The sequence below is a fragment of the Acinetobacter sp. YH12144 genome (assembly GCF_013418345.1).
Lineage (GTDB): Bacteria > Pseudomonadota > Gammaproteobacteria > Pseudomonadales > Moraxellaceae > Acinetobacter > Acinetobacter amyesii.
Map to the genome: position 1 here is coordinate 1 of NZ_VPCD01000012.1, position 57,671 is coordinate 57,671.

Genomic DNA, 57,671 nt, shown 5'->3' on the forward strand with positions numbered 1-57,671 from the left:
AAGCAAACATGTAATCTTTCTTCTGCATCTAAAGCCTTGCCCATCAAGTGTTTACCACAATCATTTTATCGACGTATGCAGCGCTTCTTTGCAGGTCAGTATTTTGATTATCGTCAAATTTCTCAGTGTCATCACCAGAACGATGGTGATGACTACGGCGATCTGACCCCAAAGGATTCGGCCTCCGCGCAATGCAGGCTCCAGTCGGCAAAAGAGACGGAGCCGATCAGAGAGTAGGCAAAATCGGGACGGGCAACAGGAAAGAGGATGCCGGAGGGCTGCCGGATACTATCGGCGGCAAATAGGATGGATCGCCTGTGCCGTTATCGTGCCGGTCGAGTGCCATCCAGGAAACGATTGGGCGAATCGCCGTCACGCTTCATTTTGCCTGCGAGGTTGAGTAGATTTTTCAGTGCGGAGTTGCGATTGAACGGCGACCAGACGGCTGTAAAGGCAACCGGCTCCGGTTCATCGAGGAAGGGCAGGAAGACGATGCCGGTCGTCGGCAACAATGACGTTGCCTCGCCGACGATAGTGATGCCGAAGCCTTGTCCGACCATAGATAGCAGCGTGTCGCGCCCCACATCAAAGCGCCGGATCGACGGTGCGGGCCAACGCCCGGCAAGGCGCAGCACGATATGGTCATGGACCTGCGGGCCGGTGCCACCATAGCGAACAATGAAAGTCTCGCCGACCAGATCGGACCAAGTGATTGCGGACTGCCCGGCGAGGCGATGCCCATCCGATAGCACGGCCACCAGCGGTTCGGTCCAGATCGGTCGGGTATGGCAGTCGGGCATCTCGGGCTTGCCCGCGACGAACACCACGTCGAGCTGGTCAGCACGAAGCTGCATCACCGCATCGCGGGCTGTGCCTTCGGTGATCTCAACCTCAATGCCCGTATGTTCTTCCCGATAATGACGGATCAGCTCCGTGAGAAAGCTGCGTGGGATTAAGGCATGGATGCCGATGCGAAGCCGGCCGTATTCTCCTTGAGCTGTCATGCCTGCGGTCTTCACTGCGTGATCGAGTTGATCGACACCCGCCGTGACACGCTCCATGAAGTGCCTGCCTGCGTCTGTTAGCCGAACGCCCCGCGCATGGCGCTCAAATAGCAGGACACCAAGGTTATCCTCCAGCGCTTTCACACGCGCGCTGACGCTCGACTGGCTGATACCAAGTGCCTTGGCCGCATGCCGAAAATTCAGATGCTCGGCGACGGCGATGAACTGAACAAGGGAAATGAGCGGTATCCTGCCAGACAGGATACCGACATTCACGAGGTTTCGATGGTTAGTGCGCCGCATCGGAGCGGGCCTGCTACCAGTCGTCGGTTAGACGACTGGCGACTTCTCGGTGGCAGCCCCACGGAGCCGAAGGAGCACCAGCCCCAACGAAACCAGTACCGCCATCGCCGTGGCGTAACAGATCACGGGCCACGCTGTGTCACCGTTTAAAAGTGCCACCGCCAATGTCCCGACAATGCTGACTATCAGGCTTTGAACGCAGAAGTAGAACGCGACCGCTGATCCCGCGATGTCGTCGAACTCTGCCAAAGCGCCGTTCGCGGTAACGGACACCGTGAAGACAATACCGACCGCGACAACCCACATCGGTAGGATGAAGGTGAGGAATGACGGCGAGCCGTAAAGTTCGCCGATCCCCAACAGGACCGCTCCGCAAACAAGCAACGCCATCCCACGCGCCACGCATCCTGCGATGCCCCATCTGGCGACAAAGGACTTCGCGAAACGGGTTGTCACGATCATTACAAGCGCGACAGTGGCGAAGGCAAAGCTGAATCCGATCTCGGAATATTCCGCTTGGCCTATGAGCACACGGGGAGCCGTCGAGAAGAAGACGAAGTAGGTGCCCATACCGGCGCTAAAGCCGACAGTGTAAACCCAAAAAGCCGGACTCGCGAAGATCGGCAAGACAGATCGGCGCGTCTTGACTTGATCCAGAGGGCGGGTTTCGTGCCACCTGAAACCCGCATTTAGGAGTGCGAGCATCGCCAGTATAGCCAAAGTAATGAATATCGCCTGCCATCCCAAGAACTCGCCGATCAATACTCCGGCGATAGGGCCGAGCGCAGGCACGAACGCCAGCATCGAACTGAAAAGGCCGTAGATGACGACACCCTCAGGACGGTTGGCATAAACGTCGCGAACCGTCGCGAACGTCGCCACCAGCATGGCCGACGCGCCCACTGCTTGAAGTAGACGGAAAGCGACAAAGGCCGGTGCAGTTGAAGACCAAGCTGCTCCCAGAGACGCAATGACGAAAGCCGTTGCGCCCGCAAGTAGAATTGGCCGTCGCCCGATTCTGTCTGAGAGCGGACCAAAAATCACCTGGCCCACGCCGAGCATCACCATATAGAGGCTCAACGTGAGTTGGATCATAGCGGGCGTCGTGTTCAGGATGCCGGGCATCGCTGGAACGACAGGGAGATAAATATCCATCGCCAGTGAAGCGAGGATGTCGAAAGGAGCCATCAGCAGCAGTGCTGCCGGCAGCGTATAGGCCCACGCGGGGCGTGTGGTGGTCATGACGAATCAACCCTCGATTAAGGAATACCGGGCGACGTCTGCTCGTCAGCAATCAGATGAGACTAGCCTTACAGAGCGCCGCAACAACAATACTGGTTGTTGCGGCTTACTTGTCTGCTGACTTGGAATTTCCCATCTGATTACTCCACGCTTACGAATATGAATTGCTACATTTTATCCGATTATCTTTTGCTTTGCAATGCGGCATGGGCGCACTCAGCGTTCCAGCCCCCTCTGCCGCCCTAAATGCTTGCTCCAATGCATCGAGCACCATATCTGTATTCATCCGTGTCGATACTTTCCATCCAACAATTGCTCGTGAGAACACATCAATAATAAATGCAGTATAAACCCAGCCTGAATTTGTTTGAATATACGTAAAGTCACTCACCCACAGTTGGTCAGGATGATCAGCAGTAAAATTACGTTTTACCAAGTCATCCGCTCGTTTTTGATCATCTCGGCTACGGGTGGTTTGTTTGTTCTTACCACGCCAAACACCTTTTATACCTAGCTTTTGCATTAATCGAGCAACAGTACAGCGCGCAATAATATAGCCTTCACGTTTCAGTTTTTGCCAGACTTTACGTACACCATACCGACCTGAACTTTCCTTCCAAATTCGTTTAATCTCCTCAGCATGATGCAAGTCATGTAAATCTCGCTTTGCTCGATGTTCTGGATTTTCACAGAGATCTAGAGTCCGGTAATAGGTTGAAGGTGCGATCGGTAAAATTCTACAAATCGCCTCGACTCCGTACAGCTCTTTATTATTATGGATAAAATCCACCATTATTTGTGTGGGCGGTCGAGCTCCGCCTGGGCGAAAAAAGCGGCTGCTTTACGTAGAATTTCATTGGCGCGTTGCAGTTCTTTATTTTCGCGTTCGAGTTGTTTGATACGTTCTTGGTCTGAAAGCTGCTGTACTTTAACTGGATTTTGTTTATCTAAATATTTTTGATACCAAACACGTAGTGTTTCAGGAGTACAACCCTTGCGCAGTATACTGCTCAGGGAGCAATAGCGGTGATCGCAGCCCAATTCGATGGATAATCTTTCTCGGATTCAATCAATAATTGAACCGCTCTTTCTCTGATTTCAGGGGTATATTTTACTTTTTTCATCGGGACATTCTCTCAGAAAGCTTGGTCTCCGACAAACCCGGTACGGTTCAAAAATCTTCCATTGATTTATTTATATCTGTTAAACCAGTCGCATTATGAAATGTAATATAAGTAGAAATTTCAGTATAAATGGTCATGATCTTTTCTAAATTTGAATATCTAAGCGTCTTCATTAATCAACCTTATTGATTATTAGTTTCTTCTTTTAAAGCTCTTTGTACTGTTGCTATCCCTACTTTAAACTTTTCTGCAACACCTCTAAATGTTGAATTTTCTTCAGCCATTGCTTTTCGTATTTCAACATAGTCAACCTTCCGCTTTCTTCCCTTATATAAGCCCTTCGCTTTGGCTTTTGCAATTCCTTCCTTTTGACGCTCACGGATCATGGAGCGTTCAAACTCTGCAAATGCAGCAAGCATCTGAAACATGAGTTTATTTATTGCCGATTGTGCTACATCATGACTGAAGGTCAAATTCTCTTTATGAAAAATAATGGTTATACCACGATCATTCAGACTATTCACAATTTCGTTCAGATCATTTGTATTACGTGCCAGACGATCAATACTATGAACATGCACCGTATCACCTTCACGCAGATAGTCGAGCATTGCATTTAACTGAGGACGTTCACGGCTACCACCGCTTGCCTTTTCAGTAAAGGTCTTATCCAGGCTGATTCCATCTAATTGACGTTCAGTATTTTGTTCAGTTGAACTGACTCGAATATATCCGACCTGATTAGGCATTCTGTACCGTTAGAGTTTAGATAATTAAATACATATTGTACCGAAATTAAATATTAAGTCTATAAATACGGTTTTTGAGTTGCTTTTTAAGACTTTATTTTGTTCCGTTAGGCTATACTCTATAGTTACATAATTCGTGATTTAAAGAGACCTAGAAAAAGAGAAATGGTATTTATTTGAGCTAATCAAAGTTGAGAAACTTTAGAATTCTTGCGTTAGTCAAATTTTAAGCAGCCAAAAGCTATATTTTATGAGGTTTTAGCCAATTCAAAAATTAGATAAACTATACTTTCGCAAGAGGTCTTTTGATTAAATAATAAGCGTGGAACGTGAAAAATCATAAAAAAAGCCCACCTTGGGGAAGATGGGCTATCAACTAGAAACTACAGCATTGATTTCTATAGAGAATTATAACGCTGTTATTCCTAAGTAGTAATGTCCTACCTTAAAACCAAATAGAAATGTCCTATACAGACATTTCCAAGTCAAGCACAGGATTCAGATTTCGTTCTTTGATTACTGTCTTCTGTGCACGTCTGCTTGGCATAGATTGAGAACGATTACGTTTGTTTTGCTGTTCCAATTCTTCATGCTGTTGTTGAATATGATTGAGAACTGCACCTAAACGTTTATTCTCAACAATCTCTCGCTGGTTAAGCTGACTTAATTTATCGAAGATGCTGTAATTGATTTTTCTTCCCTGATATTCAATCGCGACTGTACCATCCGGGTATTCCAGGAACTCAAGATACTTACTAATCAATCTTTGGTTTTCTTCCGTGTTTTCCAGGAGATATACGCATTTATCATAAGTAATCGTCAGGCTATTCGTGACTCTGCGGGGTTCACGCCAGGTAAAAATATCATCTAATTCTTCGGCTGTTTCAGTGACAGTCCGGTGTAGATCCTTGGGATTAAAGGCCATCTTGGCAAACTTCTGATTGAATTGCTCAATGAAGCAGGGTAGCCAGGCATTCGCTTGTTCAATCGAACAGATGCCTTCCAGGCGCATTTCTTTGATCAGACGGTCCTGAAGCGTTCTATTGGCTCGTTCTACACGGCCTTTGGCCTGTGGTGAATTAGCGAAGATAATATCGATATTCAGGGTGCTGAGTACGCGCCCAAATTGCGTAATCTTGGTGTCTTTCTTGCTGCTTTGATTCACCCTGAAGACTGAATGTTTATCGCTGTAGAAGGCTAAAGGCTTACCATGCTGCTCAACATACAAACGTGTTGAAATCATATAGTCAAAGGCTGATTCTGACTCACAGAAGCGTAAGTGCTGCAATTTTCCTGTGGCGTCATCGATAAACACCAATAGACAGCATTTAGGGGCTCTTCCTTCAAACCAGTCATGATGTGAGCCATCAATTTGGATCAGTTCACCATAACAGTCCCGGTTATAACGAGGCTGATATGGGCGTTTCAGGCGTTTGGAGCGAGGAATCCATAAATCGGCTGCAATCATCCAGGAACGCAGGGTTTCCACTGAAATATCGAATCCATGAATGGTAGTCAGCTTTTCATGCGCTAAAGTGGGTCCGAAACCATGGAATTGCTCAGCAACCATATTGAGGCACTTGAGCCTGAGTTCTTCAGGAAGCCTGGAATTGCTGGTTTGACCACGACCGGCATGGGCTAATGCAGCTGGGCCTTGAGCTTTGTATTTTTGCAGTAAACGCCTGATCTGACGTTCTGAAATATGAAGTAGCTGAGCAGCCTGGGATTGAGTTATGCGTTGATCGCAGATTTCCTGCACGACCGACAATCGTTTAAGTTCTTTATCCGACATAGACACCAACATATCAAACCGTCCGCTTCGATAATCGCAAAAGCGCATATTCTAAAAGCGGACATTTTTACTTTGGAGAAACCGGACATTTCTATTTTGGAGTTACAAACGCATTTCGTATAAGGTGTATTATGTTAATTTTAGATTTTTTAAAAAATTAGGGCATCCATGAATCCTTTAGAATTCTACTGTTTAATATTGAAAAATATGGATAAAAACCTGGCTAAGAAACTAGGTAAAATTGAGAAAAAATATACTAATGTTCCATTTAAAAATGATGAAATAGCTAAAGTTAAAATTAAATCCGAATTTGCTTCAGAAATGGGGTTTTTCGTACTTAATTCAGCAACTTCTTTAGCTGTAGATGAAGAAAACTATAATTTTGCATACTGCTTAAAAATCTTAGAACTATATCCAATTAAGAATAACGATTTTTTTTATTGGAATGAGCATATAAAGCTATTTTCAGAATTAGAAAAAAATAATTTTTTATATGAAGATGTCTGCAAACTACATGATTTTCTGGTAAATAACTTTAGCTTTAACGGTGATTTAAAGAATATTATTAGTCATGAGATGCTTAGAAATTCTGGCGTCAATATACTGCTAATTTTAATTCACTTAGATCATTTAATTTCTAAGAAGTGGGGATTCCAATCAATCTCACTAAACCAAGCATTAAAGTTTAAGTTTAAAAATAAACGACCATACTTCCCATCAAAAACTTTTACAGATTTTCTTTTATTTATCTTAAAGATAAATGCAAAGTTTGAAGCAACAAAAGGACATAAAGTCGAGATTCTGAAGACTATTCCTCCAACTAATGGTTTTGAGCAATGGTTAGATCCTTCTCTCGAAGATGAACAAATTAAAGAATTTATACAACTAATTAAAAAAGTTAGAGAAAACAGAAGACTATGCTACTTGAATGAAGTCTATGAGTTCCTAGGTCTACCTTATGGTGAGTTTAAAAATGATGAAATTTATGAACAAGTCTCAGAAGAGAATTATTTATTCCTGAAAAATGAACTTCCAGAAGATAAGTGGTTTGAAAGTATTAATGCCATAGCTGGCCTATGGTTAATATATTTTTGGCAAGACTTTTATTATAAACATTTTCAAAAAACAGCCAGCGTTTCTACGTTAGCTACATCAGAAGATTTTATCGTGATATGGGAAGCCTTCCTGAAGAAATATCCTTCAGAAGGCCAATATCTTTGGCCTTCTGAATTGATATTACAAGATAAATAAATTTTTATTTACGAGGTGGATTATTGTCTCGGCCACCACCTGATGGATTTCCAGTAGTACTAGGCCAACCTGCTGTGCTCATAGTTTTCATCCTTATTTAGATTTCGTAGGTTTATGATTAGGATTCAATTGTCGGCTACGGTTGTCCTGATTCTGCGCATGTTGAATATTATTAGGATTTTTTACTGTAGCACGTTGATCATTCGCTGTTTGTGTCATTGCTTTCTCCTTAAAATGTTTGAACATCTGACAAGGAAAGTATGGCTTCAAAAAAATATGCATCTTGCCTGAAAAACAGTAAAAAAGTTTAAATTTTAACCAAAAAAATTATGTATTTAACATAATGGTGTTATACGAAATTAATGGATGTTCGTATAAATTACTTGCATATTGTATTCGATCGAATACAATATAGTGAGAAGATAAGGAATCCTCATGATTGAAATTAAACGTCTTCCAGAATTTGATGAATGGTTGGATGGCATTAAAGACAATATGACCCGTATCCGCCTGAATCGTCGATTAGATAAGGTTCAACGTGGAAACTGGGGAGACATTAAACCTCTCCAAGATGGCGTTTGGGAAATGAGAGAATTCTTCGGTTCTGGATGGAGGATGTATTACATCCAACATGGTGACGTTGTGATTGTAATGCTTGGTGGTGGAGATAAATCAACTCAACAACAAGACATCGATCGGGCAGTCAAACTATCGAAAACATTGGAGGATTAAAATGGTTAAAGTCGCTGATTTACCAAGTTTTGATATGGCTGAGTCGCTCAAAACTGAAGAAGACATTGTGATGTATCTCAATATGGTTCTTGAAGAAAATGATCCAGCTGAATTAGCCCATGCACTTGGTGTTATTGCTAAAGCTCGTGGCATGACTCAAATCGCTAAAGAAGCAGGGATTGGGCGTGAAGCACTCTACAAAGCCCTACGTCAGGATTCAGCACCACGTTTTGATACGATTAATCGTGTAGTAAATGCTTTAGGCTTAAAACTCACAGTACAACACGCTTAAAACTTTAAAAATATAGTAAAAATGGGAGCTAAAGGCTCCCATTTTTAGATTCGTATAAGGTGTATTATGTTAATTTTAGAAATTCTATATAAATATAGAATTTTTAAAACTTAAATTCTGGCATGTGTCCCATACTTATCAATCATGATCGAACTGGCTTCATTTAGACCACGTACTGTGACATTCGCACCATTCTTTTGAAATTTATTTACAACAGAATCAAGCATGGCGACTGATGTTACATCCCAAATGTGAGAATGGGTCAAATCAATAATCACCTCCTTTACATCCTCTTTAAAGTCAAAACCTTGCATGAATTTTTCAGAAGAACTAAAGAAGATCTGACCTCTCAACTCATATAAACGGGCCATTCCTTCAAAAGATGCTGTCACCTGGATATCATTTTCAAGTTTATTCGCCAGGAACAAGGCTGAAAGTAATACGCCTGTTAACACACCCAAAGCCAGGTTATGCGTAGCAACAACTACAATCACCGTCGCAATCATGACGATATTACTACTCTTAGGATTATCTTTTAACTGAGTGACAGAACTCCATTCAAAGGTACTGATAGAGACCATTATCATTACCGCTACCAATGCAGCCATTGGAATCACTTTGAGCCAGTCGCTGATAAATACAACCAGAATAAGAAGAAAAATGCCCGCAGAGAATGTTGATAAGCGTGTAAGGCCACCTGATTTTACGTTAATCATAGATTGACCAATCATTGCACAACCGGCCATGCCACCCATAAAGCCAGAAGCAATATTCGCAATCCCTTGTCCCTTACATTCCTGATATTTATCACTTGGCGTATCAGTCATTTCATCCACGATAGTTGCTGTCATCATCGATTCAAGTAAACCTACAGCCGCCAGTGCGACTGAATAAGGCAAAATAATCATCAATGTTTCAATATTCAAAGGAATATCTGGAATCAAGAACATTGGAAGTGTGTCAGGTAAAGACCCCATATCGCCCACGGTCCGTACATCAATTCCTAAAGCGATTGCCAATAATGTGATTGCAATGATGCAGACTAGTGGAGAAGGGAGTAATTTTCCTAATTTGGGAACCAGAGGGAATAGATAAATAATTGCTAAACCTAAAGCAACAAAAGCATATACATGCCAGGTCACATTAATCAGTTCAGGCAATTGAGCCATGAAAATTAAGATCGCTAACGCATTTACGAATCCAATAACCACAGATTTAGATACAAACCGCATTAACTTGGCGAGCTTTAAATAGCCTGCCAATATTTGAATCACGCCTGTCAAAATTGTTGCTGCCAGCAGATATTCAAGCCCATGCTCTTTGACCAATGTGACCATAAGCAGCGCCATTGCACCAGTGGCTGCTGAAATCATGGCAGGACGACCACCTACGAAAGAAATCACGACGGCAATACAGAAGGATGCGTATAGACCAACTTTAGGATCTACACCTGCAATAATTGAAAATGCGATGGCTTCAGGGATGAGTGCAAGACCGACGACTAATCCGGCAAGTACATCCCCACGGATGTTAGAGAACCACTGTTCTCGGACATTAGATAACATAAACATAGCCTGTTTTTTAATTTTTCAGATAGGCTAGTGATGTGATATATACAACACACAAACGACTACACCACATCACTAGACAGTGATGAGTTATTTACAGATTTAAGACGATAAATAAACTTAAGGTGGCGTAAGTGTCATAAGATGAAAGAACGTTTTAGAGTAAAAAAATCAGGACAAGGGTAACAGCTAGGTACTTTTTTATAAAGCCTGGATGTTATATCCAAGCTTTGTTTAATCGGTATTTTATGAAGCTTTTGGCTCCCCAAGTAATTGACCTATTTCCAAACGTGTATAGCCACGTTCTTTAAAAATCAAAACAATAGCCTGTTTATAATCTTCAGAAGTAGAAGTCTTATACTTAGTTATCAGTTGATTTTCAGAATTCAGCTCAAGATCATTTTTGATGGTCAATACTTCGCTAGAGATCTTGTTAAAGATATTTAGGTTAAACATACAGGCACTCGTCATCCGTATTATAGCGGCCCGACTATAACGAATACCTGTCTTAGCTACGCTAGACACCCTTGGCCGCAAGGATTACAAATTAAGAAAAATTCCGCAAGTTTTTGTCTATTGAAAGAATAAATAATCTCCCAACTGCTATCTATTTAACATAATGGTGGTTATACGAAATTCTGTTGTAGCCCCATACATTCAAGTTTATTTCTTGCATGAATGTATCCTATAGGATACATTACTCTTATGTACTCAATATATACCACTGAAGTCTTTGATGACTGGTTTACTAAGTTAAAAGACCTGCAGGCAAAAAGACGTATACAAGTCCGAATTGATCGGGTTGAAGATGGAAACTTTGGAGATACTGAACCAGTAGGTGAAGGTGTTTCTGAATTACGTTTCTTCTTTGGACCTGGCTACAGGATCTATTACTGTAAGCAAGGGCAAAGGGTCGTTATTCTTTTAGCAGGCGGAGACAAGTCTACGCAAAGTAAAGATATAAAACTTGCCCTACAATTAGCACAAGATTTAGAGGAGGAGCTGTAAATGGCTATCAAACTTCGCAAATGGGACAGTGCTGAACATCTTAAAACAGAAGAAGATATGCAAGCTTACCTACAAGCCTGTATCGATGAATCTAATGGTGATGCGGCATTCATTGCAAAAGCTTTAGGTAATATTGCTAAAGCTAAAGGAATGGCTCAATTATCAAGAGACACTGGTTTAGGTCGAGAAAGTCTTTATAAAGCACTTTCTGGCGATGTAAATCCAAGCTTTGATACTGTTATTAAAGTCGTAAAAGCACTGAATTTACGCTTAGCAATTTAAAAAAAACTAGTAAAAAAGGGAGCTTTAAGCTCCATTTTTCATTTCAACTTCGTATAACGTGTATTATGTTAATTTTAGGAAAAGTGAAAAATAATCTACAATAGAATCTACGAAAAATTGGCCATCAATTATGCCTGATTTCTCCAGTGGAAATAATTGGATTGTGAGATCCCCCACTCAAAATCATAAATTAGAAAGAATTGAAGCATTTCTTTCCAATTATGCTTATAAACCTCACCGACATGATACTTATGCTATTGGCAGGACTCTTTCCGGAGTTCAAAACTTTCATTACAAAGGTACATTGCAACATAGCTTGCCAGGCATGACTATGGTTCTACACCCGGATGAAAAGCATGATGGTGAATCAGGAACATTAGATGGCTATCGCTATAGAATGATTTACATCGAACCAGCGATGATCCAAACCATTTTAAAGGGTAAACCTTTGCCTTTTATCAGACATGGCTTAAGTAATGATATTCGCCTGTTTAGGGCAATGGATAGCTTTCTAAATAATATAAATAATTATATGGATACCCTAGAAGAGGAAGATGCTCTATTTGATTTGGCAACTACACTGTGTGAAATTTCAGATACTTCATCTAACCAAAACAAAAAATTTGACTACAAGGCAGCAGAGAGAGCGCGTGAGTGTATTTTGGCGTATCCACATGAAAACTTAAGTTTGTCAGATTTAGAGAAACATGCTGATCGTGACCGCTGGAGCCTTTCTCGTGATTTCCGATTATTATTTGGAACTAGCCCACACCGTTATATGATCATGCGTCGCTTAGAAACAGTTAAGTTCTACCTTGCTCAAGGGGAGTCTATTGTTAATGCTGCTTTAAATGCAGGCTTTTTTGATCAGAGTCATATGACCAGACATTTTATAAAAACATTTGGTTTAACTCCCACTCAATGGAAAATGATAAATATTAAAAGATAGCCGTTCGATTTGAACGGCTAATTTGTCCTACAGCAGATTTATTCCATTAAGAAAATCTTTGAACATAAAAAGCCCTGATAAAATCAAGAGTATACCCATCAGCTTATTTAGCCGATTAAACCAGATAGGATTAGCAATTTTGTTGCCTAATACTTTTCCAACCAGAGCATAGGTGAATGGTGCGCCAACAGCACCAAGTGAAATCAGTAAAGAAACTATCAAGATCATGATTCCTGTGATTTTGGCTGCAGGGTACATAATTGTCGTAACAGGTAGAATGACGAGAATGGCTTTTGGATTTAATAACTGAATAAATAAGCCATTTAAGAATGTTAGATGGCTTTCTTGCTGTTGAGTTGTTTCTACATTCGCCCTAATCATTTTTATAGCCAAGTAGAATGTATAAATTGCACCCGCTAAAGCAATATAATGAATCAATCCATGTGGAATAACAGCTTCACCTATATAGCCAAACAATACGAATAAGATCAACATGGCGAAACCAATGCCTAGGTAAAATCCTATAGTCTTTTTTAATTGACCTGTAAGGCCAGAATTTAGCCCCATAAAATTTACAGGGCCTGGGCTATACATAACGCTTAATGTATAAAGAAATATTTCCACAGAGTTCACTCAATTAGATAGCAATAAACATCAAAGAGAGAACGGTATCGAGTTATAGGCCTTAAAGATTGTACGTTTGTGCTGAACTAATTAAAAATTTCTATTTAACTTATGTTCACCTAAAGTTCACTTCATAAGTGTATAAAGAAACTATGTATTGTATTTTCAATTGCTTATATAAATATTAGTCTTGGTTTAGAATTTTAAAGTTCATGAACTATGAGAAAAAACTAAGATACGATCAAAATTGTAGAACAACAAAATTATTTATACTAATTTACAAGCCACGCTGTTTAAGCGTGTCATTAAAAAATAAATCTTTTAATCTCTCCACACAATCTCCACACAATCTCCACACAACATCAGCAATTCATAAACACTGCTATTTCAAAATAGTAGTATCTAAAACCCCCCCTCTGAAAAAGCATGTCAACACATTATCATTTAATAGGTTCAATACTTATTACAACTGTACTTTTAATCGGCTGTACACAAGCCAAAGATGCTGAACAGTCCCCAACAGAAATGCCACCAGCGGTTGTCAGTACCATCACGGTATTACCGCATTCCATGAATTTAATTGAAAATCTTCCAGGCCGTGTTGTCGCTTACCGTATTGCTGAAATTCGCCCGCAAGTAGGTGGAATTGTTGATAAAGTACTTTTTAAGCAAGGCTCTTATGTGCAAGCAGGTCAACCGCTTTTTAAATTGAATTCTGAAATATTTCAGGCAGATGTAAAAAGCAATCAAGCCACTTTAAACCGTGCACAAGCTGAGGTGACACGTTTGCAGGTGCTGTTAAAACGCTACACTGAATTAGTAAAAGTAAATGCGGTTAGTCAGCAGGAATACAACAATACCGAAGCAGATTATCAAAAAGCAAAAGCCGATGTGGCGCAAATGCAAGCCATGTTAAGCAGACAACAACTTAATCTTAAATATGCGACTGTTACAGCCCCTATCTCGGGAACGATTGGTGAAATCTTAGTGACTGAGGGTGCATTAGTTGGTCAAGGTGATACTAATGCAATGGCCGTAATACAACAGATTAATAAAGTCTATGTTGATGTAAAGCAATCAATTAGTGATTATGAAAAACTACAGGAAGCTTTACAGCAAGGTGACGTGTCAAATACCAAACATACGGTTGAAATCCTAAATAGTCAGGGTAAACCTTATAACGTTACAGGTGAAATCCTATTTTCGGATACTAAAGTTGATCCTGATACGGGTGATGTCACAATCCGTATTTTAGCCAATAATGAAAATCAAAAACTTTTGCCAGGCATGTATGTTCGAGTCAATATGAGCCGAGCTCAAGTTGAAAATGCGCTCCTAGTTCCAGAACAAGCGATTCAACATGATATTAGTGGTAAAGCCAATGTTACGATTGTTAATCAAAAAGGTTTAGCGCAAAGCAAGCCTGTTCAGCTTGGTCAACGTTATCAAAATAACTATGTGATCAAACAAGGGTTACAAGCAGGTGAGAAAGTCATTGTTGAAGGGGCTGATCGTATACAGCCTGAGCAAAAATTAAAAATTAAGCAGTGGCAACCTACAAATATTAAGGAAAATGGAGGACAGCAATAATGTCCCAATTTTTCATTAGGCGTCCTATTTTTGCATGGGTGATTGCTTTATTTATTATTCTGTTGGGTGTACTAAGCATCCCCAAGTTACCTATTGCACGATTCCCAAGTGTTGCGCCACCACAGATTAGTATTACGGCAATCTATCCAGGTGCTACGCCAAAAACATTGAATGATAGTGTTGTGACCTTGATTGAGCGGGAAATGTCAGGTGTCAAAAACTTACTTTATTACAGTTCAAGTTCAGATAGTTCTGGAACAGCAACAATCACCGCAACATTTAAACCAGGTACAGATGTAGAACTTGCACAAATTGATGTGCAAAACAAAATTAAAGCCATTGAGTCACGCTTACCTCAAACAGTGCGACAACAAGGGCTGATGGTCGATGCTGCGTCGTCTGGTTTTTTAATGATGGTGGGCTTAAGTTCACCGAATGGCAAATATAGTGAAATTGATGTCAGTGACTATATGACTCGCTATGTGATTGAAGAATTAAAGCGGGTTGACGGTGTTGGTAAAGTCCAAAATTTTGGTGCTGAAAAAGCCATGCGGATTTGGGTCGATCCAGATCGTTTGGTTTCTTATGGATTGAGTATTCAAGATGTGAATACAGCCATCCAAAACCAAAACTTGCCGATATCACCAGGTCGTATTGGTGATGTTCCTGCTTTGACGGGGCAACAAATTACTATTCCTTTAACTGCTCAAGGTCAATTAGAAACTGTAGAGCAATTCAAGAAAATTAGTTTACGTGCTCAACAAAATGGCGCCAATGTTCGACTGTCGGATGTCGCTCGTGTCGAAATCGGGGCACAGATGTATAACTTTGCGATTTTAGAAAATGGCAAAGCCTCTACAGCTGTGGCGATACAAATGAGTCCTGGTGCCAACGCTGTCAAGACTGCAGAAGGTGTTAAAGCGAAAATTGAACAGTTAGGTTCAGCACTGCCTGATGGTATGAAATTCTCTATACCTTACGACACTGCACCTTTTGTAAAAATCTCGATTGAAAAAGTAATCATGACATTGCTTGAAGCTATGGCATTAGTTTTTATTGTCATGTTTATCTTTTTACACAATGTTCGATACACCTTAATTCCGGCGATTGTTGCACCGATTGCATTGCTTGGCACATTCTCAGTCATGCTGCTTGCTGGTTTTTCGATTAATGTGCTGACCATGTTCGGTATGGTGCTTGCGATCGGGATTATTGTCGATGATGCGATTGTGGTCATTGAGAATGTTGAACGCATTATGGCGACAGAAGGCTTATCTCCAGTTGAAGCCACATCTAAAGCCATGAAGGAAATTACCAATCCGATTATTGGCATCACCTTAGTGTTAGCCGCTGTATTCTTGCCGATGGCATTGGCGTCAGGCTCAGTGGGGATTATCTATCGTCAGTTCACCATTACCATGTCGGTTTCAATTTTATTCTCAGCTTTCCTTGCACTGACATTAACCCCTGCGTTATGTGCAACGATGTTAAAACCGATTGATCAAGACCATCAGAAAAAGGGTGTTTTTGCATCGTTTGATCGCAGTTTTGAGAAGCTGAACAATCGCTATGAACGCAGTTTATTTAAAGTAATTAAACATAAAACCCTCGCAATGTTATGTTTCTTAGGCATTGTCATTGTGCTGATTTTTAGTTTTAAACACGTTCCGACTGCGTTTATGCCAGAAGAAGATCAGGGGTGGTTTATGACTTCGATTCAACTTCCTGCGGATGCAACTCAAGAACGTACCCGTAAAGTCGTTGCTGAGTTTCAAAATTATTTAGACCAAGAAACGGGGATTAAAGACAATATGGCGGTCTTAGGTTTTGGTTTTAGTGGATCTGGTCAGAATACAGCGATGTATTTTACCAATCTATTGCCATTCGAAGAGCGTACTATTACGGCACAAGAAGTCGTGAATAATGCCAATATAGCGATGGCTGAAAGTTCAGAAGGTCAAACCATGTCTGTGTTACCACCAGCAATTGATGAATTGGGTAACTCATCTGGTTTTTCACTGAGATTATTAGATCGTGGCAATATTGGCATGCCTGCTTTAAGAGAAGCACAAGATCAGCTTTTAGCATTAGCAGCACAAAGTAAAATCGTGGCGGAGGTCTATCCTGAAGGTTTGCCAGAAGGCAGTTCTGTACAGCTTAAAATTGATAGAGATAAATTGCAGGCATTAGGTGTTAATTTCAGTGATGTGACCGATATTATTTCAACCTCAATGGGTTCGATGTATATCAATGATTTTCCAAATCATGACCGTATGCAGCAAGTCATTGTGCAACTTGATGCCAAATCACGCATGAGTATTGAAGATATTCTTCAGATTAAGGTGAACAGTCAAAGCGGTAAATTGGTTTCAATGTCTGAAATAATTACTCCAATTTGGCAACATTCCCCACAACAATACAATCGTTACAACGGTCGTCCATCATTGAGTATTTCTGGCAGTCCAGCAGCAGGTATATCTTCAGGACAAGCCATGACTGAGATGGAAAATTTGATTGAACAACTTCCGAAAGGTGTGGGTTATGAGTGGACTGGGATTTCTCTAGAAGAAAAACAGTCGGAATCACAAACCTTGTTTTTATTACTGTTGTCGATGTTAGTCGTTTTCCTTGTCTTGGCAGCGCTTTATGAAAGCTGGTCAATTCCATTCTCTGTGATGCTAGTTGTCCCTCTAGGGTTGATTGGCGCCTTTTTAGCAGTAATGTTACGTGGTATGCCAAATGATATTTTCTTTAAGGTCGGCATGATCACGATTATTGGTCTATCTGCAAAGAATGCTATTTTGATTGTTGAGTTTGCAAAAGCACTAAGAGAAGAAGGAATGGGTTTAGTGGAGGCAACCGTTGCAGCCGCTAAATTGCGCTTACGTCCAATCCTAATGACATCTTTGGCATTTACCTGTGGCGTTATTCCTTTAGTCATTGCCAGTGGCGCTAGTTCTGAAACTCAAAAAGCGATTGGTACAGGCGTCTTTGGCGGCATGATCAGCGCAACAATTCTAGCTGTTATTTTTGTACCGATTTTCTTTATTGTCGTCATGAGCATGGTTGAGAAATTCTCGAAACGTAAAGCGGCACATTAAGCATCAAAACTGAGAATAAAAGCTGTGGGTTAACGAGTTTAGCCCACAACAAATCTTTCATTTACATCTTTATTTCAGAATTGATTTAATAAACCATCAATATAGGTTTAATCATGAAAGCTACCAATCTTGATCCGAAACGCTGGTGGATATTGCTCGCTGTCGTGCTTGCATTTCTGCCGATTGTGATTGATATGACTGTACTGCATGTTGCGGTTCCCTCATTAACCCAATCGCTGAGTGCCACAAGTAACCAAGTCTTATGGATTATTGATATTTATCCATTACTTATGGCTGGACTTTTAGTTCCGATGGGAACTTTGGCTGATCGTGTCGGCAATCGTAAGATTCTGCTGATTGGCTTGGTTATATTTGGAATTGCCTCAGTCCTTGCGGCATTTTCCCAAACGGCTTCTATGCTGATTGCCGCACGTGCTTTATTAGCATTAGGCGGTGCCATGATTATGCCCTGTGTATTGGGTATTATTCGCAGAACCTTCGAAGACAGTCGCGAACGTGCCATTGCGCTGGGTATTTGGGGCACAATCGGATCAGCCGGTGCCGCCATTGGACCGCTCATTGGTGGGGGATTGTTAGAATATTTCTGGTGGGGTTCAGTTTTCCTGATTAACGTCCCAATCATGCTGGTTGTCGCACCAATGTGCTATTTCTTATTGTCCCGAAAAGAAGCTATAACCCCTGGACATTGGGCATTTGGTCAAGCGCTATTGCTGATTGTCGGTTTGATTTCGTTTGTATATGCACTAAAAGCAGGCTTAGGCGGTAAACAGTCGTTGTTGATTGTCTTGCCTTTGGTCGTTTTATCTATCGGCTTATTAACCATATTTGTACGCAAACAGCTGAATTCTCCTCAGCCGATGCTAGATCTTTCGCTATTTTCACGTCCTGCTATTTTAGCCGGCATTATTATGGCAATGGTTGCTGCAGGCGCTTTGGCAGGGGTTGAGTTAACTTTGGCAATGGAGCTGCAATATGTCATTCGTTTAACACCGCTGCAAGCCGGTCTTTTTATGGTTCCGATTATGGTTGCGGCCGCTATTGGCGGGCCTATTGCTGGTTTTTTATCCAATAAATTTGGACTCCGTCTGGTTGCGACCATGTCATTAATATTGGCAGCAATTGCGTTGGTCAGTTTGAGTTATTCAGATTTTCATCATCCGGGAATCATCGTTCCCTTTATTTTAGCTTCGATTGGATTAACACTGAGTATTGGTTTAACAGCTTCATCCATTGCGATCATGGGCTCAGTACCTGCAGAAAAGGGCGGTGCGGCAGGTTCACTTGAAAGTACAGGTTATGAACTGGGTACAGGACTAGGTATTACTTTATTTGGTGTTTTCATGGCCTATATATTTGGCAGTCATCTTCAAGTGCCGTCAGATTTAACTGCTGTTTTAGCAGAAAAAGCCAGACTTTCGATTGGTGATACCTATTTAGTGGCGAGCCAGTTACCCGTTGAACAAGGTACAGCATTGATTAACGCAGGTAAAATTGCCTTCAGTTCAGCTCATGTTAATTTATTATTAACAGCAGGGATTATCATCGGGATACTCTCCATTGTGGTATTTTTTATGCTAGCTAAATATCGAGATGAGAATTCATTGTGATGAAATTTATTTGAGGATCATCAAACAGAATGGTTAAGTTCAGACATCAATTTATCTTAAATTTATGGTTTAAATTAAGCCGTATTAATCTGAACTTAACACATTATAAATGAGTTGATGTCTTACGATTTAGTTGAATAGTAAAACAGCTGCCACCTAAGTTTTTGGATTTAGAATAATAAATATGACCTTGGTGTGCTTCAATAATTGCATCAATCACTGCCAAGCCTAATCCAGTACCGCCATCTAGACATGATCTAGAGTCTTCCAGTCGATAGAAGGGTTTGAACAGGTGTTTAAGATGCGATTCATCAATACCAGGACCTTCATCTTCAAACGTCAATACCCAATGTTCTGCTGTGGTTACAGATGTAATATTTATTTTTCCAGCATTCGAATATCTTAGAAAGTTAGAGAACAATGCAATAAAGACCTGTTCCATCCTTCTTATATCAACGCAAACCAATTTATCCGTCAAATTTAAAACAATAGTTAAACCTTTAACATGAAACCGTTCATTAAACATCTGCAGACATTTTTCAATACTATTTTTTAAATTGGTCTTTTCTAGTTCTAATCGTAATTGTTTATTTTCAATAAGTGTCAGTGTCCGTAAATCTTCCACAAGGTAAGATAAGCCTTCGACTTGGTTCAATAAGCTTAGGTGTAAAGCTTTATCGGCAATAAATATACCATCGACAATACCTTGCAAGCGACCTTGTAATATTGTCACAGGTGTTCGTAATTCATGTGCAATTGCAGCATTCCAAACAGTTGAATTCTTAACTGATACTTCAAGTTGGTTTGCCATTTCATTGAAGTTCTCAATAAGAGACTTGATTTCATGTGGAATATCATGATGTGGCTGTTTAATTCTGAGTGCTAAATTGCCTTGTTGAATTTGTTGAATAACATCTGCTAAATCACTAATTGGCTGTGTATAGCGTTTTCCATATTTAAAGGCGAGGATAGTAGAAAGAAAAAAGCCTGTTAATAGCACTAAAAACAGCCAGATAAAGTCAACGGAGGTAACTGAAAATTCATTTGAATTAATAACTTGTGTATTTAGAAAACCTATTTTTATCGCCCAGCTATAAACAAAATAGCCAATCATGAAAGATAACAGCGTAATGCCTAAATTGAATAGGCTCATCATGATAATAAACTGGAAGTTAATTCCAACAGAATTTTTAAAAAAGTTAAATTTCATGATTTTGATCTAAGCGATACCCCACGCCACGGACATTGATTAATAAGCCATTTACATCATTTTCTTCAAGTTTTTTGCGTAATTTGCTGATATGGCTATCTACAGTGCGATCTAAAGCATCACTTTCAGGCATACAGTTTTGGATCAATTCATTACGTGTAAAGACTTTATTCGGTGTTTTTGCCATCAAAAACAGTATCTTATACTCAGTTAACGTAAGGTTGAGCAACTGATTTCTTTGACCATTTGAAATGTAAACTTGATGATGATCTGGATTAATTTCAATATTTCTATAACGAATAATATTAGTTATTTCCATATTTTGGCTTGTACTTCGTCTAAGTACGGCTTGTATTCGTGCAATCACTTCGTTTGGGTTAAATGGCTTAATAATAAAGTCATCAGCACCCATTTTTAGCCCCATGATCTTATTCACTTGATCATCTAAGGCAGTCAGCATAATGACAGGTAAATGACTTGTTTGACGGATGATTTGTAGAATTTCCCAGCCATTTAGTTTGGGTAATTTAATATCAAGGAGAATCAGGTCGATAGAGTTGGCTTTTAGGCACTCTAAAGCTTGTTGTCCATCCAATGCACGGATGACCTGCATGTTTTCATTTTTTATGTATTTTTCAAGAATGTCACCAATATCATAATCATCTTCTACAACGAGAATGACGCTGTTTTCGAAGCTGTGCTGTAGATTTGGATACATATATTTTATCTTAGATGAAGTAGCTATGCATTTTAACATTTAATTGTGTAATGGAGATGATTAGACGAGCAGTCATTTATATTTGTAATTGAGGGGTGACATATAATAAAATTCGTTGCATATCAGTATTAATGAACAAAATGTCAATTATCATTCATTTAACATAATGGCTGTTATGCGAAACGAGATCTACCAGCTCTCGTTTTTTGTTATGGAAACTGCTAAAATTCAAATACGCCATTGACGTATAAAGAGTCCATGTTATTTATTGAAACCAGCATCTTTACCAAGCAAATTAAAGACCTTGTATCTGATGAGGAATATCGTCAACTTCAGCAAGATCTTTTGGTACAGCCTGATAGAGGTGACCTAATCAAGAATGGCGGTGGTATTCGCAAAGTACGTTGTGCTCAAGGTAACAAAGGGAAAAGTGGTGGGATACGGGTGATTTATTATTGGGTCACCGAGGATGATCAGATCTTTTTCTTAGTGGCTTATCCAAAATCAGTAAAAGATAATTTAACAGATAAGGAAACCGCCATTCTGCACCAACTCGTGAAGGAGCAATTTCATGGATAACAACTTATTTGATGACTTGGTTGCTTCAATCAAAGAAGCTGGAGCTATCAAACGTAAAGAAGTTAAAGCAAGCCGAGTTACAGAACTCGAATTGCCTGATATTAAAGAAGTACGTGAAAAAACTGGCTTGAGCCAAAATGAATTTGCTGCACGTCTACATATTAGCCCCCGTACCCTGCAAAATTGGGAACAGGGACGACGCTATCCAACTGGACCAGCAGCTACATTGATTCGAATTTTAGATGCTCACCCAAGCCTTATTTGAAAAAATTACTTAAAAAATGGGAGCTTAAGGCTCCCATTTTTATTTCGTATAAGGTGTATTATGTTAATTTTAGAAAATCTTCACTACTATTATTTTAAAATAAGCCTTATATCCAAGCATAAAACAAGGTTGTCTAGACTTCTTTTAACAGTAAAGTTATCATAAAACTGAATTTTATTTTTTAGGTAAGTTTATGCATTCTATCCGCATTCGTTAAGACACAACTATTTGCATAGTGACACTATTTTATAATGGTGGGCTTTTGTTGTGTCTTTAAGAATATATGCGGATATATAAAGTAAAAGTATGCTTAATTTATAAGTATGCTTTTAGTGCATAGTTTCCAGTTATAACTTAATTGACTAGCTATTTGTCCACCCTGTGGATGAATAGCTTTTTTTTTGGGAGGACACTGTGATGCTAGCTTTTGTTTTCACCTAAATCCTGTTTGCTGCATAAAAAATTTCAAGAGCTAAACAGGAGTAAATAAAAATGAGTTTAATTATTAAAGCGAGAAACATACGCTTGGATTATGCTGGGCGTGATGTTTTGGATATTGATGAATTGGAAATTCACTCTTATGACCGTATTGGTCTTGTGGGTGATAACGGAGCAGGAAAGAGTAGTTTACTCAAAGTACTTAATGGCGAAATTGTTTTAGCCGAAGCGACATTACAGCGTTTTGGTGATTTTGCACATATCAGCCAACTGGGCGGAATCGAAATAGAAACGGTCGAAGACCGGGCAATGTTATCTCGCCTTGGTGTTTCCAATGTACAAAACGACACAATGAGTGGCGGAGAGGAAACTCGTGCAAAAATTGCTGCCGCATTTTCCCAACAAGTACATGGCATTCTAGCGGATGAACCAACCAGCCACCTTGATCTCAATGGAATAGATCTACTTATTGGTCAACTTAAAGCATTTGATGGAGCATTACTTGTTATCAGTCATGACCGATATTTTCTTGATATGGTTGTAGACAAGATATGGGAGTTAAAAGACGGTAAAATTACGGAATATTGGGGTGGTTACTCGGATTACTTGCGTCAAAAAGAAGAAGAGCGACAACACCAAGCCGTAGAATATGAGCTGATGATGAAGGAACGGGAGCGATTAGAATCTGCTGTGCAAGAAAAACGCCAGCAAGCTAATCGATTAGACAATAAGAAAAAAGGAGAAAAATCCAAAAACTCTACCGAAAGTGCTGGACGACTTGGGCATGCAAAAATGACTGGCACCAAGCAAAGAAAACTGTATCAGGCAGCTAAGAGTATGGAAAAGCGTTTGGCTGCATTAGAAGATATTCAAGCACCAGAGCATTTGCGTTCTATTCGTTTTCGTCAAAGTTCAGCCCTAGAACTGCACAATAAGTTCCCGATTACGGCAGATGGTCTGAGCTTAAAATTTGGTAGCCGTACTATCTTTGATGACGCTAACTTTATAATACCGCTTGGCGCTAAAGTCGCTATAACTGGATCGAATGGAACAGGGAAAACGTCCTTGTTAAAAATGATATCAGAACGTGCTGATGGATTAACCATATCTCCAAAAGCTGAAATTGGCTACTTTACACAAACAGGATATAAATTTAACACGCATAAATCTGTGCTCTCCTTTATGCAGGAAGAGTGCGAGTACACAGTTGCGGAAATTCGTGCAGTATTGGCTTCAATGGGGATCGGAGCGAATGATATTCAAAAAAACTTATCCGACTTATCGGGAGGTGAAATCATCAAACTGCTTTTATCCAAAATGCTTTTAGGAAAATATAATATTTTGCTTATGGATGAACCAGGAAACTATCTTGACCTAAAAAGTATTGCCGCATTAGAAACAATGATGAAGTCCTATGCAGGAACTATTATCTTCGTATCTCATGACAAGCAATTGGTCGATAATATTGCTGACATTATCTACGAGATCAAAGACCACAAAATCATCAAGACTTTTGAGAGAGATTGTTAATGATAGCCAATCTAATCCGAACATTAATTATTGAACTCTTTAAAGGAAATTAAAAATGACAATTCAAGATATTCAATCACTTGCTGAAGCACACGGCTTGTTGCTTACGGACAAAATGAATTTCAATGAAATGGGCATTGATTTTAAGGTCGTTTTTGCTCTTGATACAAAGGGGCAACAATGGTTGCTGCGTATTCCTCGTCGTGATGGCATGAGGGAACAAATCAAGAAAGAAAAACGCATTTTAGAATTGGTAAAAAAACATCTTTCTGTAGAGGTTCCTGATTGGAGAATTTCATCTACAGAATTAGTGGCTTATCCCATACTTAAAGATAATCCTGTTTTAAATTTGGATGCTGAAACCTATGAAATAATTTGGAATATGGACAAAGATAGCCCGAAATACATAACATCTTTGGCAAAAACCTTATTTGAAATCCATAGTATTCCTGAAAAAGAAGTTCGGGAAAATGATTTGAAAATTATGAAACCTTCAGATTTAAGACCTGAAATAGCAAACAATTTGCAGTTAGTAAAATCTGAAATTGGTATAAGTGAGCAATTGGAAACCCGCTACAGAAAATGGTTGGATAATGATGTTCTATGGGCAGATTTCACCCAATTTATACATGGCGATTTATATGCTGGGCATGTACTAGCTTCAAAGGATGGAGCTGTTTCAGGCGTTATTGATTGGTCAACAGCCCATATAGATGACCCAGCGATTGATTTTGCTGGGCATGTAACTTTGTTTGGAGAAGAAAGCCTCAAAACTCTAATCATCAAGTATGAAAAACTAGGGGGTAAAGTTTGGAATAAACTATATGAACAGACTTTAGAAAGAGCAGCGGCCTCTCCTTTGATGTATGGTTTATTTGCCTTAGAAACTCAAAATGAAAGCCTTATCGTTGGAGCAAAAGCTCAGTTGGGAGTTATATAATTTAAAAATATGATTGCTGAGAACTGCCTTGTTTTGAAACTTGGTTGGCTTTAATTAGTTTTTAGTATTCTTTATAGAAAATGCCTCGATCAAGGGGCATTTCTAACAATCATTTAACATAAAATTTCTTATGTGAAGTAACCTGAATGCAGCGGTGCCCCATTGGGGGCGCGTTGAGATAAGCCTCTTTTAGATAACTTTAGCAACTCGATAGACAGTTGCAACTCCACAATTCACTGCTTTGGCAATTTCTTCCTTAGTCATATTGCCAACTACTAGCAATTCTTTTATTCGTTTATGTTTAGCCTCATTTGCCTTCTTGCCTGTTGGTTTGTAACCCGAACGTGCCAGGCCCTGCTTAATACGTTCTATACGTTTCTCATTGTCTAGGCGGGCCATTGTTGCCAGAAGATCAATCAACATATTGTTGATGAGTTCCAAGATTGAATGAGTAATGCTGTCACTGGTTTGAATCATTTGGTAGGTAGTAGGAAGATCTGCTACGACTAAACGAAGTCCCTTCTCCTGGATCCTGCGCTTCAGCTCTTGAAAATCTCGTTGGGTTAGGCGTGATAAGCGGTCAATACTTTCAACTAACAATGTGTCACCTTGATTTGCTTCTGACAGTAGCTTATTCAATTCAGGTCGGTCTAACTTCGTACCACTATAGTTTTCCACGTACACAATGGTTTCACCCAAATTCAAGTTTTGGTTTAGATCCTGAAGAATCTGCAAAGCCCTTTCTGCATCTTGATCTTTAGTTGAAGCTCGTAGATAAATACGTGTATTCATTTCTATCATTTAATCTTAATTCTATTAGATTAATGATAATACTATCATTTAATTATTGCATTAAGTCTAATGATAGATATTGTATGCGATTTGGCTCGCTATCATTCAGGTATACTCTTTTGATAAAAAAAGCATAACTAAAAGCCATGCCTTGGGAATTCGTATAACGTGTATTATGTTAATTTTAGAAATAATTAAAAGTTTAGGAATACTAGTAGAATGCAGCTTATAGAAATAGAACCTTATTTTTGGGAACTATATGAGGATAGCGAAAATATATATCTCAATGTTCTTATAAATATGAGTGCAATTTCTTGGGAGAAAACTATCTGCTTAGATGAACAAACGATTCAGCAGTATCAGACTCAAGGAAAAGGTTTTATTGATGGCTTAGCTAAAAGGATTGAAAGTAGCCAATTTAGAAAAGATTATGAAAGATTTTACTCATATACAGATGCCTCCAAAGAACAGAAAAAAGAAATGCTTCAAGCATTTAATGAATATAAGGCTAAGCAAAATTAAATCCATTTAACATAATGGCTGTTATACGAGATGAATAACAGAAAAAACCTAGGCACTGGCCTAGGTGTTAAATTAAAAAAATACATAAAAATTAAGGCTATAGTCTCAATTTTTCAACTTCGTATAACGTGTATTATGTTAATTTTAGAAGATCTATACAATTCTGTACTTTTTCACAATCATAGAAAAAGCAAATAAAATACTTATCCAAAATAAATAATCAATAAAAAAATTGAGAAAAACAAATTGATCCATGCCGATGAAAATAAATAAAGGATTGATACTTATACTTCCGACTGGAGAGGTTTCACCATCTATAAGGAACTGGAGAGGAAATCCCCCAGCTATGACTTTAACTTTTTCAAGCTTATCTACAACTATGCGAGCAACTAATATATTTTTTTGATAAAGCAAAGATACGTAAGTCAAAATAATCGCTAAAAAATTAAAATATAATATTTTTTTCATAACTATTCTTTATCTTTTAAGTTAATTAAAAACAGCCAATAACATAAGCCAGGAAATAGAGCCAGAAAGCTAGCCCATGTATTGGTATACATCTTCCACCAATCTTCAGCAATCTTTCCAGTATGCCCCCATCCTAAAAGAATAAAAAATGGAGTAGCAATAATTAGAGAGGTAATACAGATGGTTAATAAATTAAGACTGTTATAACGATTTAAAAGAATTGAGAATATGTAGCTAAAAGGCACAGTCAAAATACAATAAGCCAAGTAAATAAGACCGTGTCCTACAAGAACTACGAAAATCGAGTATAGGCTGTATTCGTGATTCACTGCGATAAACAGGACTGTTGTTAAAAAAAGTAAAGGTAAAGGAGCAAGTAAGAGTGCTTTTACTATTTGTTCATTTGAGTATTTCACTAATTTAATTCTCTTATCTACTCAATAAATAATAATACTATAACGATTTTATTGGAGGTTTTTTGATTCTATTTAACATAATGGTGGTTATACGAATTGAACGTAAGCGTCCGCTGAACCCCATGCCTATTTTTTAATTCGGTTCAGGTTTCCAGCGGTGTGGTAGCAATTCTTCAATCTGAGTCACTTTATGTGTCGGCAACCTTTTCAGCACATCACTTAAATAGGCATTTAATCCTGAGAACTAAGAATTATCATTTAAAAATACCACAAAGTAGTATAAAATAAACTACTACAAGGTAGTATGAATGCAATCAATGTATACAATATGTGAGACTCCATTATTTACTAAATACTGTCTTGTTTATTGGACTCAGGAAGAATATGAGGAATTCAAAACATTCTTAGCATTAAATCCTGAAGCAGGAGATGTAGAGCCTAATGCAGGTGGTATTCGTAAGATTAGATGGACTAGCGGTGGTAGAGGTAAAAGTGGTGGTGTCAGAGTCATCTACTTTAATCGTTTAGCAAATGGAGAGATTTGGTTATTAACCTTGTACAGTAAAAAGCAAACTGTACAGCTTAGTAAGAAGACTCTTCAAGCATTAGTGGAGAAACTAAATGACTCGTTTAATGACTGAAAAAGAACTTGAGGCTTTTGAAGCAACTAGGGATATTGAAGCTGAAATATTACAAGGCATCGACGATATGCTTACTAGTAATGCAGCGAAAAGAACCGTAATCACTGAGACAGATGTAGCGTTAGCTCGTAGAAAGGCTCAACTAACACAAGATCAGTTTGCTAAGATTCTTGGCGTATCAAGACGTACTCTTGAATCATGGGAACAAGGTGCGAGAAGACCATCAGGAGCAGCAACATCCCTTATTCGATTATTTATTGTTGATCCAAAATTTGTAAAAGAGAGTCTGGCTTAATTTAGACAGCTCTCTACTATATTTATTTAAGGTTTTTTATGAAGCACTTAGGATTTGTGGGAAAAAGTACTGAATATTTAGGGTATACCCATATTGAAATTATCAATAGCTCATTACGCTTATCTTTCAATATTCCATCAACAAAAGATCTAGAAGAAACCTTTAAAAAGATAGTCGAAAATAACTATGATTTACTCATGGAAACATCAGCAGAAATCGAGTTCGAATTAGAAAGTGAAACGCTAGCAAAGATAGAAACCATCATAAAAGAAAAAGGGATTGAACTTGATGAGTTTGTTCAAAATGCGCTGATTAAACTTATCAACCAAAATGAATTGGCTAAGACTGATTAGACCTTAAATGCAGACAATAAAAAACCCCAGCATCCTGCCGGGGTTTCTCATATTGGGTTGCTAGGTATGACTCCTGTCTTACCTCACGCTCCTGGTGCGATCTTTCTTATTCTTGTTGTTTGGAACTTCCTGTTCCTGATGAGTTCATCATAGGAAAATTCCACTGTTCCTGGTAGCCGCAAAGAGCCGAGATTGTTGTGCGCCAGGGCGTACAAAATAGCCTAAATTTTATCCACAGCCATTGGGGATAGTTTCGGATCCTGAAAGCCGATGAAATGGGCACTGATTGCCAAATTGATCGTTTTTTAATCAAATTTACTGGCAAAATATTACAGATCTGCTTAAAAACTCACCAACTTATTACAAAAGCCGATTTTTTGCTTTTTCTTAGTCATGGCTAAATTTTCAAGTGATTGATATTTATATTAATATACAAGTGTACTTCGTATAATCGCCATTATGTTAAATAGAGGGAAAATCTATTTTTAAAGTGATAAAATTATTGCAGTTATTTTAAGAATAGCTGCTTTTGATACTTGATCATCTATCCTAATTAAAAACTGTTTTTTAATAATTTGGAATATAAATAAGATTTAGTTAAAATTAACATTATTCATATAAATTAACATTATGTATTACATTTACTAATAATTTAAAATAATTAGTAGAAAAAAATTATGTTTTAATTATTTCTTTGATTATATAAGTTGAGAGTAAAAAATGATTAATACGGAATTTTCAAAGTGTATTTCTGCATGTACAAACTGTTCACTTATTTGTACTGAATGTGCAACTTCTTGTTTAAAAGAAAAAGATTTAGAGATGATGCGTGAATGTATTCAACGTTGTCTAGAATGTGCAGATATTTGTCAGTTATGTGTGCGTATGCAACAACATAACTCACCTTTCCTCAAAGAGATTTGTGAGCTTTGTGCTAAGATCTGTGAATATTGTGCGGAAGAGTGTGAAAAACATTCACATGATCATTGTAAAAAATGTGCTGAGGCTTGCCGTCAGTGTGCAGAAGAATGTCGAAAAATTGCCATGTAAAATACTTCAATAATGTTAATTATATGCTCTAGACTAACATAATCATTCTGCTAGTCTAGAGCCTTTCCTAAAATTAACATAATACACCTTATACGAAGCCAAAAATGGGAGCTTTAAGCTCCCATTTTTAGTCTTTAATTCGCTTTTTCGCTTCGTCATAAACTATGCTATCAGCTCGTTTTCCGACGGTAATGAGCAGGATAACTACCTGATCATCTTTAACTTGATAGACAAGTCGGACACCAGCTTTTAATAATTTGATTTTATAGCAACCTGCAAGATCGCCTCTAAGCATATTCTTTGGAATATGTGGCTGCTCTATGACTTTGGCTAGTTTCTTTTTAAATTGATCTCGTATAGCAACAGGGAGTTTTCCCATTCTGCTGTAAAGTCCTTGTGACGTAAAAGCTTATAAGTCATCTAATGTGACTTCCTCAAACATCTCTTTAGGATCATTAATGCGCTTACGGACAAGAGCTAATAATTCTTCATCTTCTTCCGAAAGCAAAGCTTTTTTGACAGGCAGTTTCCCAGTCGTAGCAACATACTCAAGAATACTAGTGAAGAAATCAGTAGGTGCAATACCTTGCTCTTTAAGGATTGAATAAGATTTTTCTTTAAGGGCTTCATCGATCCTGAAGTTAACAGTAGCCATCATATTTCCCAAGTATTTAATGTACTAGGAATATTGTAATGCAAATTGCATTACAAGTCGACTTCGCATAACAGCCATTATGTTAAATGGAAGGAAGCAAAATAAGTTAACATTTTGCTTCCGGCCACATTAAGCTAGAGTTTTATTTAAATAAAGCTATTTAGTAATCATTAAATTAATTAAAATCTAAATCTAACACCAGCTCCATATAACCAACCTTTCTCAGAGTTTGATTCTATTTGCCACGACGTTTCATCATTACCTTTTGAATACTCATAGGCAATGTCGATATAAGGCATGATCTTTTTACTGATTTCATAGCGAGTTTCAAACCCTGCGGTTGCACTGCTTAAACCAGTTTTTTTCGCATATTTAGAGTCATCACTAAAGATAGCATCCAACTCTAAATAAGGTTGAATAATCAACTTTTGCGTAATCAGAAAATCACGTTCCGTTTCTAGGCTAAAGCCCGCATAATTGTCTTCTCCCGCATAGAGATAAGCATCAGTTTCAAAGAAATATGGCGCCATACCATGTAAGCCAATCACCGCATCAACATTTTCTTCGGTGTCTTTGCGATGATCATTGAGTTCAACTTTTTCACTACGATAACGTGCACCAATCTGTGCATCCCAAAAGTCTGAAATCATACGGCTATATAAAAGTTTGGCATCATAATGTGCATCATGCGATTCTTCTTTATCGGCATGAATTTTAATAAAAAGCTTATTTTCATCTGTGCCAATACGGGTTTCAAACTCTGACTTTAAATCACCTGTGCCATCTTCATTGACAAGCCACTTATTGTCCACTGTCGTAATCGCATAAATTTGCGCACCGTGTTCTGAGCGATGATCATAATGCGAACTCTGCTGAGCATTCGCATCTGGTACATGATGTAAATGATTAACCGTAGATGTTGCCTGATGTTGTGCCTGATTCATTTGGCTATGGTTCATTTGAGAGCGATCCATTTGCATCGGCTGATTTTGACTAGAAGATGTAGCAACTGTCATTTTTTCAGGCGCACTATGATCTTCACCATTATGTGCCAAACTCACTGCACTGACCATCAACAAAGAGCTTGCTAAAACAGTTTTAGAAAAAAGATTAATGGTGCGCATGTTGATCTCCTTTCTGTACTTTTTGATCTTGCTGTTTCTCTGTTGATTTGTGATGCATTGGCTGATGACCTGCATGTTGATGGTTCATCGGTGCTGAATGTGCAGCATGATTCATTTTCCCCATCATCTGCATGTGTTGTGCATGCTCTTGTGGAGAATGCTGTGAATGATCCATCTCAGACATCGCTTGATGATTCATTGATGGTACATTTTTTCCATCAGTCTGAGCAGTTGAATGATGCCCTTCGTGCGCCAAACTTAAGCTTGTTAAACTCAATACCGCAACAGAAAAAAACGCTTTAAATACAAAATTAGTGATGTGCATGTCCAGCTCCTTTTTGCTCAGTTACTTGGTGAGTTTGAGTCGAATTTGTACCTTGAATTGGCGTTGTAGACACTTGTTCATCGCTAACATTTGCCACGATCAACTTGTTCATCATTCCTGCACTCATGTGATACAACAAATGACAATGGATTGCCCATTCGCCCAACTCATCCGCAGTTAATAAAGCAGTGACTGTTTTACCCGGTGGTACAATCAATGTGTGTTTATTCGGCATATCTACCGACTCTTGACCATTCTCCAACTGCATAAACATGCCATGTAAATGCATGGGGTGCGCCATCATACTGTCATTAATAAATTTGATACGGATACGCTCGCCATACTTCACTTTTAATGGCTCAGCATCGCTGAATTTTTTACCGTTAATCGTCCAAATATAACGCTCCATAGTACCGCCCAAACGCACTACTAATTCACTGCTAGCTTCACGAGTATCTTTTTGCGGTTCTAAAGATTTTAAATCACTATATTGCAAGGCTTTATTGCCCGCAGGTGTAGATGCATTTGCCCAACCATAAACCACTTGATCATTTTCTTGTGGTTTTGCTGTGCCATGCTGTGAATGATCCATTTTCGAGTGATCCATGCCTTGCATATCGCCATGGTTCATTTTTGAATGATCCATTTTCGAGTGATCCATGCCTTGCATATCGCCATGGTTCATTTTTGAATGATCCATTTTCGAGTGATCCATGCCTTGCATATTGCCGTGGTTCATTTTCGAATGATCCATTCCTGCATGATCACCACCACCATGTCCCATATCTTCCATGGTCAAAAGTGAGCGTGGACGTGGTGCAGGCATATGAATGCCATGTGTCATAGGATTTAGTTCATTGTGCAGTGTACCAATCGCATAGCCTGAACGGTCAATTGACTCAGCTTCAATTTGATAATGTCCGCCTTTTGGCTCCACAATCACATCATAAGTTTCAGCTGTGCCAATACGAAACTCATCCACAGCAACAGGTTTTACAGGCTGACCATCAGCACTGACCACAGTCATTTTCAAGTTAGGAATACGGACATCGTAGAAAGACATCGCAGATGCATTCACAAAACGTAGGCGAATTTTTTCATTCGGTTTAAACATTCCTGTCCAATTTTGTTCAGGTGTTTTGCCATTAATGAGGAAGGTATAACCTGTAACATCCGACATGTCGGTTTTTAGCATACGCATCTGATTCCACATTTTGCGGTCAGACCATGTCGCTTTTATGCCATCACGTTTAACCTGCTTCCAAACATCACCCAAGGTTTCACGCTGATCTTGATAATATTCAGCTGAAATTTTAAGATCTTTCTGAATTTGATCACTGGTTTTTTCATGAAAATCTGACAACATCACCACATAGTCACGTTCAGCTTTTTCATGTGCTGCCAATGGTGTTTTACCTTTTGGATAAATCACAAAAGAACCATATAAGCCGTCCTGTTCCTGTCCTTTAGAATGAGCGTGATACCAATAAGTCCCGCTTTGGCGAATCTTGAATTTATAAACATACTCGCTTTGAGGCTTAATACCGTTAAAACCATTAAATCCCGGTACACCATCCATAATGCCCGGCAACAACAGTCCGTGCCAATGAATAGAAGAATCTTGGTTTTTTAAATTATTTTTCACGCGAATGATGGCTTCATCACCCTCTTCAAACTCAAGCAAAGGCGCAGGAAATTGACCATTTACGGTAATGCGCTTTACAGGCTTTCCAGTTGGGCTGACCACTGCTTCATCAATAACAAGCTGATATTCACGCACTTCGGCAAAAACCAAAGGCGACGATGCAAAACAAATACCTGCTAATAGGTACGAACTAATTTTATGAGACATAACTTAACCTTAATTTTTGAAAAATAAATAAATTTTAAAAAAAATGGTTAAGTTTTAGGAGGACGTGAAATTTCTTGCCAATACCCATTTAGATATTGGTTGGGGTAATAAAAATTAGGCTGATCTATAGAATAGAAGGTATCTAGGGGATCTAGCGAGCTTTGCAAAGAATGAAGACATGAGATCTGTGTCTGGCAGGATAAGCTAGAACATTCCTGACACTTTTTGTGATCTATATTCTGATTAAGAGCTAAATGATTATGGCAATCGGTATTCGTCTGTACTTCGTGATTAATACCATGTTGAGTGACTTGCTGTGCTTGATCTAAACAATGATCTTGGCTCATTTCAGTTTGCATATTGATATGCATTATCTTTACTGATGCAACAGACACACTACTCCATCCTATGGCAAAAACCATAAGAAAACAAAACCAAAGTTTTTTGGAGAGATGAGTCAACACGAATGCTATCTAGGAATAGAATTTAATCCAAAATATCTTAACGGAATTTCAAATATTTACAACCCAATATAATTTAGTAGTTTCTCTAAAATTAACATAATACACGTTATGCGAAATTAGAAAAATGAGTTTATTGCACTGATATTTATCTGTTTTTTAAATTTTAGACCTGGGTTGGTGCCCAGGTTTTTTTATTGCGTATAACAGCCATGATGTTAAATAGTTCTCTTTTTAGATAAATATTCATGTTTTCAATACATGCTAATTAGAGATTTTGAACTCAAGCAATTCTATAAAATTTTAACTTATGTGTACCTCTACTTTTAACTTCGGTTATTTATGGGAGGATTACCGGTGGCCTAACTTAAATAAAAAGTCTCCGACAAACCCGGTACGGTTCACTATCTATTGTTATTCTTACCTGAAATTGATGTGAGCTTATAGAGACAAGGTAAATTTGCAAAAGTGCCGGCTATTCAGTGTTCATTGAATGTTTAATTTAATTTATTAAGCTTGACCTTGGAGTGGCTCTAAGCCTTATACTTGGTACAAATTTTTCGATTGTTATGATGATGCGTTCTACTACATGGATTACAGTCTTGGTTGGATTGTTCATGTTCCAAAGCTTTTGGAATGTGGCGGCGGCCTTTTGTGTCCATGAACAACAGCCTCAATCACAGCAGAGTTATCATTTTGGTCATCACCAAAATACCTTGTGTGCCAGCGATAGTCGTCAACACGATCATAATGGACAGTCAGAAAACATAAAAACATTCAGTAGCGATTTAGAAATCGGTGAAGATCATCAAGATCATCTACCATCGATGACGCATTTGATTGTACAAAATGAAAAAGTAGATGTGTTTCATCCAAGCTCTGAAGTTAAAGTGAATCCACAATTTCATTGGAAAAACAGCTATCAGGCTCCTGACCTGTTTCAACAAAGCCCACCTCCCGAATTTTCCCCGCTCATGGTGGGGTAGCCTAAAACATTCCCACCACTTTTATTATTTAAATAAGTGGGAAAAATCATGTCTTCACAATCAATTATACTCTTGCGTCATAGCTTGGTTGCTTGTATATGTGCAGCGGCTATGCAATATAGCTATGCTGAAAACGTTACCAGCTTTGAATCCGCTTTAGCAAAAGTACAAAGTTACCAGACTCAAGACAAGCTGTGGCAACAAGTTCAGCAAATATCTGAATTGAATATTCAGCAAAGTCGGTTATGGCAGAATCCAAGTATAAGTTTAGAACAGTCTGGCTTTGGCTCAGGTCAAGAACAGGAATTCAATGTTGGCGTTAGTCAACCTCTAGATCTATTTGGTCAGCGTAAGCTGAACCGGGTGATTGCCAATACCTCGAATCAACAAATCCAATTGCAACAGCAATTATGGAAGGCACAAAGCCAACTGATTGTTAAATTTGCATGGTCGCAATTTGCACTTGCTGAGGTTGAGCAGTCTGCTTATTCAGTACAGTTAAAAACAAGTAAAGCCAATCTGGACAGTGCCCAGAAACGCTATCAGGCAGGCAGTATTGCCCTGGTTGATTTTGAGCGTACCCAAATTGAAGCGCTAGAAATCCAACGACTTTATCAGCAAGCGATGCTGAATAAACAAGCTGCCGGTCGTCAGCTGTCTAATTTGTGGGGGGGAGAAACATCTTCACATCTTCAATTGAATAAAACCGCTATCCCTTGGCCAGAGCAAAGTCTCCAAACTGTGCAACGGTATATTGCTGAAGGGTGGCTAGAAAAATTCTATGCCTTGAACATTCAGCAATCGGATCATCAAATTGAAAATTTAAGAATTCAGGCACGTCCCAATCCGACTTTAAATGTAGGCATGAAACGTAGCAAAACCCCTAATGAAAGCAACGATACGACTTTGGCAATCGGCGTGGCTATTCCACTGAATATTTTCAACCGCCAGCAATATGCGATCCCGATGGTCCAGCAACAGCAAATATTGCTGAACCAACAGCAGCAGCGTGAGCTGAAGCAACAAATACTCAATATTGCCAACAGCATGCATCAGCTCAAAGGTTTACGTAGCCAGTTCGATGCCACAACAGCACAAGTTACTTTGGCGACCAAAGTTCAGAGCCGTACTTTACAAGGGTTTCAGGCAGGGAAACTGTCCATTACCGACGTTCAGCAAGCAACCACCCAACTGCAGAATCTTCGATTGGGTCAATTACAAATTCTACGTCAAGCTTGGCAAACTGCCCTCGCAGCTGAGGCACTCAGTATTGGCACAAGTTATGAAGAAATTAGCCGTTCGGATGCCTATACACAACTGAATAAAAAGGCAGTCGAAGCATCGCAAAATTTAATCAATGGGGGAGCACGATAAAATGAACGCCAAGCAAAACGGAAAAATATCCCAGTCTCTCATGATTGCAATTTTGATTCTGATTACGGTCTTGGTCAGTCTGGTTATTTGGTTAAGTTCAAAAAAAACTGAATCTGAGGGGCATGGTCATGATGAGGGAAATGCCGAACATTCTGATGAAGATAGTTCTGAAGAAGGACATGCTGAAGAAGGCGAAATACAACTGACCAGCCAACAAATGGTTGAACAAGGTTTAAAAGTTGCTGTTGCATCCACAGGATTGGTTGAAAAGCTGACAACCCTGCCAGGTAAATTGGTGGTGAATACCGATCAACAAGCGCATATATCGCCTAATTTTAGTGGTCATGTCGAGCAGGTCAATGTGGCTTTAGGACAGAGCGTGCAAAAAGGACAAACGCTGGCTGTACTAATCGTGCCTGAACTGATCGACCAACAGGCAAATCTGCGTATGGCACAGGTGAATCTGGATTTGGCCCGTAAAGATTACCAGCGCGAACAGCAACTCTGGTCACAGGGGATTTCTGCCAAACAGGATTACCAGCGTGCCGAAAATGCCTACCGTCAAGCGCAGATTACTGTCCAGTCCTCACAAGCACGTTTAAATGCATTAGGTGCAAGTGGCAATAACAATGGGCGTTTTCTGATTAAAGCACCGATCTCTGGGGTGATCAGTCAAAAAGATATTGTGGTCGGTGAAAATGTGCAACTGGCTAATCAGCTCTTTGTCATTGAACAGCTGAAAGATTTATGGCTTGAGTTTAATTTGCCGAATCAATTCTCAGGTCAACTGCAAGCCGGGCAAAAAATTGACTTTAAAGTGAATGATTCAGATCAAATCTATAAAGCTACTGTACAAAGCTTAACCTCTCAGGCAGATGTACAAACAGGGCGTCTGGTGGTGCGCGCAAAACTCGATGCGCAAGCTACTGAGTTGCGTTCTAATGTGTTAGTGAGAGTGTTGATTCCGGAAGCTACAGCAAAATCAGCCCTTCGGATTCAAAAGTCTGCGCTGCAAAGTATTGAAGGTGAAGACAGTATTTTCATCGTAGATTCAGAACAAAAAGGTCAAGTCCACTTAAAAGCACAGAAAGTGCAATTGGGGCAGGCTTCAAGTGATGGACAATGGCTTGAAGTGATTTCTGGGCTGACTGAAGGGCAGAAGTATATCGCTCAAGGCAGTTTCTTGTTGAAATCTGAATTAGAAAAAGACGAGGCAGGCCATGAACATTAATTCTGATCTGCCAAAACCAGAAGGTTTATTCGAACGAATCATTCAGTTTTCCATACAAAATGCGATTTGGGTGTTGCTCTTTGTCTGTACCTGGATTGCGGTCGGGGTGTATAGCTATCAGAAACTCCCGATTGATGCTGTACCCGATATTACCAATACCCAAGTCCAGATTAATACTCAAGCCAAGGGTTTTACTGCGCTTGAAGTCGAACAGCGGATTACCTATCCCATTGAAAATGCCATGGCTGGCATTCCGGATCTGGAGCTTACCCGTTCCATATCCCGTTATGGACTCTCTCAAGTCACCATTGTCTTTAAAGATGGGACTGATATTTATTGGGCCCGTCAGCAGATTAACCAACGGATACAGGAGGCGCAATCTGAGTTGCCTGCACAAATCGCACCGACGATGTCCCCCGTTTCTACGGGTCTCGGTGAGATTTATCAATGGGTACTGAAGGCAGATCCGAATGCGAAAAAGCCGGATGGAACTGCATACACGCCGATGGATTTGCGTGAGATTCAGGACTGGATTGTGCGTCCTCAACTGCAACGTGTTAAGGGAGTTGCAGAGGTCAACAGTATTGGTGGTTTTGAAAAAACCTATGTGGTCTCTCCCGATTTAAACCGGATGCAGCAACTGAATATCTCATTAGAACAACTGCAACAGGCTTTAGCGCAAAATAATGAGAACCGAGGTGCAGGTTATATTGAAGACAATGGTCAGCAATTGACGGTACGTGTACCGGGTACATTCAATGGGCTTTCTGATATTGAGAACACCATGCTGGGTAGCCCAAATGGCAGCCCAATTCGGGTTGGTGATATTGCGCAAGTCTCTATTGGGCATGATTTAAGAACCGGTGGGGCAACCTATAACGGCAAAGAAACCGTTTTAGGGATTGCCATGATGGCGATGGGTGGAAATAGCCGGACTGTTTCTAAAGCTGTGGATGCCAAGCTTCAAGATATTCAGAATAGTTTGCCTAAAGGGGTAGTGATTGAAACGGTGTACGACCGTACTACCTTGGTTGAGAAGGCGATTAAAACCGTTCAGAAAAACTTGGTAGAGGGAGCAATCCTGGTCATCATCATTCTGTTCCTGTTTTTAGGGAATATCCGTGCTGCCTTGATTACTGCCTGTGTCATTCCACTCTCTATGCTGTTTACCTTAACCGGGATGGCACAGAAAAATATCAGTGCCAATCTGATGAGTTTAGGTGCACTCGATTTCGGCATCATTGTCGATGGTGCTGTGGTGATTGTCGAAAACTGTATCCGGCGTTTAGCCCATACACAGCAACTGTTAAAACGACCTCTCACACAAAGTGAACGCTTTAAGGAAGTTTTTCTGGCTGCCCGCCAAGCACGTCGTCCTCTTATTTTTGGTCAGCTTATTATTTTGGTGGTGTATTTGCCGATTTTTGCTTTAAGTGGTGTGGAAGCAAAAATGTTCCATCCGATGGCATTGACAGTGGTACTCGCCCTTGTTGCAGCCATTATTTTATCGATCACCTTTGTGCCTGCTGCTGTGGCATTGTGGGTCAAAGGCGATATTCAAGAAAAAGAAAGTCGTTGGATGTTATGGCTAAAAGCTAAATATCAGCAAACTCTTGATATTTCGTATCAATACAAAGCAGTTGTGCTGACTTTTGCACTGTGTGTATTAGTGATTACGGGATTTATCAGTACCAAACTCGGCAGTGAATTTGCACCACAGCTCAGTGAAGGAGACTTTGCGGTACAACAGTTACGTTCACCAAGTACAGGCTTAGAAGAGTCTTTACGTATTCAGGAGAATACTGAAAAACTTCTTTTAAAGAGTTTCCCTGAAATTAAGGCAGTATTTGCCAGAACGGGTACAGCCGAGGTTGCAACAGATGTCATGCCACCCAATATTTCAGATGGCTATATCATGTTAAAGCCTCGTTCAGAATGGCCAAATCCTAAAGAAAGTTTAGATGAATTACGTGGCCGTATGGTGACGTATTTAGCCACGATTCCAGGCAATAATAGTGAATTTTCACAACCGATTGAACTCCGATTTAATGAATTGATCTCAGGTGTGCGTAGTGATGTTGGTGTGAAAATCTTCGGTGATGATATGAATGTCCTCAATACTGAGGCGACTAAAATCTCCAAAATCATTCAGCAAATATCGGGTAGCAGTGCCGTGAAAGTTGAGCAGACCTCAGGTTTGCCATTACTGAATGTCGAGGTAAATAAAACTTTGGCTGCACAATATGGTTTGAGTGTGCGTTCAATTCAAGACCTTGTGGCAACCAGTATTGGTGGACAAAGCGTGGGAGAGATTTTAGAAGGCGATCGTCGTTTTGATTTTGTTATCCGTCTTGGAGAGCAAGACCGTAGTGTCGCATCTGTTTCCCAGTTACCTATTCAGCTTCCAAATGGTGGCAGTATTTTATTGTCGGATGTCGCGCAAGTCTCGACCATTGAAGGAATCAACCAAGTCAGTCGAGAAAATGGTAAACGCCGAGTTGTGGTTACAACGAATGTTGAAGGGCGTGATTTAGGGTCTTTTGTTTCTGATGTACAGACACAGCTCAAAGCATACACTTTGCCAAGTGGTTATTGGATAGAATATGGCGGTCAGTTTGAAAATTTGGCTTCAGCCAAAGCACGGATGCAAATCGTGATTCCACTGGCTTTAATCACTATCTTTATTTTACTGATGGCGGTCTTTCACAATGTCAAAGAAAGTCTATTGGTCTTTACCGGGGTACCCTTTGCCTTGACCGGTGGTGTGCTGTTCCTTTGGCTAAGGGATATTCCATTATCGATGTCAGCTGGAATTGGCTTTATTGCCTTATCTGGTGTTGCAGTCCTCAATGGACTGGTAATGCTGACCTTTATTAAGGAATTAAGGGACAAATATCCAGTGCATAAAGCCGTGTGGCAAGGGGCTATTTTGCGCTTAAGACCAGTGTTGATGACAGCTTGTGTGGCTTCACTGGGTTTTGTACCAATGGCGCTGGCAACCGGAACAGGGGCTGAGGTTCAACGGCCACTGGCAACCGTAGTGATTGGCGGGATTATCTCTTCAACATTACTAACTTTGGTGCTGTTACCCGTGCTTTATCGTTGGATAAATGAAAAGAAAGTTTCTTAATCCAATAGATTAGTCGATTTACAGCAGAGATATTGGCTGTTATCCAATATCTCTGCTCATCATAAATAGAATAAGGAAAATATTTTATGTCAGAACATCATGATCATAGCCATGCGGTTGTTACTGAAGAAAATAGTAAGAAGTTAATGGTTGCCTTAGGTTTAACGACTACTTTTTTAATAGTAGAAGTTGTCGCTGCTTTTATTACCCAAAGTTTGGCTTTGTTATCTGATGCAGCTCATATGTTTACTGATGTAGCCGCTTTAGCTATTGCTCTTGCCGCTATCAAAATTGGTAAAAAAGCCGCAGATGATAAAAGAACTTTTGGCTATCAGCGATTTGAAATTTTAGCGGCTCTGTTTAATGCGGTGATGCTTTTTGTGGTAGCAATATATATTGTATATGAAGCTTATCAACGTTTTACGAATCCTGCTGAAATTCAAAGTGTTGGAATGATGATTGTCGCGGTCATTGGTTTGGTCATAAATTTGATTTCAATGAAAATCCTTTCTGCTAGTGCTGAAGGAAGTCTAAATATAAAAGGTGCATATTTAGAAGTTCTTAGTGATGCTCTAGGATCGATAGGCGTGATTATCGGAGGAATAGTTATTTATTTTACCCAGTGGATGTGGGTTGATACCGTAATCGCTGTGTTAATTGGCTTCTGGGTCTTACCTCGAACTTGGATTTTATTAAAACAAAGTATTCATATTCTGCTTGAAGGAGTTCCTGATGAGATTGATATTGAGTCGTTAAGAAATGATTTATTGAAGCTAGAGGGCGTTGAAGGGATTCATCAGTTGAAAGTCTGGGCTATATCCTCAAGAAATATTCATTTAACTGCTCATTTGGTTGCTCCGAATAGCAATACAGATCAACTCTATCAAAAGGCCTTAGAAGTTCTAAAACATAATCATAATATTACTGAAATTACGTTACAAATAGAAAATACGAAATGTAATACATTGAACCAACATAAACACTAATTTGGACTTTAGTCTTCATATAGATGTTTTGTGTAACTTTAAAGTATACCCTAAAGTTACAATCTGAAAGTTCATGAAATTATGTATCATTTAAATGATTTTTAACCATATATAACATGTAACTTTGATATTTAAGATTTATAATTTACGAAATTGTTCATTTTTATCTAATTGGGGCGTGAAAGAGTGAAAGGCCAAAAAGTAGGTTATGTGCGAGTGAGTTCGGTCGAGCAAAATACAGGGCGTCAACTTGAGGGAATTGAAGTCGACCGGATTTTTGTTGACCGTGCTTCGGGTAAAAATACCGACCGACCGAAATTTCAAGAAATGTTGAACTATGTCCGGGAAGGGGACAGGGTGATTGTACATTCCATGGATCGTTTTGCACGAAGTCTAAAAGATTTGGTCACTGAAGTAGATAAACTGGTCAAAAGAGGGATCGCTATCCAGTTTGTAAAAGAGAATATTACTTTTACTGCCCAATCCACGCCGATGGATAATTTGATGCTGCAACTGATGGGTGCTTTTGCGCAATTTGAACGTGAAATCATTCTGGAAAGGCAAAAGGAAGGAATTAAACTCGCCTCTGTTCAAGGGAAGTACAAAGGCCGGGTACATAAATTGAAGCCTGATAAAGCTGAAGCTTTGCGACAAGCATGGAAGGAAGGGCAGTATCCTTCAAAAATGGCATTAGGCCAGGCATTTGGAATTAGCCGCCAAGCGGTATACCGCTATTTAAAAGCCGGAGAGGAACTCAGTTGAAATTGGCGACTATAATTATTTATCTTATGAAAACTGTGGAACACTGACCCGGTACGGTTCAAGTAAAAATAATTATATTGCTGAGGAGGTTCTTATTGAAAGAGCTGAGAAGTTGGTAAAAACTATTGAAGAAATAGCTAAAAATCAGCCTGTAAAATACGGGCTGATTTATTGTTATAACTTTTAAAGATTAAGTTTAAAATAATATTAGCTAGGTGTTGGAATATTAGTAGTTATAACGGGTTTCTTGATAAAGATCTTCAGAAATTGGAAGTTGGGCTACCTTTTTAAAACGTCCTGACTCTAATACATAATAATATGCCATATAGCCGAGAGAATCGTAGTCATTTGTGTAGAGCTCTTCTGTTGTTATGATTACCTTGCTATTTGCTCTAATGCTGACAATATTTTCACCGCCTTCACCACCAAATGGTGTATCAAGAATGGCACCTGTTCTTTTATTGATAAAAGTATATACACGACAACTCGTACCACATCCCCATACACTCAGAACATATTCGCCAGCAAAGTTAATATCTTCTTTAGAAGAGTTAGTTAGACGTGTTTTGTAATTTTTATGATATGGCGTTGTTAATTTTGGTGCAGAAGTGGGACCTGTATAAATTCGAGCGGGATAGTCTGAGAATTTAGGGATTTCTACGATTTGAGCAAAGCTTGTATTAATTATAAAAGTAAGAAACAAAAAAATTATAAAACGATTCATTTTAAAGACTTGTATTGGGAAAGTAGTTGCGTGAAATGTACCATATTTGGCACTGTTGCAAATAGAGATTTGAGTCGATGATGTTCCCTTTAAAAAGTGCTTAGAGACCGAAAACCCTGTTGATTAGACACACTTCACCCTGAGGCTGACCATAATAAAATGACGATGCTTGTCCTTTACGTAGTGCACGCATGACTTCAATACCTTTAATTGTGGCATAAGCAGTCTTCATAGATTTGAATCCTAATGTGGCCCTGATGATTCGCTTTAACTTACCATGATCACATTCAATGACATTATTTTTATACTTAATCTGCCTGTGCTCAATATCTACTGGACATTTTCCTTCTCGCTTTAACCGTGATAAAGCATGGCCATAGGTCGCTGCTTTATCTGTATTGATGACCCGTGGAATTTGCCATTTTTTCACCGTATTGAAGATCTTTCCTAAAAAACAATAGGCTGATTTACTGTTCCGTCTAGCGGAAAGGTAAAAGTCAATCGTATGACCACGTTGATCAACTGCACGATACAGGTAAGTCCATCGCCCCTTCACTTTGATATAAGTCTCATCCATATGCCATGAATGTAAATCTGTAGGGTTACGCCAATACCAGCGTAACCGTTTTTCCATTTCTGGAGCATAACGCTGAACCCAACGATAAATTGTACTGTGATCCACATTTATGCCTCGTTCAGCGAGCATTTCTTGAAGTTCACGATAGCTGATGCCATATTTACAATACCAACGAACAGCCCAAAGAATGATTTCACCTTGAAAGTGCCGACCGTGGAAGGGATTCATCTGCTGTATCTCGAAATAAATAAGATATTTAGCTTATCATGTCAGCCTATTTGCAACAGTGCCTTTTTAGGTGGTTCCGCTAGGGTATACTGAAAATAAACTTGTCCTGTACCTGATTCCAGTAAAACACTCTCCGAAAATATCGAGACGATTCACGGTTGGTTACAGATAGTTTGGGTGTTATTTTTATCTCTATGCTTGATAGGCTTTATGAGCTTACCACAAATAATTTTTCATTCGGTCAGTCCTCGCTTTCATCCGACCAATTTTGACTCAACTCACTCACCAAACGACTCTCATCGCATTTAAAATCAATATAGTGATAGGTATTGGCAGGCAATAGCCAATCCTGCCCTGTCAGTGGACATTTTTGTTCCATATCTTCTGCCTGTGTCCAATCACGGTAATTCATTAGAAAATAATAGGTGGGTACACCTGTGCTTTGTTCAATGATACGGCACAATTCTCGACCTATTTTGCTATGCTCAGAATTGGGATTTTGCATTTGCTCTAAGGCAAAGGCTTCACTTACTGGTTGAGAACCAAGCCACAAACGATATAACGCTTCAGCCTGACGATACCATGACCACACATTATCATAACAAGGGTGATCAGGTTGGGTATATGGGATTTTATATAGAGGAATGCCTTGTAAGGTTACTCCATCTAGTAAAGGCGAACTCCAGCCCCAACGCAACATGTAAAATTCAGATTGCGTTGGTACGGCATAACGGGGAAGAGGATAGTCATGGTCTTCTCCGATATACAAGGTTTGAATGGGTTTACCTGCTAACTGTTCGATTTTATTGTGCATTTCTTGGGCATAGCTGTTCATATTTTTACGGTCAAGGGCATCCATTTCAGGACACACCACAGTCACGCGAGTAATATCATTTTGGCTAACAGCTAAATGATGGTTACGGGGTAATATTTGTCCGTTGCCTTCTAAATTTCCTAAATAACAAAATACATCATGGTCGTGGCTATCATCATCTTCAGCGATACCTGTATATTGGGGTATGATAATATCAAAGGCGTGCATTTTTATATCTCATGCTTAATTTATATTAAATATATTTGGGGATGTTGCTGTTGAAATTGGTTAAAGTGCTGTCTTGTAGTGTCAATTTAACCTATACCGTCAATGCCGTACACTCTAAATATTAATAATACTTAAACTACTTGATATTATAACTATAATTTTTCTTATCATATTTACCGAAATAAGGAACAGCTACATCCTTATGCACTGTATTATTACTATCAGTATATGTAATTACTATAGAGTCTTCGGTGTCAGAATATTTTATAGGATACTTAAATGATTGATTAGGAGATAAATTACCTATATTTTCTGATTTATTAGTGGTTTTATAAGTTAAATTAACCTTAGTTATATCTTCGGAGGTTTTGTTATTTATAATTAGCATCCCTTCTGATTCACTTTGACTGGAACAAGCCACAGTAATTAATGCACTTAAGCTAATTACATACAGTTTTCTTATTGAGATCTTCACGAGCCAAACCTTTAGTTATTTTATTTAATACAAAATAATTCTATGCAAGAAATGCCACTCTCAACTTCTTAAGCCTATTGGAATGGCTGTATTACAAGAATTGTAAGTTTAATATTGAAAGTCTAACCTTCGTAAAATAAATGATTTAGCGAAAAAAAGTTGAGAGTTAAGCATAAAATGGAATCTTATTTTTCACCAAAGGAATTAGAAGATGTTAAAGAACCATTAGTTATAACTTTCATTTTGAGACTACCCTAAATTCTGTGTAACTATCTAGTTTTCTAAAATACTTCTTAAATTTTGTCAAAATGGCTTTATTAGCTCGAAAAACTAACTTTCTATACACCATGAAGTACACCGCGACTACCTAAATAACTCAATATACCAATATCATTAGCCTACAGCCTAAGGTTCTAGTCCTCACTAGGGTACCGAAGCAGTGAAATTGGTTTGCCATAGGCATACTAATCAGAGTATGAAAAAGAAACTCCTCTCTCTGCAAATTCTTGATTGAAAACACTAAGAACCTTCATACTAAAAGTATAATAAATAAGTACTAGCCTTTCTATTATGGTGATGTCGTTCATATTCCAAGATATTCTCCGATCATCTAATAACCCCTCCCAACTAGGATCGTTTATTTTAGGTATAGATTGACTGCCGTAAGAAGGTATTTGATCAACTAAATGACGCATATCATCGAGTTTTTGATTTGATAGGGGTTACCCCAGAATTTGGAGAAAATAGTACGACAAGGAATTTTGTCGACTAATTAATTTATTAAAATCAAAGATTTATATTTTTATGCTTTGCCTGTCTGCTAGAGATTGGCAACATGCAATTTAATTGAAAGATTTTTAACGAAGTTCTTAAATAACAACTACATAGAAGTAAATAAATGTACTTACCGCCCTATAATTTCCGTTTTCTGTGCTGACCCCTAATATAGCAGTTTTTCACTGAATAGAACTCAGATAACTTATCATTTGGTGATAGTCAGAAGCCTTTATTCCCTTAAAATAATTTTTGTTTTTGATATCAAGGACTACTTCTACCACAACCTGTAAACAGCGAATAAAAATCTTAAAATTTAAACCCTAATTTCGATAAGAAGGGTAAATATACTTTCTGCTTTTCACTATCTAATAATGCTTCAGCAATTTGTTCAGCAAACACATCGTAACTTCGACCTGCTTGCCCTTGTGCCAAATACGATGCCTCATGTAATTGAGATATTTTTTTAGCGAAGGCAAAGCGTTGATTATCGGTCATGGTTATAAACATATCTACTGTATGTGGATCACGCTCTGTCTTTTCAGCTTTTACCGTTTTGGGCTTGGTTCTTTGTTTAAATTTAAAGGTAAATCCTGTAATAGTGCGACCTTGCTTGTGTTGCTCATATTCAGCAATAATATCCGTGTGTTCGTTAATTTGACTAATAGCCAAATCTAAAACTCTTGCTTTGAAATGGTGCATACGCACATATTCATCACTCAATAACCCAAAATGATTTCTTAACTCATCTAACGAGATTTCATTGGTTTTGCCCACAGACCGCCATTTAATCAAAAACTCATACAGGCGAATAGCATATCGGCTCTGTAAGCCTTTAATTTGCTCTATCTCGTATTTGGTAAATTTTTTTTCCAATCCTACAATTAATGGTACAACGTCATTGGCGAATACTAATCTTACCAATCCTAAATCATTAACGTAACTAATCTTTTGCACAAAGCGACTGCGGACAAACTCAATTTTTTGACTACCCTCAACAAACTGGGTGTAATTAAATTCCGCTTCAAATAAACCATTGACTCCACGCTTTAGGGCTTCATAAGCCGTATGTTTAGCCACGTCAAACTGTTGCATATAAGATTGGGCATGAATAGTTAAAGTCTTGTTCAATACACTTTCAATATTATCGCCCAACTTACGAGGGCACTGTTGCAAATAGAGATTTGAGTCGATGATGTTCCCTTTAAAAAGTGCTTAGAGACCGAAAACCCTGTTGATTAGACACACTTCACCCTGAGGCTGACCATAATAAAATGACGATGCTTGTCCTTTACGTAGTGCACGCATGACTTCAATACCTTTAATTGTGGCATAAGCAGTCTTCATAGATTTGAATCCTAATGTGGCCCTGATGATTCGCTTTAACTTACCATGATCACATTCAATGACATTATTTTTATACTTAATCTGCCTGTGCTCAATATCTACTGGACATTTTCCTTCTCGCTTTAACCGTGATAAAGCATGGCCATAGGTCGCTGCTTTATCTGTATTGATGACCCGTGGAATTTGCCATTTTTTCACCGTATTGAAGATCTTTCCTAAAAAACAATAGGCTGATTTACTGTTCCGTCTAGCGGAAAGGTAAAAGTCAATCGTATGACCACGTTGATCAACTGCACGATACAGGTAAGTCCATCGCCCCTTCACTTTGATATAAGTCTCATCCATATGCCATGAATGTAAATCTGTAGGGTTACGCCAATACCAGCGTAACCGTTTTTCCATTTCTGGAGCATAACGCTGAACCCAACGATAAATTGTACTGTGATCCACATTTATGCCTCGTTCAGCGAGCATTTCTTGAAGTTCACGATAGCTGATGCCATATTTACAATACCAACGAACAGCCCAAAGAATGATTTCACCTTGAAAGTGCCGACCGTGGAAGGGATTCATCTGCTGTATCTCGAAATAAATAAGATATTTAGCTTATCATGTCAGCCTATTTGCAACAGTGCCCTATAAAAAGGGAGCTTTAGAGACTGTAAATAAAACTGTATTTACACAGAATTATTTACACCCTCGTGTGACAGTGCCGCCCTAAATTAAATAACAAATTTTTTCTATCTTTACTCTTGAATTGTCATTTAGATCAGGATAACTACAATAATTCTCTGATCCCCCAAATCTCTCAAGTTTTTCTAATATTTTCCTGTACATACCTCCCTTTTAAGCGTATCTAGATTTGTATTTGGAATTATATATTCTTCTTTTGTAGGTTCCATAGCTATTGGATCACCTGTTACTTCTTTGTACATAACTCCTCCTAGTCTTCGGAATTTTTCTTGTTCGCAATCTATCTCATATAGAACTGTTGACCTATTCTTCTCCTCTTTAAACTCGGTTTCTACCCAAGCTCTTGTTATTTTGGGATTCTTTGTACTATTTAATTTTATAATTTTAGATTGATAATTTGCATTATCTATAATTATTTTTGCAAATATATTTTGAGCATTAAGAACCATTACGCTGATTAATGTAATTTTTAATAGTCTTTTCACCTACTTAGTCTCTTTAAAGCTAATTTCCAGAAATATACTTATATTATTTCTGTTGTTCAATTTATTTTTTAATTTAATAATTTTAAATGGGTTAAATGGGTAAGGACACACAAATGGGAAAAACTCCCTGTTGCTATACGAGATCAATTTAAGAAGTAACTAGCCAAAGTCATAGAGCAGCCACATATTCCAAAGAATATGCTGAGAGGCAATCTTGCAGGTTGCTATAAAATTAAATTATTAAAAGCTGGTGTCAGACTTGTCTATCAATTTAAAGATGATCAGGTAGTTATCTTGCTCATCACAGTCGGGAAACGAGCTGATAGCATAGTTTATGACGAAGCTAAAAAGCGTATTAAAGACTAAAAATGGGAGCTTATAGCTCCCATTTTGAATGGGTTCTAACATTTTGACTTTGCATAGCACCTATTATATTAATTTTAGGAATACTTAAGTTTAGTTAAGAACAATAGTCTTGTTTAAATCTTGAATAAGGAACATTTCTACGTTGTGTTAGATCTTTCCCTTTTAAATCATTGGCTAATTTATCTGATAATTCTTCACTAGATTTTATTTTGTTTGGAACCCATGAATAAGCATGTCTAGGTAAAATTTCAAAAAGATTAGTCATACCAGGTACATAAGAATACTTAAATTGAGTATAAACTTGATCATAGAATCCCTTACAGATTCTATCATTTTCTTTTGAAACTAAATTTCTATTCATAGATGTTGAGAAGTCATATAAGCTCCCATTTTTGTATTCATAATCATATTTTTTCCCAGTTTTAGGACTTTGGCTTGATGTTATTTTTATACCTGAATTAAGCTCTGAAATAGTAATATCTAATGACTCTTTGAATTCAATAGTTTCAGATTTAATTAATTTTGCTAGATCGTTAAACTCATATATAAAATAATGGCTTTCTGGGCTACTCATACCAAACCATGCGCCACATGTACTTGTTACAACATAAGTATTCTGCTGTTGCTTATATATCTTTTCTAAGATTTCACATTGTGGGTCGATCTCACTAATAAAACCAGCATTTCTATTATTGTTCTCAATAGAAAATGGATACTGTTTTACATATAACTCACTGTATTTATTTGTTATTTTATATAAACCAATATTTTCTGGATAACCTTCATTATTTTTTATAAATTTGAATGGCTTAACTTCAATGGCATACGCAACACTACCAGCCATTATGAGAATATTTAGTAGAAATATTTTAGAAAGAGGACTTTTCACTTTAAATACCTTATAAGTTTAAATTATAAAGTAATTTTAGCTACTAATTAAAAAAAAAGGTGAAATATTCAATTATTAATTGTCCATTTAACATAATGGTGGTTATACGCAATACACTTGTATATTAATATAAATATCAGATACTTAATAAAACCAGAAAAATCTAAAAATGCACAAAAAGCCGATTTTGAAACAAGTCGGCTTTTTTATGAGCGGTTTTGATATTTTTTGCCAACATTTTTGCTCAAAAAACACTCAAAACAGAAAATCACCTACAATCTATAAGGCTTTCAACCTGAAAAAAATCCACAATTTATGGGGATAACTCTGGGGCTATTTTTAAGCCATTTTTGTACGCTTTGACGTACAGTAATTTAAGGAATCTGCTTCTAGCTGATCAAAGCTTTATTTCTTATGATGTAGTCAAGGAAAGCAGGAAGCTCCAAACAACAAGAATAAGAAAGATCAGCACAAGGATGGTTAGGTACGACAGAAGTTATACCTTGCAACCAAACACGAAAAACCCCGACAGGATGTCGGGGTTTTTTATTACCATTTGAAAACTGACTAAGTTCACTATAAAATATAGACTATAATCTATATTTTGGTTGTGATATGTGGACAGTCATCACAACAGATCTGTTTAATGAGTGGCTTGAGCAGCAAGATGAATCAACACAAGAGAAAGTCCTCGCAGCTTTGGTCGTTCTACAGCAGCAGGGACCTAGCTTAGGTCGCCCTTTAGTGGATACCGTGTATGACTCTAAATTTACCAATATGAAAGAGCTACGCGTTCAGCATAGAGGTAAACCACTTAGAGCCTTTTTTGCATTTGATCCATTACGACAGGCCATTGTGCTTTGCATCGGTGATAAAGGCGGTAAAAAGCGTTTCTATAAAAGAGATGCTGGACATTGCAGAACAGCAATACGAACTTCATCTCTCAACCCTAGGAGAACAATCTAATGGCTAAAACCTTACAGGAATTATTGGTTAGTCGCTCTCCAGAGAGCCAAGCACGTATTAAAAAAATGGCTGATGAGCTACTGTTAGAGACTCAGCTCCATCTTATTCGAGAAGAGTTAGAGATTTCCCAAAAAGAACTTGCTGAAACTTTGGGAATAAAACAGCCATCACTTTCAGCAATTGAAAATCGTGGTAATGATTTAAAGATTTCAACCATGAAAAAGTATGTTGAGGCAATGGGTGGTAAGCTCCGTATTGATGTGGAGCTTCCAACAGGAAAACATATAGGATTTAATGTGTAACGATAAAAAAGGTAGCTATAAGCCACTGCTGTCCCACAATTTTTCACAAGAGGAAGCTTAAATAAGCTTCCTCTTGTTTAATGGGGATTTTATCGGGTGAGAATAAAGCTTTTAACGTTTTTCTTTCAAACAAATTCACTTGAATGATTCTGAGTAAGCGCTGCACTGTCCAGCCTTCTTTCCCCAGATGTTGAGCGAAACTCACCAGCAAATAGGCGATTAACGCGATCCAAATTTGAGTTTGTATGGCATTACGGCTTCGGCCTAGAAATGACTTTAATTTTAAATTCTGTTTAAGTGCTTTAAAGAACAGCTCCACTTTCCAACGGTCTTTATAAATTGCAGCAATCGTTAATGCTGCCAGATGAAAGTTATTACTCAGAAACTCAAACGTCCTGTTCTTATCGGTATCATAAAATTCTATACGTCTTAATAATTTGGGAGCACCTCTTTTCTTTGCATAAGCACTACTTAATTCAATCCATTCATCCGCAATAATACCTTTAGATGCTAATACGCTGCGGCTAGATTTCACTTGATAAACTGTCTTTGGGCGCAATCGGGTGACAAAACTGACCTTTTGATGAGTCAATTGGGCAAACCATTGATAATCAATATATCCTTTGTCAAATACGACAATACTGCCAGCAGGAAATTTGAATGCTCTGCCTTGTACCATATCATTTTCAATGCCATCCCCAAGCGCCACAAATTCAGGAATGGTATTGCTGTAATTTAAGCCAACGCTAAGTTTCATGCTGGCTTTGGATTCATGCACTTTGGCCCATTCACATAAGGAAAATGACAGATCAATATGGCTGGCATCCAGGGAATATAAGGGATTCTTAAAGCGGAATTTATGAGCTACTTTTGAGTGTTCATAAGATTTAAGCAAGGTGTAAAATAGCTGTTCATACAAGGCTGCAGGCTGTTCCTGATTGATTCGAGCCAGTGTACTGCGAGGGTGATAGACTTTGCTCCGAGAGCATTCAGCTTTTCTTGTTGACACTCTAGATTAGATTGAATATCCCGCAGACTTTGTCTGCAGGAAAGTTGAGACATCAGTATGGCAATGAACTGATCCCATCTTGAAGCGGCTCTAAATTTCTGACCGACATGATGTATTTGAACAAGACGTTCAAAATCTTGTCGGAGTATGGGTTTAATCAATTGATGAAATACGGTATTCTGATATGACAAAACCTGAGTCCTTGGTCGTTAAAGTGTTGGTTCGCACTTATATTTTAACGATTCAGACTCAGGTTTTTTTATTTAAATCAAACTATGGGACAGCAGTGAGCTATAAGCTCCCTTTTTTGTGTTAGAAACCATTTAAAGTGTCTGTATTCTCACCATTAAAAATGTCTGGTTTATGATGATCTAAATAACTTCTCAGGATATGACTCTATGAACGACACTGAAAATCAAAAAAAACTCCCATTCTCAGAGGATGAATTACTCGAAAATATAGATGAATATAAAGCACATGCAGATGAAATTACTGTGCTTACAGAAACCGAATTCGATTATTCATATTTCAAACACTCTACTCCATTTTTTCAAAAACAAATTAATTACTGTAGAGACAAAACCCTTGCTACATAAGGTTTTGGAGTCGTTTGTCTAAAAATAATCATAAAACAACCTAGAGCCTGTTTATTTCCTCTTTGTATCCTTAAACGGATAAGATTTTAGAAAAACCGATGGCTCAGAATTAAAAATCATTTAACTTTTATTTGTAATTGTAAACCGAAAGTATCGAGTAATTTCTGCATGGATTTCAAAGTAGGATTGCTCCCTGGTTGCTCCATTTTTTGCAGTGTCTGTGGCGCAATCTTAGTAATTTTAGCCATATCATTCAGTGTTAAATGTAGCTCTGTTCGAATAAATCGAGCAACTTGATAAAAAGACCAGTCTGGATGATTATTGATGGTTTCAAGCACAGATAGTCTTTTTTCCATTTGTTGAATAGGGGTCAATGGTTTAAAACGTTTATCCATGGCTGATCTCCTCCAACTGCTGGCAAATATTGATTATTCGATATTGGCTATTTTCCAGAATTTCATCCGCTACTTGAAGAGCCTGCATCTTTTCTAACAGTCCCCGATAAATTGGTAACTGTTCAATTAATAAAGTTTTAATTTCTTGTGGATCAATCGAAGTGCTTTCAGCTATCTGCTCAATCACAGAACTCAAAAGTGGCATACCACCATGATCATCTCTTTCCCAACGAGTAGTACGTGCAATACCATCAGGATGTAACCACATTGGCGCATAATCAAATAATGGTGTGAGCTGAATTTTACCATTATTGAAGCGTTGGATTGCTGTATTGCGAGTATGGTTATCTTTATTGCCTAAGGCAACATTTGCGAGATCACGCTTCAAATACTCAAATACTTCCTGCTTTGGTTCGGTACAAGCCTCCATAAGCAGGGTACATATTTGATTATGGGTCATTCTAACCCCAAAGCCCGCCTTCCCACCTAGAGATGCAAGGCTTTCCTGAGCAATTCTTTCAACTTTGCCATTAATTACTTTGCGATCAAATCTTGGAATAAACAAAGTCTTGCCATGTAGCTCAAGATCCCGGTGTACACGTAGTTGCAAGTACTGAGCGACTTTCATATACAAAGCTTCGTTCATCAGGATTTTATTCAAATTTTGATCACTGCCGCGGCTAAATTTAACCAACCAATGCTGCTTAACTTGATCATCTGGAAGAGTATGATCTAGATAGAAAAGATCATCATAACCTTGTGTTAACAACAATTTTGGCCACTCACCCTGAATACCAGATGAACCGGCAATAAAAAGTCCATAAGATGCGAGCGATTCAATAAACTTCTCTTTACGTTCAATAATTTTGCTTAGGCTAAATCCCTGATTTTGCAGCTTTGGGAAATGACTCTGTAACCACTCATGAGCCTCTTTGACTCGCAGATTCCCAATTGGATTTCCTGCGCCTGCTTTTAAAAGCGCCCAGTCCGCTTGTTCCTGAACATTCTCAGAAAAATCAAGCTGTCTTAGTAATTCTTTGCGACCGTATCCTTGAGGTAATAGATCCATAAGAAATGCTGGCCAAGTTGATTCCAATCTATTTTGGACGTTCACCGGTAAGTCATAAGCAAGCGCATGACCATCTCTTAGATCCATATATGAAATAGCATATTCGAACAAATATGATGTACGTGTAGCTGCCTGCCATCCAGCATTTTGATCATCCGTAACCTCAACCAAAGCACAGTCATGCCATTCATAGTCTTGGTAGATTTGCAGTGTACAGTATTGCTTCATAATTTTATTAAAATAGTAAAATATAATGATTTTATTGATTATATATCTATTTTAATATAAAAGTATAATTAAACTAAAAATCTCAATGATCACTCTAGGTGTCTAAGAAGAACTTATACATTTCTCAAAATTGCAATAAACTCATCTGATTTGCAGTAGAATTGATCAATATTGGGTTAAATCTTACCTCCTTATATTTTAGCTATCCTTTACATCATGTCAGAACGTCAACAACTCAGCCTTAGTGAATACCTTGCCACTGTACAGGAAGTCATCCAGCTGACTTTTGATGGGGCAGTGTGGGTCAAGGCTGAGATCCGTAATTTAAGTATTAAAGGCGGTCACTATTATCTTGAGTTGGCTGAGAAAGATGAAGAAAGCCATAAGGTGATCGCTAGTTGTAAAGGCACCATTTGGAAATTTACGGCACAAAAAATAATTCTAAAGTTTGAACGAGAAAGTGGTATTGAACTGTCGAAAGACCTGAATGTACTGATCAAGGTCAAAGCTAGATTTGATCCGCAATATGGCTTCTCGGTCAATATCGAAGATATCGACTCTAGCTTTACTCTAGGAGACATCGCCAAACGCTATCAGCAGATTCTGCTGCGACTGACTGAGGAAGGCCTGCTCAATAACAATAAACAGTTGCCGGTACCCTTTGATATTCAGAATGTCTTGGTCATTGCACCGGAAAATGCTGCAGGGTTAGGTGACTTTAAAAAAGATGCGGATGCCCTGGCTCAGGCTGGTGTCTGTCATTTCGTTTATCATTCAGCAACTTTTCAGGGTAATACGGCTTCTGCCAGCATCATTCAGGTTTTGGGTAGTGCCTTAAGACAGTGGGCTCAAGATTACTCGATAGCACCAGACCTTATTGTGATCATCCGTGGAGGCGGAGCCGTGAATGACCTAGCTTACCTGAATGATTATGATCTGGCCGCACTGCTGTGTAAAAGAACTGTGCCGATCTGGGTCGGTATTGGCCACGAGAAAGACCGCACTATTTTGGATGAAATTGCACACCGTTCCTTTGATACCCCGAGTAAAGTGATCGCAGGGATCCGTAACCTGATTGTGGAGCGAGTCAATGAAGTTAGTACTGCTTTGCAGACCATCAAGCTACTGTCACAGCACCAGTTGATCACCTACCAGAGCCAGAGTGATCAGTATCTGAAAACTATCAAAACTCTGACACAGAACCAGATCAATGAAGCCCAGCGTAGCGTTGATATGCTTAAAAGTGATACTCAGTATCTTGCTCAACAACAGATTAAACTAGCTTCACAGCAGGTGGAGTCATTGATGAGGGAAACCTTGCTACAGAATCCTCGTAATGTGATGGCCAAGGGCTATGCAATTGTCCGTAGCCAAGGCAAAGCTATCCGTTCCATCCAGCAGATTACTGACCAGGAATTACAGATTGAACTTAAGGATGGCACCATTGATGCCACCGTGACACAGGTAAACGCACATGAACAATGAAGAACTAAGTTTCAAGAAAGGTTATGAAATTCTCAAGAAAAATGCCGAATTTCTTGAATCTCAGGAAGAACCGGATATTGATAACCTGATGGCGATCGTTGAAGAGTCCATGACTGCCTATAAAGCCTGTAAGTTACGTATTGATGCTGTGCAACAGGCGTTGAATGACACCTTTAAAGAATAAAAATTCTAGGTCGAGAAAAGTCTAGAATGTTCTAGAAATAAAGGACATGAGATGGTGAAAACTGACAGTTAACCCAATAAATTTGCTTGAGCAGAGTTTTATTACTAACCACCTTTTCCTCTATAGGTGTTACATGGATCCCAAACAACATACTTACGTTGTTAAATGGTTGACTGAAGATCAAGCCTGTGTCGGCTTATGTGTCGAGTTCTTCATTAAGCTGACTTAAACCAAATAGGTGGGGCTAATGAATTTAATGGCCGATCTTTAATAATCCCTGCCAGCTAAAATAGTTCTGGGTCAAATGAGTACGGTTCATTGACCACTTTCGTTGTGGTAAGTAGCAGCTGCCAACAGCTAATTTAGTTTTCCCATATCTCGCCTTTACCGCTTCTAAAGTCTGCATGAGGCTTTCATTACTTTCACGCTGGCTGTGGTCTGTCAGCAGGTCAGGAGTAAAGCGCTGCTTAGCAATTAAATCCGTCAGAATTACACCACACTTTTTATATTTCACGTCAGATTTATAAATGTGTTCCAGCAGTTGCATGGCTGTTTTAATCAGATCCAAAACACAATCCGTCGGTTCAGGAAACTCAAAAGCCAACGATTTACTGTAATAGGGAACCTTTGAATCAAAAGGATTCGATTGCACAAAAGCAATGACACATCCACATAAGGAAGCGTCTGCTCGTAAACGTATGACTGCATCCTGTACATATTTGCCCATAGCCTCTTTGAGATCATCTAGCTCGGTAACTTTTTCACCAAATGAACGACTTGCTATGATTTGCTGTTTGGGGGGAGGGGCATCATCTAACTGCATACAAGAAACACCTTGCAGCTCCAATACTGTTCTTTGCATTACCACAGAAAAAAGGCTCGCCATGCGATGAGCATCTTGCATCACTAAATCTAGCACCGAATAGATTCCCATGGCATTTAGTTTTTTAACTAACTTACGACCAACGCCCCAAACTTCACCGACCTCAATGTCTGAATAAAGCATTTCCTGATCTAGGAAATCCATATTGAGTAAGTTACACACACCCTTGAAACCCTGTCTTTTTTTGGCAAGATGGTTGGCCATTTTGGCTTCGGTTTTACTACGACCGATACCAATCGAGACGGGTAAGCCAATCCAATCCAACAATCGTTGTTTCATGTGATGCGCATACTGAGTTAAGTCAAAATTTTGTGCATAACTGGTCAGGTCTAAAAAACACTCATCAATTGAATAGATTTCCTGTTCATGTGGCGCAACAAAACTAGCCAAAATTGAATGAAAACGCTTGGACATTTCAGCATATAAAGCATAGTTACTGGATAACACCACGACCTGATGTTGCTGAACAATATCTTGTATTTGAAAGAGAGGAACGCCCATTTTGATGCCCAGCGCTTTGGCTTCATTACTTCTTGCCACAGCACAGCCATCGTTATTGCTGAGCACAATCACAGGTTTATTGTTTAGACTGGGATTAAATACCCGCTCACA

57 protein-coding genes, 7 pseudogenes and 1 other annotated feature (1 of these 65 running past the window's edge) are annotated in these 57,671 nt (G+C 38.8%); of the genes and pseudogenes, 31 read left to right on the forward strand and 33 right to left on the reverse strand.

The window, feature by feature from the left end:
• Positions 1-126, forward strand: a pseudogene (locus FTU79_RS09355) (IS4 family transposase); the annotation flags it as partial.
• A gap of 197 nt (positions 127-323) precedes the next feature.
• On the opposite strand, the gene FTU79_RS09360 reads toward FTU79_RS09355, so the two are convergent.
• From FTU79_RS09360 to FTU79_RS09380, 6 genes and pseudogenes are all read right to left on the reverse strand, one after another.
• Positions 324-1,004 (reverse strand): LysR family substrate-binding domain-containing protein, encoded by a 681-nt coding sequence (locus FTU79_RS09360; RefSeq protein ID WP_109354582.1) that lies wholly within the window; start codon positions 1,002-1,004, stop codon positions 324-326.
• Between the two features lie 3 nt (positions 1,005-1,007).
• Positions 1,008-1,307 (reverse strand): annotated as a pseudogene (locus FTU79_RS16670) (LysR family transcriptional regulator); the annotation flags it as partial.
• A 27-nt stretch (positions 1,308-1,334) separates the two neighbouring features.
• The gene (gene floR, locus FTU79_RS09365; RefSeq protein ID WP_000214122.1) at positions 1,335-2,549 is read right to left on the reverse strand and encodes a chloramphenicol/florfenicol efflux MFS transporter FloR; all 1,215 of its coding nucleotides are present in this window, start codon (positions 2,547-2,549) and stop codon (positions 1,335-1,337) included.
• 151 nt (positions 2,550-2,700) lie between these two features.
• Positions 2,701-3,673: pseudogene (locus tag FTU79_RS09370) on the reverse strand (IS3 family transposase).
• Positions 3,268-3,384: a sequence feature (AL1L pseudoknot), on the reverse strand. Its footprint overlaps the pseudogene before it by 117 nt.
• 182 nt (positions 3,674-3,855) lie before the next feature.
• Entirely contained in the window at positions 3,856-4,422 is a 567-nt protein-coding gene (locus FTU79_RS09375) for a recombinase family protein (RefSeq protein WP_006581699.1), read from the reverse strand.
• Between the two features lie 466 nt (positions 4,423-4,888).
• Positions 4,889-6,214, reverse strand: a complete 1,326-nt coding sequence (locus FTU79_RS09380; RefSeq protein ID WP_179989167.1) for an ISNCY family transposase — start codon at positions 6,212-6,214, stop codon at positions 4,889-4,891.
• 168 nt (positions 6,215-6,382) lie between these two features.
• Here FTU79_RS09380 and FTU79_RS09385 point away from each other — a divergent pair, with 168 nt between their 5' ends.
• Positions 6,383-7,465 (forward strand): hypothetical protein, encoded by a 1,083-nt coding sequence (locus FTU79_RS09385; protein WP_004969299.1) that lies wholly within the window; start codon positions 6,383-6,385, stop codon positions 7,463-7,465.
• A gap of 93 nt (positions 7,466-7,558) precedes the next feature.
• On the opposite strand, the gene FTU79_RS16555 is transcribed toward FTU79_RS09385, so the two are convergent.
• Positions 7,559-7,684 carry a hypothetical protein gene (locus tag FTU79_RS16555; protein WP_004969301.1) on the reverse strand — a complete coding sequence of 42 codons (126 nt, stop codon included), beginning with the start codon at positions 7,682-7,684 and terminating at the stop codon, positions 7,559-7,561.
• 216 nt (positions 7,685-7,900) lie between these two features.
• On the opposite strand from FTU79_RS16555, the gene FTU79_RS09390 reads away from it, so the two are divergent.
• Entirely contained in the window at positions 7,901-8,197 is a 297-nt protein-coding gene (locus FTU79_RS09390; RefSeq protein WP_004647749.1) for a type II toxin-antitoxin system RelE/ParE family toxin, read from the forward strand.
• 1 nt (position 8,198) lies between these two features.
• Complete coding sequence (locus FTU79_RS09395; RefSeq protein WP_004969304.1) at positions 8,199-8,489, forward strand: addiction module antidote protein; 291 nt, start codon at positions 8,199-8,201, stop codon at positions 8,487-8,489.
• A 110-nt stretch (positions 8,490-8,599) separates the two neighbouring features.
• Here FTU79_RS09395 and FTU79_RS09400 read toward each other — a convergent pair whose 3' ends face one another.
• On the reverse strand, positions 8,600-10,054 hold the full coding sequence (locus FTU79_RS09400; RefSeq protein WP_026438532.1) for a SulP family inorganic anion transporter: 1,455 nt from the start codon (positions 10,052-10,054) through the stop codon (positions 8,600-8,602).
• A gap of 249 nt (positions 10,055-10,303) precedes the next feature.
• Positions 10,304-10,513 (reverse strand): hypothetical protein, encoded by a 210-nt coding sequence (locus FTU79_RS09405; protein WP_004976362.1) that lies wholly within the window; start codon positions 10,511-10,513, stop codon positions 10,304-10,306.
• Positions 10,514-10,762: 249 nt separating this feature from the next.
• Here FTU79_RS09405 and FTU79_RS09410 point away from each other — a divergent pair, with 249 nt between their 5' ends.
• From FTU79_RS09410 to FTU79_RS09420, 3 genes are all read left to right on the forward strand, one after another.
• On the forward strand, positions 10,763-11,065 hold the full coding sequence (locus tag FTU79_RS09410) for a type II toxin-antitoxin system RelE/ParE family toxin (protein ID WP_154320144.1): 303 nt from the start codon (positions 10,763-10,765) through the stop codon (positions 11,063-11,065).
• Positions 11,066-11,347: an addiction module antidote protein gene (locus FTU79_RS09415; protein ID WP_000985610.1), complete on the forward strand. Its 282-nt coding sequence runs from the start codon at positions 11,066-11,068 to the stop codon at positions 11,345-11,347. It begins immediately after the preceding gene.
• A 130-nt stretch (positions 11,348-11,477) separates the two neighbouring features.
• The gene (locus tag FTU79_RS09420; protein WP_032073151.1) at positions 11,478-12,296 is read left to right on the forward strand and encodes an AraC family transcriptional regulator; all 819 of its coding nucleotides are present in this window, start codon (positions 11,478-11,480) and stop codon (positions 12,294-12,296) included.
• A 27-nt stretch (positions 12,297-12,323) separates the two neighbouring features.
• Here the strand turns inward: FTU79_RS09420 and FTU79_RS09425 are convergent, their stop codons facing one another.
• Entirely contained in the window at positions 12,324-12,920 is a 597-nt protein-coding gene (locus tag FTU79_RS09425) for a LysE family translocator (protein ID WP_074163998.1), read from the reverse strand.
• A 426-nt stretch (positions 12,921-13,346) separates the two neighbouring features.
• Here FTU79_RS09425 and FTU79_RS09430 point away from each other — a divergent pair, with 426 nt between their 5' ends.
• From FTU79_RS09430 to FTU79_RS09440, 3 genes are all read left to right on the forward strand, one after another.
• Positions 13,347-14,510, forward strand: a complete 1,164-nt coding sequence (locus tag FTU79_RS09430; protein WP_032073150.1) for an efflux RND transporter periplasmic adaptor subunit — start codon at positions 13,347-13,349, stop codon at positions 14,508-14,510.
• Positions 14,507-17,611 carry a multidrug efflux RND transporter permease subunit gene (locus FTU79_RS09435; protein WP_373685657.1) on the forward strand — a complete coding sequence of 1,035 codons (3,105 nt, stop codon included), beginning with the start codon at positions 14,507-14,509 and terminating at the stop codon, positions 17,609-17,611. Before FTU79_RS09430 ends, FTU79_RS09435 begins: the two co-directional genes overlap by 4 nt.
• Positions 17,612-17,724: 113 nt before the next feature.
• Entirely contained in the window at positions 17,725-19,239 is a 1,515-nt protein-coding gene (locus tag FTU79_RS09440) for an MFS transporter (protein ID WP_032073148.1), read from the forward strand.
• 103 nt (positions 19,240-19,342) lie between these two features.
• Here FTU79_RS09440 and adeS read toward each other — a convergent pair whose 3' ends face one another.
• Together adeS and adeR are read right to left on the reverse strand one after the other, a co-directional pair.
• Positions 19,343-20,449 carry a two-component sensor histidine kinase AdeS gene (adeS, locus tag FTU79_RS09445; protein ID WP_032073131.1) on the reverse strand — a complete coding sequence of 369 codons (1,107 nt, stop codon included), beginning with the start codon at positions 20,447-20,449 and terminating at the stop codon, positions 19,343-19,345.
• On the reverse strand, positions 20,439-21,167 hold the full coding sequence (gene adeR, locus FTU79_RS09450; protein WP_032073130.1) for an efflux system response regulator transcription factor AdeR: 729 nt from the start codon (positions 21,165-21,167) through the stop codon (positions 20,439-20,441). Before adeR ends, adeS begins: the two co-directional genes overlap by 11 nt.
• Before the next feature lie 258 nt (positions 21,168-21,425).
• On the opposite strand from adeR, the gene FTU79_RS09455 reads away from it, so the two are divergent.
• From FTU79_RS09455 to FTU79_RS09470, 4 genes are all read left to right on the forward strand, one after another.
• Complete coding sequence (locus tag FTU79_RS09455) at positions 21,426-21,746, forward strand: type II toxin-antitoxin system RelE/ParE family toxin (protein WP_000897307.1); 321 nt, start codon at positions 21,426-21,428, stop codon at positions 21,744-21,746.
• Positions 21,739-22,011: a NadS family protein gene (gene nadS, locus FTU79_RS09460; RefSeq protein ID WP_000369781.1), complete on the forward strand. Its 273-nt coding sequence runs from the start codon at positions 21,739-21,741 to the stop codon at positions 22,009-22,011. Before FTU79_RS09455 ends, nadS begins: the two co-directional genes overlap by 8 nt.
• 492 nt (positions 22,012-22,503) lie before the next feature.
• Positions 22,504-23,979, forward strand: coding sequence for an ABC-F type ribosomal protection protein Msr(E) (gene msr(E) / locus FTU79_RS09465; protein WP_000052512.1), 1,476 nt, complete (start codon positions 22,504-22,506; stop codon positions 23,977-23,979).
• Between the two features lie 55 nt (positions 23,980-24,034).
• Positions 24,035-24,919, forward strand: a complete 885-nt coding sequence (locus FTU79_RS09470; protein ID WP_180044039.1) for an Mph(E) family macrolide 2'-phosphotransferase — start codon at positions 24,035-24,037, stop codon at positions 24,917-24,919.
• A gap of 189 nt (positions 24,920-25,108) precedes the next feature.
• Here the strand turns inward: FTU79_RS09470 and FTU79_RS09475 are convergent, their stop codons facing one another.
• Positions 25,109-25,720 (reverse strand): recombinase family protein, encoded by a 612-nt coding sequence (locus FTU79_RS09475; protein WP_015060246.1) that lies wholly within the window; start codon positions 25,718-25,720, stop codon positions 25,109-25,111.
• Positions 25,721-25,930: 210 nt separating this feature from the next.
• On the opposite strand from FTU79_RS09475, the gene FTU79_RS09480 reads away from it, so the two are divergent.
• On the forward strand, positions 25,931-26,233 hold the full coding sequence (locus FTU79_RS09480; RefSeq protein WP_136144098.1) for a hypothetical protein: 303 nt from the start codon (positions 25,931-25,933) through the stop codon (positions 26,231-26,233).
• Between the two features lie 153 nt (positions 26,234-26,386).
• Here the strand turns inward: FTU79_RS09480 and FTU79_RS09485 are convergent, their stop codons facing one another.
• The 3 genes and pseudogenes from FTU79_RS09485 to FTU79_RS09495 all read right to left on the reverse strand — a co-directional run.
• On the reverse strand, positions 26,387-26,701 hold the full coding sequence (locus FTU79_RS09485) for a hypothetical protein (protein WP_070155405.1): 315 nt from the start codon (positions 26,699-26,701) through the stop codon (positions 26,387-26,389).
• Positions 26,702-26,703: 2 nt separating this feature from the next.
• Positions 26,704-27,117: a hypothetical protein gene (locus FTU79_RS09490; protein WP_070155403.1), complete on the reverse strand. Its 414-nt coding sequence runs from the start codon at positions 27,115-27,117 to the stop codon at positions 26,704-26,706.
• 133 nt (positions 27,118-27,250) lie between these two features.
• Positions 27,251-27,346, reverse strand: a pseudogene (locus FTU79_RS09495) (transposase domain-containing protein); the annotation flags it as partial.
• Between the two features lie 88 nt (positions 27,347-27,434).
• Here FTU79_RS09495 and FTU79_RS09500 point away from each other — a divergent pair.
• The 4 genes from FTU79_RS09500 to FTU79_RS09515 all read left to right on the forward strand — a co-directional run bounded on the left by FTU79_RS09500 (position 27,435) and on the right by FTU79_RS09515 (position 29,456).
• Entirely contained in the window at positions 27,435-27,758 is a 324-nt protein-coding gene (locus FTU79_RS09500) for a transcriptional regulator (protein ID WP_104505828.1), read from the forward strand.
• The gene (locus FTU79_RS09505; RefSeq protein ID WP_104505827.1) at positions 27,739-28,053 is read left to right on the forward strand and encodes a DNA-binding transcriptional regulator; all 315 of its coding nucleotides are present in this window, start codon (positions 27,739-27,741) and stop codon (positions 28,051-28,053) included. Before FTU79_RS09500 ends, FTU79_RS09505 begins: the two co-directional genes overlap by 20 nt.
• Positions 28,054-28,091: 38 nt before the next feature.
• Positions 28,092-28,406, forward strand: a complete 315-nt coding sequence (locus FTU79_RS09510) for a hypothetical protein (protein WP_104505826.1) — start codon at positions 28,092-28,094, stop codon at positions 28,404-28,406.
• A gap of 720 nt (positions 28,407-29,126) precedes the next feature.
• Positions 29,127-29,456, forward strand: a complete 330-nt coding sequence (locus tag FTU79_RS09515; protein ID WP_016658833.1) for a four-helix bundle copper-binding protein — start codon at positions 29,127-29,129, stop codon at positions 29,454-29,456.
• 127 nt (positions 29,457-29,583) lie between these two features.
• On the opposite strand, the pseudogene FTU79_RS09520 reads toward FTU79_RS09515, so the two are convergent.
• From FTU79_RS09520 to FTU79_RS09540, 5 genes and pseudogenes are all read right to left on the reverse strand, one after another.
• Positions 29,584-29,876: pseudogene (locus tag FTU79_RS09520) on the reverse strand (type II toxin-antitoxin system RelE/ParE family toxin).
• On the reverse strand, positions 29,866-30,111 hold the full coding sequence (locus tag FTU79_RS09525; RefSeq protein ID WP_000246755.1) for a type II toxin-antitoxin system RelB/DinJ family antitoxin: 246 nt from the start codon (positions 30,109-30,111) through the stop codon (positions 29,866-29,868). The pseudogene FTU79_RS09520 and the gene FTU79_RS09525 overlap by 11 nt, the downstream one beginning before the upstream one ends.
• A gap of 179 nt (positions 30,112-30,290) precedes the next feature.
• Positions 30,291-31,235 (reverse strand): copper resistance protein B, encoded by a 945-nt coding sequence (locus FTU79_RS09530; RefSeq protein ID WP_154320112.1) that lies wholly within the window; start codon positions 31,233-31,235, stop codon positions 30,291-30,293.
• Positions 31,222-31,560, reverse strand: coding sequence for a hypothetical protein (locus FTU79_RS09535; RefSeq protein WP_004897649.1), 339 nt, complete (start codon positions 31,558-31,560; stop codon positions 31,222-31,224). Before FTU79_RS09535 ends, FTU79_RS09530 begins: the two co-directional genes overlap by 14 nt.
• Entirely contained in the window at positions 31,547-33,412 is a 1,866-nt protein-coding gene (locus tag FTU79_RS09540) for a copper resistance system multicopper oxidase (protein WP_104988058.1), read from the reverse strand. The genes FTU79_RS09535 and FTU79_RS09540 overlap by 14 nt, the downstream gene beginning before the upstream one ends.
• A 1,030-nt stretch (positions 33,413-34,442) precedes the next feature.
• Here FTU79_RS09540 and FTU79_RS09545 point away from each other — a divergent pair.
• The 6 genes from FTU79_RS09545 to FTU79_RS09570 all read left to right on the forward strand — a co-directional run bounded on the left by FTU79_RS09545 (position 34,443) and on the right by FTU79_RS09570 (position 42,342).
• Positions 34,443-34,859, forward strand: a complete 417-nt coding sequence (locus FTU79_RS09545; RefSeq protein ID WP_227591103.1) for a cation efflux protein, CzcI-like — start codon at positions 34,443-34,445, stop codon at positions 34,857-34,859.
• A gap of 48 nt (positions 34,860-34,907) precedes the next feature.
• Entirely contained in the window at positions 34,908-36,233 is a 1,326-nt protein-coding gene (locus FTU79_RS09550) for a TolC family protein (protein ID WP_035269736.1), read from the forward strand.
• Position 36,234: 1 nt separating this feature from the next.
• The gene (locus FTU79_RS09555) at positions 36,235-37,464 is read left to right on the forward strand and encodes an efflux RND transporter periplasmic adaptor subunit (RefSeq protein ID WP_016658777.1); all 1,230 of its coding nucleotides are present in this window, start codon (positions 36,235-36,237) and stop codon (positions 37,462-37,464) included.
• A complete protein-coding gene (locus FTU79_RS09560; protein ID WP_179994455.1) occupies positions 37,454-40,594 on the forward strand; it encodes an efflux RND transporter permease subunit in 3,141 nt (1,046 codons plus the stop codon). The genes FTU79_RS09555 and FTU79_RS09560 overlap by 11 nt, the downstream gene beginning before the upstream one ends.
• Positions 40,595-40,680: 86 nt before the next feature.
• Positions 40,681-41,580, forward strand: a complete 900-nt coding sequence (locus FTU79_RS09565; protein ID WP_005028603.1) for a cation diffusion facilitator family transporter — start codon at positions 40,681-40,683, stop codon at positions 41,578-41,580.
• Between the two features lie 186 nt (positions 41,581-41,766).
• A complete protein-coding gene (locus FTU79_RS09570; protein ID WP_075316580.1) occupies positions 41,767-42,342 on the forward strand; it encodes a recombinase family protein in 576 nt (191 codons plus the stop codon).
• A gap of 226 nt (positions 42,343-42,568) precedes the next feature.
• Here the strand turns inward: FTU79_RS09570 and FTU79_RS09575 are convergent, their stop codons facing one another.
• From FTU79_RS09575 to FTU79_RS09605, 7 genes are all read right to left on the reverse strand, one after another.
• Positions 42,569-43,066: a hypothetical protein gene (locus tag FTU79_RS09575; protein ID WP_180009768.1), complete on the reverse strand. Its 498-nt coding sequence runs from the start codon at positions 43,064-43,066 to the stop codon at positions 42,569-42,571.
• 100 nt (positions 43,067-43,166) lie between these two features.
• Positions 43,167-43,871 carry an IS6-like element IS1008 family transposase gene (locus FTU79_RS09580; protein WP_043963410.1) on the reverse strand — a complete coding sequence of 235 codons (705 nt, stop codon included), beginning with the start codon at positions 43,869-43,871 and terminating at the stop codon, positions 43,167-43,169.
• Between the two features lie 241 nt (positions 43,872-44,112).
• Positions 44,113-44,913, reverse strand: coding sequence for a DUF2310 family Zn-ribbon-containing protein (locus tag FTU79_RS09585; protein WP_114237944.1), 801 nt, complete (start codon positions 44,911-44,913; stop codon positions 44,113-44,115).
• Between the two features lie 136 nt (positions 44,914-45,049).
• Positions 45,050-45,388 (reverse strand): hypothetical protein, encoded by a 339-nt coding sequence (locus FTU79_RS09590; protein WP_114237945.1) that lies wholly within the window; start codon positions 45,386-45,388, stop codon positions 45,050-45,052.
• A 1,083-nt stretch (positions 45,389-46,471) separates the two neighbouring features.
• Entirely contained in the window at positions 46,472-47,317 is an 846-nt protein-coding gene (gene repM, locus FTU79_RS09595; RefSeq protein WP_180049802.1) for a replication initiation protein RepM, read from the reverse strand.
• A 60-nt stretch (positions 47,318-47,377) separates the two neighbouring features.
• Positions 47,378-48,082: an IS6-like element IS1008 family transposase gene (locus FTU79_RS09600; RefSeq protein ID WP_043963410.1), complete on the reverse strand. Its 705-nt coding sequence runs from the start codon at positions 48,080-48,082 to the stop codon at positions 47,378-47,380.
• 245 nt (positions 48,083-48,327) lie between these two features.
• Positions 48,328-48,687 (reverse strand): surface-adhesin E family protein, encoded by a 360-nt coding sequence (locus FTU79_RS09605; RefSeq protein WP_179989163.1) that lies wholly within the window; start codon positions 48,685-48,687, stop codon positions 48,328-48,330.
• Positions 48,688-48,858: 171 nt separating this feature from the next.
• On the opposite strand from FTU79_RS09605, the gene FTU79_RS09610 reads away from it, so the two are divergent.
• Positions 48,859-49,053 carry a type II toxin-antitoxin system RelE/ParE family toxin gene (locus FTU79_RS09610; protein WP_050595110.1) on the forward strand — a complete coding sequence of 65 codons (195 nt, stop codon included), beginning with the start codon at positions 48,859-48,861 and terminating at the stop codon, positions 49,051-49,053.
• Between the two features lie 94 nt (positions 49,054-49,147).
• On the opposite strand, the gene FTU79_RS09615 is transcribed toward FTU79_RS09610, so the two are convergent.
• Positions 49,148-49,942 (reverse strand): hypothetical protein, encoded by a 795-nt coding sequence (locus tag FTU79_RS09615; protein ID WP_031946098.1) that lies wholly within the window; start codon positions 49,940-49,942, stop codon positions 49,148-49,150.
• Positions 49,943-50,557: 615 nt separating this feature from the next.
• Here FTU79_RS09615 and FTU79_RS09620 point away from each other — a divergent pair.
• A pseudogene (locus FTU79_RS09620) lies at positions 50,558-50,915 on the forward strand (type II toxin-antitoxin system RelE/ParE family toxin).
• Positions 50,908-51,210 carry a helix-turn-helix domain-containing protein gene (locus FTU79_RS09625; RefSeq protein ID WP_096902794.1) on the forward strand — a complete coding sequence of 101 codons (303 nt, stop codon included), beginning with the start codon at positions 50,908-50,910 and terminating at the stop codon, positions 51,208-51,210. The pseudogene FTU79_RS09620 and the gene FTU79_RS09625 overlap by 8 nt, the downstream one beginning before the upstream one ends.
• Positions 51,211-51,253: 43 nt before the next feature.
• On the opposite strand, the pseudogene FTU79_RS09630 reads toward FTU79_RS09625, so the two are convergent.
• A pseudogene (locus FTU79_RS09630) lies at positions 51,254-52,410 on the reverse strand (IS4 family transposase).
• Between the two features lie 207 nt (positions 52,411-52,617).
• On the opposite strand from FTU79_RS09630, the gene FTU79_RS09635 reads away from it, so the two are divergent.
• The gene (locus FTU79_RS09635; protein WP_096902802.1) at positions 52,618-52,815 is read left to right on the forward strand and encodes a hypothetical protein; all 198 of its coding nucleotides are present in this window, start codon (positions 52,618-52,620) and stop codon (positions 52,813-52,815) included.
• A 116-nt stretch (positions 52,816-52,931) separates the two neighbouring features.
• Here FTU79_RS09635 and FTU79_RS09640 read toward each other — a convergent pair whose 3' ends face one another.
• Positions 52,932-53,210 (reverse strand): helix-turn-helix domain-containing protein, encoded by a 279-nt coding sequence (locus FTU79_RS09640; protein ID WP_000361155.1) that lies wholly within the window; start codon positions 53,208-53,210, stop codon positions 52,932-52,934.
• Positions 53,203-54,507: a type II toxin-antitoxin system HipA family toxin gene (locus FTU79_RS09645; RefSeq protein ID WP_096902800.1), complete on the reverse strand. Its 1,305-nt coding sequence runs from the start codon at positions 54,505-54,507 to the stop codon at positions 53,203-53,205. Before FTU79_RS09645 ends, FTU79_RS09640 begins: the two co-directional genes overlap by 8 nt.
• Before the next feature lie 216 nt (positions 54,508-54,723).
• Between FTU79_RS09645 and xseA the strand changes: the two genes are divergently transcribed.
• Positions 54,724-55,992: an exodeoxyribonuclease VII large subunit gene (gene xseA, locus FTU79_RS09650; protein WP_179994478.1), complete on the forward strand. Its 1,269-nt coding sequence runs from the start codon at positions 54,724-54,726 to the stop codon at positions 55,990-55,992.
• Positions 55,982-56,176, forward strand: a complete 195-nt coding sequence (gene xseB / locus FTU79_RS09655; protein WP_001058302.1) for an exodeoxyribonuclease VII small subunit — start codon at positions 55,982-55,984, stop codon at positions 56,174-56,176. Before xseA ends, xseB begins: the two co-directional genes overlap by 11 nt.
• A gap of 253 nt (positions 56,177-56,429) precedes the next feature.
• Here the strand turns inward: xseB and FTU79_RS09660 are convergent, their stop codons facing one another.
• Positions 56,430-57,671: the 3' portion of a Y-family DNA polymerase gene (locus tag FTU79_RS09660; RefSeq protein ID WP_179994477.1), read on the reverse strand. Its footprint extends 57 nt past the window's final position; the window shows 1,242 of its 1,299 coding nt (coding positions 58-1,299); its start codon lies beyond the right edge, outside the window; the stop codon is at positions 56,430-56,432.

Bases quoted from the DNA above. Each gene is read 5' to 3' on its own strand.
- FTU79_RS09565 (WP_005028603.1), top strand. From the start codon at position 40,681: ATGTCAGAACATCATGATCATAGCCATGCGGTTGTTACTGAAGAAAAT.
- FTU79_RS09645 (WP_096902800.1), bottom strand. From the start codon at position 54,507: ATGAAGCAATACTGTACACTGCAAATCTACCAAGACTATGAATGGCAT.
- FTU79_RS09470 (WP_180044039.1), top strand. From the start codon at position 24,035: ATGACAATTCAAGATATTCAATCACTTGCTGAAGCACACGGCTTGTTG.
- FTU79_RS09480 (WP_136144098.1), top strand. From the start codon at position 25,931: ATGCAGCTTATAGAAATAGAACCTTATTTTTGGGAACTATATGAGGAT.
- FTU79_RS09475 (WP_015060246.1), bottom strand. From the start codon at position 25,720: ATGATAGAAATGAATACACGTATTTATCTACGAGCTTCAACTAAAGAT.
- FTU79_RS09560 (WP_179994455.1), top strand. From the start codon at position 37,454: ATGAACATTAATTCTGATCTGCCAAAACCAGAAGGTTTATTCGAACGA.
- FTU79_RS09515 (WP_016658833.1), top strand. From the start codon at position 29,127: ATGATTAATACGGAATTTTCAAAGTGTATTTCTGCATGTACAAACTGT.
- FTU79_RS09420 (WP_032073151.1), top strand. From the start codon at position 11,478: ATGCCTGATTTCTCCAGTGGAAATAATTGGATTGTGAGATCCCCCACT.
- FTU79_RS09505 (WP_104505827.1), top strand. From the start codon at position 27,739: ATGACTCGTTTAATGACTGAAAAAGAACTTGAGGCTTTTGAAGCAACT.
- FTU79_RS09500 (WP_104505828.1), top strand. From the start codon at position 27,435: ATGTATACAATATGTGAGACTCCATTATTTACTAAATACTGTCTTGTT.
- FTU79_RS09360 (WP_109354582.1), bottom strand. From the start codon at position 1,004: ATGACAGCTCAAGGAGAATACGGCCGGCTTCGCATCGGCATCCATGCC.
- FTU79_RS09525 (WP_000246755.1), bottom strand. From the start codon at position 30,111: ATGGCTACTGTTAACTTCAGGATCGATGAAGCCCTTAAAGAAAAATCT.
- FTU79_RS09635 (WP_096902802.1), top strand. From the start codon at position 52,618: ATGAACGACACTGAAAATCAAAAAAAACTCCCATTCTCAGAGGATGAA.
- FTU79_RS09455 (WP_000897307.1), top strand. From the start codon at position 21,426: ATGTTATTTATTGAAACCAGCATCTTTACCAAGCAAATTAAAGACCTT.
- FTU79_RS09585 (WP_114237944.1), bottom strand. From the start codon at position 44,913: ATGCACGCCTTTGATATTATCATACCCCAATATACAGGTATCGCTGAA.
- FTU79_RS09390 (WP_004647749.1), top strand. From the start codon at position 7,901: ATGATTGAAATTAAACGTCTTCCAGAATTTGATGAATGGTTGGATGGC.
- FTU79_RS09640 (WP_000361155.1), bottom strand. From the start codon at position 53,210: ATGGATAAACGTTTTAAACCATTGACCCCTATTCAACAAATGGAAAAA.
- FTU79_RS09625 (WP_096902794.1), top strand. From the start codon at position 50,908: ATGGCTAAAACCTTACAGGAATTATTGGTTAGTCGCTCTCCAGAGAGC.
- FTU79_RS09485 (WP_070155405.1), bottom strand. From the start codon at position 26,701: ATGAAAAAAATATTATATTTTAATTTTTTAGCGATTATTTTGACTTAC.
- FTU79_RS09535 (WP_004897649.1), bottom strand. From the start codon at position 31,560: ATGCACATCACTAATTTTGTATTTAAAGCGTTTTTTTCTGTTGCGGTA.
- floR (WP_000214122.1), bottom strand. From the start codon at position 2,549: ATGACCACCACACGCCCCGCGTGGGCCTATACGCTGCCGGCAGCACTG.
- FTU79_RS16555 (WP_004969301.1), bottom strand. From the start codon at position 7,684: ATGACACAAACAGCGAATGATCAACGTGCTACAGTAAAAAATCCTAAT.
- adeS (WP_032073131.1), bottom strand. From the start codon at position 20,449: ATGAAATTTAACTTTTTTAAAAATTCTGTTGGAATTAACTTCCAGTTT.
- FTU79_RS09400 (WP_026438532.1), bottom strand. From the start codon at position 10,054: ATGTTATCTAATGTCCGAGAACAGTGGTTCTCTAACATCCGTGGGGAT.
- FTU79_RS09430 (WP_032073150.1), top strand. From the start codon at position 13,347: ATGTCAACACATTATCATTTAATAGGTTCAATACTTATTACAACTGTA.
- nadS (WP_000369781.1), top strand. From the start codon at position 21,739: ATGGATAACAACTTATTTGATGACTTGGTTGCTTCAATCAAAGAAGCT.
- FTU79_RS09415 (WP_000985610.1), top strand. From the start codon at position 11,066: ATGGCTATCAAACTTCGCAAATGGGACAGTGCTGAACATCTTAAAACA.
- FTU79_RS09580 (WP_043963410.1), bottom strand. From the start codon at position 43,871: ATGAATCCCTTCCACGGTCGGCACTTTCAAGGTGAAATCATTCTTTGG.
- xseB (WP_001058302.1), top strand. From the start codon at position 55,982: ATGAACAATGAAGAACTAAGTTTCAAGAAAGGTTATGAAATTCTCAAG.
- FTU79_RS09575 (WP_180009768.1), bottom strand. From the start codon at position 43,066: ATGAATCGTTTTATAATTTTTTTGTTTCTTACTTTTATAATTAATACA.
- FTU79_RS09440 (WP_032073148.1), top strand. From the start codon at position 17,725: ATGAAAGCTACCAATCTTGATCCGAAACGCTGGTGGATATTGCTCGCT.
- FTU79_RS09410 (WP_154320144.1), top strand. From the start codon at position 10,763: ATGTACTCAATATATACCACTGAAGTCTTTGATGACTGGTTTACTAAG.
- FTU79_RS09510 (WP_104505826.1), top strand. From the start codon at position 28,092: ATGAAGCACTTAGGATTTGTGGGAAAAAGTACTGAATATTTAGGGTAT.
- xseA (WP_179994478.1), top strand. From the start codon at position 54,724: ATGTCAGAACGTCAACAACTCAGCCTTAGTGAATACCTTGCCACTGTA.
- adeR (WP_032073130.1), bottom strand. From the start codon at position 21,167: ATGTATCCAAATCTACAGCACAGCTTCGAAAACAGCGTCATTCTCGTT.
- FTU79_RS09555 (WP_016658777.1), top strand. From the start codon at position 36,235: ATGAACGCCAAGCAAAACGGAAAAATATCCCAGTCTCTCATGATTGCA.
- FTU79_RS09540 (WP_104988058.1), bottom strand. From the start codon at position 33,412: ATGTCTCATAAAATTAGTTCGTACCTATTAGCAGGTATTTGTTTTGCA.
- FTU79_RS09380 (WP_179989167.1), bottom strand. From the start codon at position 6,214: ATGTCGGATAAAGAACTTAAACGATTGTCGGTCGTGCAGGAAATCTGC.
- FTU79_RS09385 (WP_004969299.1), top strand. From the start codon at position 6,383: ATGAATCCTTTAGAATTCTACTGTTTAATATTGAAAAATATGGATAAA.
- FTU79_RS09395 (WP_004969304.1), top strand. From the start codon at position 8,199: ATGGTTAAAGTCGCTGATTTACCAAGTTTTGATATGGCTGAGTCGCTC.
- FTU79_RS09600 (WP_043963410.1), bottom strand. From the start codon at position 48,082: ATGAATCCCTTCCACGGTCGGCACTTTCAAGGTGAAATCATTCTTTGG.
- FTU79_RS09545 (WP_227591103.1), top strand. From the start codon at position 34,443: ATGATGATGCGTTCTACTACATGGATTACAGTCTTGGTTGGATTGTTC.
- FTU79_RS09405 (WP_004976362.1), bottom strand. From the start codon at position 10,513: ATGTTTAACCTAAATATCTTTAACAAGATCTCTAGCGAAGTATTGACC.
- FTU79_RS09375 (WP_006581699.1), bottom strand. From the start codon at position 4,422: ATGCCTAATCAGGTCGGATATATTCGAGTCAGTTCAACTGAACAAAAT.
- FTU79_RS09530 (WP_154320112.1), bottom strand. From the start codon at position 31,235: ATGCGCACCATTAATCTTTTTTCTAAAACTGTTTTAGCAAGCTCTTTG.
- FTU79_RS09550 (WP_035269736.1), top strand. From the start codon at position 34,908: ATGTCTTCACAATCAATTATACTCTTGCGTCATAGCTTGGTTGCTTGT.